The 54828-nt window shown below is 44.0% G+C and carries 67 protein-coding genes and 4 tRNA genes (1 of these 71 only partly in view); 61 read left to right on the plus strand and 10 right to left on the minus strand.

From position 1 onward, the window contains the following. Nucleotides 1–238 precede the first annotated feature (238 nt). Genes bioD through IBX48_RS00015 form a run of 3 tightly spaced genes read right to left on the minus strand, consistent with a single transcriptional unit; the run spans nucleotide 239 to nucleotide 2277 of the window. Nucleotides 239–892, minus strand: a complete 654-nt coding sequence (gene bioD, locus IBX48_RS00005) for a dethiobiotin synthase (RefSeq protein WP_296829148.1) — start codon at nucleotides 890–892, stop codon at nucleotides 239–241. An 18-nt stretch (nucleotides 893–910) separates the two neighbouring features. Beyond that, nucleotides 911–1798, minus strand: coding sequence for a phosphoribosylaminoimidazolesuccinocarboxamide synthase (locus IBX48_RS00010; protein WP_296829151.1), 888 nt, complete (start codon nucleotides 1796–1798; stop codon nucleotides 911–913). Next, nucleotides 1795–2277, minus strand: coding sequence for a phosphate-starvation-inducible PsiE family protein (locus IBX48_RS00015; protein WP_296829154.1), 483 nt, complete (start codon nucleotides 2275–2277; stop codon nucleotides 1795–1797). The genes IBX48_RS00010 and IBX48_RS00015 overlap by 4 nt, the downstream gene beginning before the upstream one ends. Nucleotides 2278–2415: 138 nt before the next feature. On the opposite strand from IBX48_RS00015, the gene rpe reads away from it, so the two are divergent. The 9 genes from rpe (at nucleotide 2416) to speE (ending at nucleotide 9843) form a co-directional block, all read left to right on the plus strand. Next, nucleotides 2416–3120, plus strand: coding sequence for a ribulose-phosphate 3-epimerase (gene rpe / locus IBX48_RS00020; protein WP_296829157.1), 705 nt, complete (start codon nucleotides 2416–2418; stop codon nucleotides 3118–3120). A 157-nt stretch (nucleotides 3121–3277) separates the two neighbouring features. Next, nucleotides 3278–3958 carry a phosphoglycolate phosphatase gene (locus IBX48_RS00025; protein ID WP_296829160.1) on the plus strand — a complete coding sequence of 227 codons (681 nt, stop codon included), beginning with the start codon at nucleotides 3278–3280 and terminating at the stop codon, nucleotides 3956–3958. A 5-nt stretch (nucleotides 3959–3963) separates the two neighbouring features. Further along, the gene (trpE, locus tag IBX48_RS00030) at nucleotides 3964–5478 is read left to right on the plus strand and encodes an anthranilate synthase component I (protein ID WP_296829163.1); all 1515 of its coding nucleotides are present in this window, start codon (nucleotides 3964–3966) and stop codon (nucleotides 5476–5478) included. Nucleotides 5479–5495: 17 nt separating this feature from the next. Beyond that, nucleotides 5496–6089 (plus strand): aminodeoxychorismate/anthranilate synthase component II, encoded by a 594-nt coding sequence (locus tag IBX48_RS00035; RefSeq protein ID WP_296829166.1) that lies wholly within the window; start codon nucleotides 5496–5498, stop codon nucleotides 6087–6089. Continuing rightward, complete coding sequence (gene trpD, locus IBX48_RS00040; RefSeq protein WP_296829169.1) at nucleotides 6086–7105, plus strand: anthranilate phosphoribosyltransferase; 1020 nt, start codon at nucleotides 6086–6088, stop codon at nucleotides 7103–7105. The genes IBX48_RS00035 and trpD overlap by 4 nt, the downstream gene beginning before the upstream one ends. After that, on the plus strand, nucleotides 7105–7899 hold the full coding sequence (gene trpC, locus IBX48_RS00045; protein ID WP_296829172.1) for an indole-3-glycerol phosphate synthase TrpC: 795 nt from the start codon (nucleotides 7105–7107) through the stop codon (nucleotides 7897–7899). Before trpD ends, trpC begins: the two co-directional genes overlap by 1 nt. 112 nt (nucleotides 7900–8011) lie before the next feature. Then, on the plus strand, nucleotides 8012–8428 hold the full coding sequence (locus IBX48_RS00050; RefSeq protein WP_296829435.1) for an OsmC family protein: 417 nt from the start codon (nucleotides 8012–8014) through the stop codon (nucleotides 8426–8428). Nucleotides 8429–8508: 80 nt separating this feature from the next. Next, nucleotides 8509–8988: an adenosylmethionine decarboxylase gene (gene speD, locus IBX48_RS00055; RefSeq protein WP_296829175.1), complete on the plus strand. Its 480-nt coding sequence runs from the start codon at nucleotides 8509–8511 to the stop codon at nucleotides 8986–8988. Then, a complete protein-coding gene (gene speE / locus IBX48_RS00060) occupies nucleotides 8989–9843 on the plus strand; it encodes a polyamine aminopropyltransferase (protein WP_296829180.1) in 855 nt (284 codons plus the stop codon). Nucleotides 9844–9850: 7 nt separating this feature from the next. On the opposite strand, the gene bioA is transcribed toward speE, so the two are convergent. Then, on the minus strand, nucleotides 9851–11167 hold the full coding sequence (gene bioA, locus IBX48_RS00065) for an adenosylmethionine--8-amino-7-oxononanoate transaminase (protein ID WP_296829182.1): 1317 nt from the start codon (nucleotides 11165–11167) through the stop codon (nucleotides 9851–9853). 156 nt (nucleotides 11168–11323) lie between these two features. Between bioA and IBX48_RS00070 the strand changes: the two genes are divergently transcribed. The 46 genes from IBX48_RS00070 to IBX48_RS00295 all read left to right on the plus strand — a co-directional run bounded on the left by IBX48_RS00070 (nucleotide 11324) and on the right by IBX48_RS00295 (nucleotide 44079). Further along, nucleotides 11324–11408: transfer RNA gene (locus IBX48_RS00070), tRNA-Tyr, on the plus strand. A 5-nt stretch (nucleotides 11409–11413) separates the two neighbouring features. After that, nucleotides 11414–11488: transfer RNA gene (locus tag IBX48_RS00075), tRNA-Gly, on the plus strand. A gap of 9 nt (nucleotides 11489–11497) precedes the next feature. After that, nucleotides 11498–11573, plus strand: a tRNA-Thr gene (locus IBX48_RS00080). 53 nt (nucleotides 11574–11626) lie between these two features. Continuing rightward, nucleotides 11627–12817, plus strand: coding sequence for an elongation factor Tu (gene tuf, locus IBX48_RS00085; RefSeq protein WP_296829185.1), 1191 nt, complete (start codon nucleotides 11627–11629; stop codon nucleotides 12815–12817). 54 nt (nucleotides 12818–12871) lie between these two features. Next, nucleotides 12872–12948: transfer RNA gene (locus IBX48_RS00090), tRNA-Trp, on the plus strand. Nucleotides 12949–13043: 95 nt separating this feature from the next. After that, on the plus strand, nucleotides 13044–13391 hold the full coding sequence (secE, locus tag IBX48_RS00095; protein WP_296829188.1) for a preprotein translocase subunit SecE: 348 nt from the start codon (nucleotides 13044–13046) through the stop codon (nucleotides 13389–13391). Between the two features lies 1 nt (nucleotide 13392). Next, a complete protein-coding gene (gene nusG, locus IBX48_RS00100) occupies nucleotides 13393–13926 on the plus strand; it encodes a transcription termination/antitermination protein NusG (protein ID WP_296829191.1) in 534 nt (177 codons plus the stop codon). Nucleotides 13927–13975: 49 nt separating this feature from the next. After that, on the plus strand, nucleotides 13976–14404 hold the full coding sequence (gene rplK / locus IBX48_RS00105) for a 50S ribosomal protein L11 (protein ID WP_296829194.1): 429 nt from the start codon (nucleotides 13976–13978) through the stop codon (nucleotides 14402–14404). A gap of 4 nt (nucleotides 14405–14408) precedes the next feature. Beyond that, the gene (gene rplA, locus IBX48_RS00110; protein WP_296829197.1) at nucleotides 14409–15101 is read left to right on the plus strand and encodes a 50S ribosomal protein L1; all 693 of its coding nucleotides are present in this window, start codon (nucleotides 14409–14411) and stop codon (nucleotides 15099–15101) included. A gap of 158 nt (nucleotides 15102–15259) precedes the next feature. Beyond that, nucleotides 15260–15754, plus strand: a complete 495-nt coding sequence (rplJ, locus tag IBX48_RS00115; RefSeq protein ID WP_296829199.1) for a 50S ribosomal protein L10 — start codon at nucleotides 15260–15262, stop codon at nucleotides 15752–15754. A 48-nt stretch (nucleotides 15755–15802) separates the two neighbouring features. Beyond that, a complete protein-coding gene (gene rplL, locus IBX48_RS00120; RefSeq protein ID WP_296829201.1) occupies nucleotides 15803–16174 on the plus strand; it encodes a 50S ribosomal protein L7/L12 in 372 nt (123 codons plus the stop codon). A 182-nt stretch (nucleotides 16175–16356) separates the two neighbouring features. Next, complete coding sequence (gene rpoB, locus IBX48_RS00125) at nucleotides 16357–20418, plus strand: DNA-directed RNA polymerase subunit beta (protein WP_296829206.1); 4062 nt, start codon at nucleotides 16357–16359, stop codon at nucleotides 20416–20418. Continuing rightward, nucleotides 20418–24653, plus strand: a complete 4236-nt coding sequence (gene rpoC / locus IBX48_RS00130; protein WP_296829209.1) for a DNA-directed RNA polymerase subunit beta' — start codon at nucleotides 20418–20420, stop codon at nucleotides 24651–24653. Before rpoB ends, rpoC begins: the two co-directional genes overlap by 1 nt. Before the next feature lie 137 nt (nucleotides 24654–24790). Further along, nucleotides 24791–25168: a 30S ribosomal protein S12 gene (rpsL, locus tag IBX48_RS00135; RefSeq protein WP_296829212.1), complete on the plus strand. Its 378-nt coding sequence runs from the start codon at nucleotides 24791–24793 to the stop codon at nucleotides 25166–25168. A gap of 53 nt (nucleotides 25169–25221) precedes the next feature. Beyond that, nucleotides 25222–25695: a 30S ribosomal protein S7 gene (gene rpsG, locus IBX48_RS00140; RefSeq protein ID WP_296829215.1), complete on the plus strand. Its 474-nt coding sequence runs from the start codon at nucleotides 25222–25224 to the stop codon at nucleotides 25693–25695. A 62-nt stretch (nucleotides 25696–25757) separates the two neighbouring features. Then, nucleotides 25758–27860, plus strand: coding sequence for an elongation factor G (gene fusA / locus IBX48_RS00145; protein ID WP_296829218.1), 2103 nt, complete (start codon nucleotides 25758–25760; stop codon nucleotides 27858–27860). Nucleotides 27861–27884: 24 nt separating this feature from the next. Beyond that, a complete protein-coding gene (tuf, locus tag IBX48_RS00150) occupies nucleotides 27885–29075 on the plus strand; it encodes an elongation factor Tu (RefSeq protein WP_296829185.1) in 1191 nt (396 codons plus the stop codon). A 109-nt stretch (nucleotides 29076–29184) separates the two neighbouring features. Further along, entirely contained in the window at nucleotides 29185–29496 is a 312-nt protein-coding gene (gene rpsJ / locus IBX48_RS00155) for a 30S ribosomal protein S10 (RefSeq protein WP_029936148.1), read from the plus strand. Nucleotides 29497–29550: 54 nt separating this feature from the next. Next, on the plus strand, nucleotides 29551–30186 hold the full coding sequence (rplC, locus tag IBX48_RS00160; RefSeq protein ID WP_296829223.1) for a 50S ribosomal protein L3: 636 nt from the start codon (nucleotides 29551–29553) through the stop codon (nucleotides 30184–30186). A gap of 10 nt (nucleotides 30187–30196) precedes the next feature. Further along, on the plus strand, nucleotides 30197–30817 hold the full coding sequence (gene rplD / locus IBX48_RS00165) for a 50S ribosomal protein L4 (protein WP_296829226.1): 621 nt from the start codon (nucleotides 30197–30199) through the stop codon (nucleotides 30815–30817). Beyond that, a complete protein-coding gene (gene rplW, locus IBX48_RS00170) occupies nucleotides 30814–31110 on the plus strand; it encodes a 50S ribosomal protein L23 (protein WP_296829228.1) in 297 nt (98 codons plus the stop codon). Before rplD ends, rplW begins: the two co-directional genes overlap by 4 nt. An 11-nt stretch (nucleotides 31111–31121) precedes the next feature. Then, nucleotides 31122–31952, plus strand: coding sequence for a 50S ribosomal protein L2 (gene rplB, locus IBX48_RS00175; protein ID WP_296829231.1), 831 nt, complete (start codon nucleotides 31122–31124; stop codon nucleotides 31950–31952). A 12-nt stretch (nucleotides 31953–31964) separates the two neighbouring features. Then, on the plus strand, nucleotides 31965–32240 hold the full coding sequence (rpsS, locus tag IBX48_RS00180; protein ID WP_029936141.1) for a 30S ribosomal protein S19: 276 nt from the start codon (nucleotides 31965–31967) through the stop codon (nucleotides 32238–32240). A gap of 12 nt (nucleotides 32241–32252) precedes the next feature. Beyond that, nucleotides 32253–32585 (plus strand): 50S ribosomal protein L22, encoded by a 333-nt coding sequence (rplV, locus tag IBX48_RS00185; protein WP_296829234.1) that lies wholly within the window; start codon nucleotides 32253–32255, stop codon nucleotides 32583–32585. Between the two features lie 11 nt (nucleotides 32586–32596). Beyond that, the gene (gene rpsC, locus IBX48_RS00190) at nucleotides 32597–33283 is read left to right on the plus strand and encodes a 30S ribosomal protein S3 (RefSeq protein WP_296829238.1); all 687 of its coding nucleotides are present in this window, start codon (nucleotides 32597–32599) and stop codon (nucleotides 33281–33283) included. A 14-nt stretch (nucleotides 33284–33297) separates the two neighbouring features. Beyond that, the gene (gene rplP / locus IBX48_RS00195) at nucleotides 33298–33711 is read left to right on the plus strand and encodes a 50S ribosomal protein L16 (protein ID WP_029936135.1); all 414 of its coding nucleotides are present in this window, start codon (nucleotides 33298–33300) and stop codon (nucleotides 33709–33711) included. Further along, a complete protein-coding gene (gene rpmC, locus IBX48_RS00200) occupies nucleotides 33712–33903 on the plus strand; it encodes a 50S ribosomal protein L29 (protein WP_296829243.1) in 192 nt (63 codons plus the stop codon). A gap of 1 nt (nucleotide 33904) precedes the next feature. Further along, nucleotides 33905–34168 carry a 30S ribosomal protein S17 gene (gene rpsQ, locus IBX48_RS00205; RefSeq protein ID WP_296829246.1) on the plus strand — a complete coding sequence of 88 codons (264 nt, stop codon included), beginning with the start codon at nucleotides 33905–33907 and terminating at the stop codon, nucleotides 34166–34168. 121 nt (nucleotides 34169–34289) lie between these two features. After that, nucleotides 34290–34658, plus strand: coding sequence for a 50S ribosomal protein L14 (gene rplN / locus IBX48_RS00210; protein ID WP_296829249.1), 369 nt, complete (start codon nucleotides 34290–34292; stop codon nucleotides 34656–34658). 11 nt (nucleotides 34659–34669) lie between these two features. Beyond that, nucleotides 34670–34984 (plus strand): 50S ribosomal protein L24, encoded by a 315-nt coding sequence (gene rplX / locus IBX48_RS00215; protein WP_296829252.1) that lies wholly within the window; start codon nucleotides 34670–34672, stop codon nucleotides 34982–34984. Between the two features lie 14 nt (nucleotides 34985–34998). Further along, nucleotides 34999–35538, plus strand: a complete 540-nt coding sequence (gene rplE / locus IBX48_RS00220; RefSeq protein WP_296829255.1) for a 50S ribosomal protein L5 — start codon at nucleotides 34999–35001, stop codon at nucleotides 35536–35538. A gap of 11 nt (nucleotides 35539–35549) precedes the next feature. Continuing rightward, complete coding sequence (gene rpsN, locus IBX48_RS00225; protein ID WP_029936123.1) at nucleotides 35550–35855, plus strand: 30S ribosomal protein S14; 306 nt, start codon at nucleotides 35550–35552, stop codon at nucleotides 35853–35855. A 9-nt stretch (nucleotides 35856–35864) separates the two neighbouring features. Next, the gene (gene rpsH, locus IBX48_RS00230) at nucleotides 35865–36260 is read left to right on the plus strand and encodes a 30S ribosomal protein S8 (protein WP_296829259.1); all 396 of its coding nucleotides are present in this window, start codon (nucleotides 35865–35867) and stop codon (nucleotides 36258–36260) included. A 10-nt stretch (nucleotides 36261–36270) separates the two neighbouring features. Then, a complete protein-coding gene (gene rplF / locus IBX48_RS00235; protein ID WP_296829264.1) occupies nucleotides 36271–36804 on the plus strand; it encodes a 50S ribosomal protein L6 in 534 nt (177 codons plus the stop codon). Between the two features lie 14 nt (nucleotides 36805–36818). Further along, nucleotides 36819–37172 carry a 50S ribosomal protein L18 gene (rplR, locus tag IBX48_RS00240; RefSeq protein ID WP_029936118.1) on the plus strand — a complete coding sequence of 118 codons (354 nt, stop codon included), beginning with the start codon at nucleotides 36819–36821 and terminating at the stop codon, nucleotides 37170–37172. 14 nt (nucleotides 37173–37186) lie between these two features. Beyond that, the gene (gene rpsE / locus IBX48_RS00245) at nucleotides 37187–37696 is read left to right on the plus strand and encodes a 30S ribosomal protein S5 (protein ID WP_296829268.1); all 510 of its coding nucleotides are present in this window, start codon (nucleotides 37187–37189) and stop codon (nucleotides 37694–37696) included. A 1-nt stretch (nucleotide 37697) separates the two neighbouring features. After that, a complete protein-coding gene (gene rpmD, locus IBX48_RS00250; protein ID WP_296829271.1) occupies nucleotides 37698–37886 on the plus strand; it encodes a 50S ribosomal protein L30 in 189 nt (62 codons plus the stop codon). 1 nt (nucleotide 37887) lies between these two features. Then, a complete protein-coding gene (rplO, locus tag IBX48_RS00255) occupies nucleotides 37888–38322 on the plus strand; it encodes a 50S ribosomal protein L15 (RefSeq protein ID WP_296829274.1) in 435 nt (144 codons plus the stop codon). Between the two features lie 2 nt (nucleotides 38323–38324). Continuing rightward, nucleotides 38325–39653, plus strand: coding sequence for a preprotein translocase subunit SecY (gene secY, locus IBX48_RS00260; RefSeq protein ID WP_296829277.1), 1329 nt, complete (start codon nucleotides 38325–38327; stop codon nucleotides 39651–39653). 84 nt (nucleotides 39654–39737) lie between these two features. Continuing rightward, complete coding sequence (rpsM, locus tag IBX48_RS00265) at nucleotides 39738–40094, plus strand: 30S ribosomal protein S13 (RefSeq protein ID WP_296829281.1); 357 nt, start codon at nucleotides 39738–39740, stop codon at nucleotides 40092–40094. Nucleotides 40095–40118: 24 nt separating this feature from the next. Continuing rightward, nucleotides 40119–40508 (plus strand): 30S ribosomal protein S11, encoded by a 390-nt coding sequence (gene rpsK / locus IBX48_RS00270; RefSeq protein ID WP_029936106.1) that lies wholly within the window; start codon nucleotides 40119–40121, stop codon nucleotides 40506–40508. Nucleotides 40509–40520: 12 nt separating this feature from the next. Further along, nucleotides 40521–41141, plus strand: a complete 621-nt coding sequence (gene rpsD / locus IBX48_RS00275) for a 30S ribosomal protein S4 (RefSeq protein WP_296829287.1) — start codon at nucleotides 40521–40523, stop codon at nucleotides 41139–41141. 23 nt (nucleotides 41142–41164) lie between these two features. Continuing rightward, on the plus strand, nucleotides 41165–42154 hold the full coding sequence (gene rpoA, locus IBX48_RS00280) for a DNA-directed RNA polymerase subunit alpha (RefSeq protein ID WP_296829291.1): 990 nt from the start codon (nucleotides 41165–41167) through the stop codon (nucleotides 42152–42154). A 16-nt stretch (nucleotides 42155–42170) separates the two neighbouring features. Beyond that, nucleotides 42171–42572: a 50S ribosomal protein L17 gene (gene rplQ, locus IBX48_RS00285; RefSeq protein ID WP_296829294.1), complete on the plus strand. Its 402-nt coding sequence runs from the start codon at nucleotides 42171–42173 to the stop codon at nucleotides 42570–42572. An 18-nt stretch (nucleotides 42573–42590) separates the two neighbouring features. Beyond that, entirely contained in the window at nucleotides 42591–43352 is a 762-nt protein-coding gene (locus IBX48_RS00290) for a TatD family hydrolase (RefSeq protein WP_296829297.1), read from the plus strand. After that, a complete protein-coding gene (locus IBX48_RS00295) occupies nucleotides 43339–44079 on the plus strand; it encodes a tRNA threonylcarbamoyladenosine dehydratase (RefSeq protein WP_296829300.1) in 741 nt (246 codons plus the stop codon). The genes IBX48_RS00290 and IBX48_RS00295 overlap by 14 nt, the downstream gene beginning before the upstream one ends. A gap of 12 nt (nucleotides 44080–44091) precedes the next feature. Here the strand turns inward: IBX48_RS00295 and IBX48_RS00300 are convergent, their stop codons facing one another. Continuing rightward, nucleotides 44092–46662, minus strand: coding sequence for a methyl-accepting chemotaxis protein (locus tag IBX48_RS00300; protein ID WP_296829303.1), 2571 nt, complete (start codon nucleotides 46660–46662; stop codon nucleotides 44092–44094). A gap of 186 nt (nucleotides 46663–46848) precedes the next feature. Between IBX48_RS00300 and IBX48_RS00305 the strand changes: the two genes are divergently transcribed. Then, nucleotides 46849–47958: a hypothetical protein gene (locus IBX48_RS00305; RefSeq protein WP_296829306.1), complete on the plus strand. Its 1110-nt coding sequence runs from the start codon at nucleotides 46849–46851 to the stop codon at nucleotides 47956–47958. Here IBX48_RS00305 and lysA read toward each other — a convergent pair. Together lysA and IBX48_RS00315 are read right to left on the minus strand one after the other, a co-directional pair. Beyond that, entirely contained in the window at nucleotides 47955–49205 is a 1251-nt protein-coding gene (lysA, locus tag IBX48_RS00310; protein ID WP_296829309.1) for a diaminopimelate decarboxylase, read from the minus strand. The genes IBX48_RS00305 and lysA overlap by 4 nt on opposite strands. A gap of 32 nt (nucleotides 49206–49237) precedes the next feature. Further along, the gene (locus tag IBX48_RS00315; protein ID WP_296829311.1) at nucleotides 49238–49399 is read right to left on the minus strand and encodes a lipoprotein; all 162 of its coding nucleotides are present in this window, start codon (nucleotides 49397–49399) and stop codon (nucleotides 49238–49240) included. Nucleotides 49400–49476: 77 nt separating this feature from the next. On the opposite strand from IBX48_RS00315, the gene IBX48_RS00320 reads away from it, so the two are divergent. Genes IBX48_RS00320 through coaBC form a run of 3 tightly spaced genes read left to right on the plus strand, consistent with a single transcriptional unit; the run spans nucleotide 49477 to nucleotide 51815 of the window. After that, a complete protein-coding gene (locus tag IBX48_RS00320; RefSeq protein WP_296829315.1) occupies nucleotides 49477–50139 on the plus strand; it encodes an alpha/beta hydrolase fold domain-containing protein in 663 nt (220 codons plus the stop codon). Next, nucleotides 50139–50537, plus strand: a complete 399-nt coding sequence (locus IBX48_RS00325; protein WP_296829319.1) for an acyl-CoA thioesterase — start codon at nucleotides 50139–50141, stop codon at nucleotides 50535–50537. Before IBX48_RS00320 ends, IBX48_RS00325 begins: the two co-directional genes overlap by 1 nt. Nucleotides 50538–50546: 9 nt before the next feature. Then, the gene (gene coaBC / locus IBX48_RS00330; protein WP_296829322.1) at nucleotides 50547–51815 is read left to right on the plus strand and encodes a bifunctional phosphopantothenoylcysteine decarboxylase/phosphopantothenate--cysteine ligase CoaBC; all 1269 of its coding nucleotides are present in this window, start codon (nucleotides 50547–50549) and stop codon (nucleotides 51813–51815) included. Between the two features lie 44 nt (nucleotides 51816–51859). Here coaBC and IBX48_RS00335 read toward each other — a convergent pair whose 3' ends face one another. The 3 genes from IBX48_RS00335 to arfB form a co-directional block, all read right to left on the minus strand. After that, the gene (locus IBX48_RS00335) at nucleotides 51860–52243 is read right to left on the minus strand and encodes a DUF302 domain-containing protein (RefSeq protein ID WP_296829325.1); all 384 of its coding nucleotides are present in this window, start codon (nucleotides 52241–52243) and stop codon (nucleotides 51860–51862) included. A gap of 20 nt (nucleotides 52244–52263) precedes the next feature. Then, a complete protein-coding gene (locus IBX48_RS00340) occupies nucleotides 52264–53007 on the minus strand; it encodes a DUF4395 domain-containing protein (RefSeq protein ID WP_296829328.1) in 744 nt (247 codons plus the stop codon). 138 nt (nucleotides 53008–53145) lie between these two features. Then, entirely contained in the window at nucleotides 53146–53565 is a 420-nt protein-coding gene (gene arfB, locus IBX48_RS00345) for an alternative ribosome rescue aminoacyl-tRNA hydrolase ArfB (RefSeq protein WP_296829331.1), read from the minus strand. Between the two features lie 160 nt (nucleotides 53566–53725). Between arfB and dut the strand changes: the two genes are divergently transcribed. Then, complete coding sequence (dut, locus tag IBX48_RS00350; RefSeq protein ID WP_296829334.1) at nucleotides 53726–54187, plus strand: dUTP diphosphatase; 462 nt, start codon at nucleotides 53726–53728, stop codon at nucleotides 54185–54187. A gap of 37 nt (nucleotides 54188–54224) precedes the next feature. Then, nucleotides 54225–54828, plus strand: the 5' portion of a protein-coding gene (locus IBX48_RS00355) for a phospholipase A (protein ID WP_296829337.1). The gene runs 461 nt beyond the window's last position; the window shows 604 of its 1065 coding nt (coding positions 1–604); the start codon lies at nucleotides 54225–54227; its stop codon lies beyond the right edge, outside the window.

Below are 54828 nucleotides of genomic sequence, written 5' to 3' on the forward strand. Positions count from 1 at the left end.
GCCATGGCTACTGGAGCGGCTACGGCAGATGCGATAGCGATAGCTAGAATATTCTTTTTCATGCTGTCTTCCTAATTAGTTAGTATTGAGTTTTGTTTTAAAACTGTTCGCTTTGGAGCGAACTTGGAAGCTACTCTACTGTATAAAATTTATGGCGTGCAACTATGTGTGACGCAAAAACCACAAAAACAGGGCTTGTTGTTTTTTTACAACAGTTGTTTGGGTTGTTAGGCGTGGCTTAAAGCCGAATGGGGCTGAGTTGGGTTTGGTAGGGGTGGTGGATAAGTTGTTGATTTGGCAATTTATTTTTTAGGTCGATTAGGTTGTTGGGGTCGGCCTGTTGGCTGAGGTCGTTTAAAACAATGGCGGCGAGCGTTAAATGGCGCTGTTGAATCGCTTCTAGGGTTAAAAGCGCATGATTTATGCAACCGAGCCGATTGCCGACCACTAAAATAATGGGTAACGCGAGTTGTTTGGCTAAATCGGCATTTAAAGCGTCATCACTTAAAGGTGATAAAAACCCGCCGGCACCTTCTACCAATAAAAATTCTGAGCTTGGCGCTTGGCAGGCTTGCACCAGGTCATCTAGCCCAATCGTTTGGCCTGATTGCTGAATCGCACGCGCGGGCGAAATCGCGGCTTCGAATTGATAAGGGCAAATGGTTTGCAGTGAATCTTTGGTTTGGCTGGCTTGTTGCAGGCGGTAGGCGTCTTCACTCAGCAGTGAACCATCCGCTTGCTTAATGCAACCAGAAGCAATGGGTTTACGGGGCGCGACGCTATAGCCCTGTTGCACTAACCCCATAGCGAGCGCACAGCTGATGTGGGTTTTGCCAATCTCGGTGTCGGTGCCGGTGATAAAGTAACCACCAGGCCTGGTTGTTGTCGACATTACTTTATAAACTAAGCATTATTGGTTTTCAGTTAAACGGGCTTGGGCTTCTTGGTATTTTTCTAGGGTTTTGTTGACCACTTCGGTCGGCAAATCTGGGCCGGGGGCGGTTTTATCCCAATCTAAGGTTTCTAAATAATCCCGAATATATTGCTTGTCGAAACTCGGTGGGTTTTGGCCCGGCGTGTAGCTGGAGGCGGGCCAGAAACGTGAGCTGTCGGGTGTTAAGGCTTCGTCGATTAAATAAATGGTGCCATTGGCGTCTTCACCAAATTCGAATTTGGTGTCGGCGATAATAATGCCGCGTTCAATTGCAAACTCGGCGGCTTGTTTGTAAAGCTGCAAGCTGTAGTCGCGCACTTGGTTGGCTTTGGCTTCACCGATGAGTTGGATCATGTCATCGAAACTAATATTGACATCGTGATCGCCGACTTCGGCTTTGCTGGAAGGGGTGAAAATCGGTTCGGGCAGTTGTTGGGCTTGCACCAGGCCTGGTGGTAAGGCGATGCCGCATACACTTTGGTGTTGTTGATATTCTTTCCAGCCCGAACCGACTAAATAACCGCGCACAATGGCTTCGACTGGTAGGGGTTTGAATTTACGCACGATCACGCCGCGCCCGTCGAGCTGTTGAAGTTCGTCTGGGGTAAGGTAGTCGGCTAAGACTAAATCGCTGGCGATATGGTTGGGCAGGATGTTTTGGGTGCGTTTAAACCAGAACTGCGCGGTTTCGCTGAGAATACGACCTTTACCCGGAATCGGGGTGGGTAATATCACATCAAACGCCGACACCCGGTCGGTGGTGACAATTAAGAGATGATCGGCATCTAGGTCGTAAATGTCGCGCACTTTGCCGCGATTAAGCAGTTTTAAACTGGTCAGGTTGGATTCGTATAACGCATTCATGACAAGTTCTCCGATTCATCTGTGATTTTTTTGGTTTTATTTTCGACTTTTTTGGGCATGCTTGGCCATCTTGGGCCGGCACGGTCTTCGGCTGGGAATTTAAGCGAACCAAAGCGCAAGGCTAAAATGGATAGCGCAATCAATACAATGGTGAGGCCGACCGCGAGCATTTCGTATTCGGTGAGGTCTTTCATCTCTAAAATCAAATAACGCGCCATCGCAATAATGGCGATATATAACGGTAGGCGGATTGGTAACTTACCGGAGTCGAGGTAAATCGCGACCATCGCTAAGACTTCTAAATACAAAAACAATAACAACAGATCACCCAGCGTGACTTGGCCTTGGTTTATCATGTATTTGACTTCGGTATAACCGGCAAAAATCGTCGCTAGGGCGATAATGGTGAGGCCAATAATCTCAAAAATGCCAATACCGCGACGGATAACGCTGGTGGTACGAGTATGTTGCGTGTCCATTTTGAACCTCTTTCATTTATGGGGGCGTTTGGCCGCATTATATTGTTTTTGACAAAGCTTGAGGTGAAATTTATTCGGATGCTGGTAAAATGCATCGAATTCAATTTTATTAAAGTTTGTTAAAGACGAGGAAATATTATGGCTAAGCAAGCAAACTGGATCGCACCGTCAATTTTATCGGCGGACTTCGCACAGTTAGGTAAAGATGTAAAAGATGTATTGGCCGCGGGTGCGGATGTGGTGCATTTTGATGTAATGGATAACCATTATGTGCCCAACTTAACGATTGGCCCATTGGTGTGTGAGTCGTTAAAAAAGTTTATGGTGCGCGAAGGCTTAACGGCACCGATTGATGTGCATTTGATGGTGAAGCCGGTGGATCGTTTAATTGGTGATTTCGCCAGTGCGGGCGCGGATATTATTACGTTCCACCCAGAGGCGTCTGAGCATATTGATCGTACATTACAGTTAATTAAAGCCGAAGGTTGTAAAGCTGGCCTGGTGTTTAACCCGGGAACGCCTTTAAGTTATTTGGACCATGTAATGGATAAAATCGACATGATTTTGATTATGTCGGTTAACCCTGGTTTTGGTGGTCAGGCGTTTATTCCACGTGCGTTAGATAAATTGCGTGATGCGCGTAAGTTGATTGATGCCAGCGGCCAAGAAATTCGTTTGGAAATTGACGGTGGCGTTAAAGCGGAAAACATCGCTGAAGTGGCAGCGGCGGGTTGTGATACGTTTGTATCAGGTTCGGGCATTTTCAGTAAAGAAAACGCGAGTGACGCTAACCGTTACGACAGCATTATTAAACAAATGCGCGCAGAATTGGCTAAGGCTTAATGCTTTTAAAAGCTATGAACCACGAAGAGCACGAAGTACACGAAGTTTTGTAGGGTTCCCGTTGAGTGTTTCGCCGTGCTGCTTACTATTAGGTGCGGTGAAACTAAATCGGTCTTCGTGACCTTCGTGTTCTTCGTGGTAAAACAAGAGAAATAAAATGACACAAAAAATAAAACCGGGCTTTGTTCTATTAGATTTGGATGGCACTTTAATTGATAGCGTGCCGGACTTGGCCTATTGCGTTGACGAAATGATGAAACAACTCGATATGCCAGTGCGTGGCGAAAACGCGGTGCGTGATTGGGTGGGTAATGGGGTTGAACGTTTGGTACGCCGTGCGTTAATTAACGCGGTGGATGGCGAACCGGATGAAACCTTGTTTGAAAAAGCCTATCCGATTTTCTTGGAGCTTTATAAACACAACACATCACAACGTAGCTGTGTTTATGATGGCGTGAAACAAGGCCTTGAGTGGATGCTGGCGAACGGTTACCGTTTAAGTTGCGTGACTAATAAAGCCGAAGCTTTTACGATCCCGTTGTTAAAAGACAAGGGTTTGTTTGATTACTTTGAGTTTGTGGTTAGCGGCGATACTTGCACAGAGAAAAAACCGCATCCGATGCCTTTATTGCATGCGGCCAAACTAATGGGTGTAGCACCGGAAAATGCCTTGATGTTGGGCGATTCTAAAAGTGATGTGAAGGCGGCACGTGCGGCAGGTTTTCATATTTTCTGTATGACCTATGGTTATAACCACGGCGAAGACATTCGCAATTATGAGCCGGATGTGGTGATGGATTCGATGACCGAGTTGACGAATTACTTAGAGGCAAAATAATTGACATGAGCGCTCAAACCCAACCCTATTTTGATGAGCTGGCCAAACAAGGTTATAGCCATGCGCCGGTAATGCGCACCTTGTTGGCTGACTTTGAAACGCCTTTGTCGGTTTACACTAAATTGGCGAATGCACCCTATTCTTATTTATTTGAATCGGTGCAGGGTGGCGATAAATGGGGGCGTTATTCGATTATTGGTTTACCTTCGGATACACATATTCGGGTGGACGGTCAACAAGTGCGCGTGTTGTGCGGCGGTGAGGTGATTGAACATCAAGTCGCGACCGATCCGCTGGCTTGGTTGGAGGCTTATCAAACCCAGTTTAAGGTGTTGGATAATGCCGAATTGCCTAAGTTTTGCGGTGGTTTAGTCGGTTATTTTGGCTATGACACGGTGCGTTATGTTGAGCCGCGTTTGGCACAAACTCAACCGACACGTGACGATGTGGCAACGCCGGATATTTTATTGATGGTGTCGCGTGAGCTGGTGGTATTTGATAATTTAAGCGGCCAAGTGCATGTGATTATTCAGGCGGATTTATCTAAACCCAATGCGTTTAAACAAGCGCAGTTACGGATTGATGAGTTAGAGCAACAACTGAGTCAGCCGTTTGAAAAACCCGATAGCTTTGCCGCCGACAGCCAAGTGGATGAAGCGGATTTTACGTCTAGTTTTGGCGAGCAAGCGTTTAAAGACGCGGTAGATAAGGTGAAAGAATACATTTTATCGGGTGATGCGATGCAGGTGGTGTTATCGCAGCAAATGTCGATTGAATTTAAGCAATCGTCGATGGATTTGTACCGTGCTTTGCGTTATTTAAATCCGTCACCTTATATGTTTTATTTGAATCTGGATGACTTTCAGATTGTAGGTTCGTCGCCCGAGATTTTAGTGCGTTTGGAAGATAATTTAGTCACGGTACGCCCGATTGCGGGGACTCGTCGGCGTGGCACGGATGTCGAAAAAGATCGCGCACTTGAGCAGGATTTATTAAACGACCCGAAAGAAGTCGCTGAGCATTTAATGCTGATTGATTTAGGACGTAACGATGTCGGGCGCATTGCGCAGGTGGGCAGTGTCAAACTCACCGAAAAAATGATTGTTGAGCGTTATTCGCATGTGATGCATATTGTGTCGAATGTGGATGGCACCTTAAAGCCCGGGTTGTCGCCGTTAGAAGTGTTGCGTGCCACTTTCCCTGCGGGCACGGTTTCGGGTGCGCCTAAAATTCGGGCGATGCAGCTTATTGACGAGCTCGAACCGGTTAAACGTGGCGTTTACGCTGGTGCAGTAGGTTATTTAGGTTGGCATGGCAATATGGATACCGCGATTGCGATTCGTACGGCGGTGATTAAAAATGGCCGTTTGTATGTGCAAGCCGGTGCGGGCATTGTGGCTGATTCGGTGCCGCAAAGCGAGTGGGACGAAACCATGAATAAAGGCCGCGCCGTGTTCCGCGCGGCGGAATTTGTCAGCCAAGGTATGCGTACCGATAACCCTTCCTCTTCACACCGATAACCATAGGTATAAGTTTTATGTTACTGATGATTGATAACTACGATTCGTTTACCTATAACCTGGTGCAATATTTTGGTGAGCTGGGGCAAGAGGTGTTGGTGCATCGAAATGATCAGATTTCAATTGAACAGGTTGAAGACCTAAAGCCAGATTTTTTGGTGATTTCTCCGGGCCCCTGCACGCCGAATGAAGCCGGCATTTCGGTGGCAACGATTAAACATTTTGCCGGTAAAGTACCGATTTTGGGTGTGTGTTTGGGGCATCAAGCAATTGGTCAGGCGTTTGGTGGAAAGATTATTCGTGCAAAGCAGGCGATGCATGGCAAAACTTCGCCGGTTTATCATCACAACACTGGTGTATTCAGCGATTTGCCGAATCCGGTGCAAACCACGCGTTATCATTCGCTGGTGATTGAACAGGCTAGTATGCCGGACTGTTTAGAAGTGACGGCTTGGACACAGGACGAGCAAGGTGGTGTGGATGAAGTTATGGGCGTGCGCCATAAAACACTCGCCATTGAAGGGGTGCAATTTCATCCAGAGTCGATTTTGACCGAACAAGGTCACAAAATGTTACAGAATTTTTTAAATCAAACACGGGGTGGCGTATGACGCTTTCGGACGCGTTAAGTCGATTATTACGACGTGAGAATTTAAGTGGCACCGAAATGCAATCGGTGATGCAAACCTTGATGTCCGGTGACGCCACGGATGCGCAAATTGGCGGTTTATTAATGGCTTTACGCATGAAAGGCGAAACCATTGAAGAAATTGCGGCGGCGGCCCAAGTAATGCGTGATTTATCCAGCCGTGTGGAATTGGACGACCGCAGTCATTTAGTGGATACCTGCGGTACGGGTGGGGATGGTGCGAATATATTTAACGTCTCAACCGCCACCGCGTTTGTCGCATCGGCCGCAGGTGCTCGTGTAGCAAAACACGGCAACCGTTCGGTATCGAGTAAGTCTGGCAGTGCGGATGTGCTGGAAGCGGCGGGTGTGAACTTGAATTTAAGTGTCAACCAGGTTGCGGCTTGTATTGAAGAAGTGGGGGTGGGCTTTATGTTTGCGCCAGCCCATCATGGCGCGATGAAGCATGTGGTGGCGGCACGCAAAGAACTCGGTGTGCGCACCATTTTTAACGTGCTGGGGCCGCTGACTAACCCGGCACAAGCGCCTTATCAAGTGCTGGGTGTGTATGATCGCGATTTGTTAGTGCCATTTGCGCAGGTGCTAAAACAGTTAGGCTCGGAGCATGTGATGGTGGTGCATGCCGAAGACGGTTTGGATGAAATTTCGGTAACCTGCCCAACCCATGTGGCGGAATTAAAGCAGGGTCAAATACGTGAGTGGACGATTGATCCGCAAGAATATGATATGGATCACGTGAGTTTAGAAGGACTGGCGGTAGACTCGGCGCAACAGAGCTTGAATATTATCCGCGCCGCGTTTAACAACTCAGACGGCGCGGCGAAAGATATTATTTGCTTAAATGCGGGCGCGGCCTTATATGTAGCCGGCATTTCGAACAGTTTTGCAGAAGGCGTGTTGTTAGCACGCAGCACGATTGCCCAAGGCTTGGCGCAGCAAAAATTGGATCAATTTATACAATTTACACAGGCTATTTGATGAGCAGACCAACCATTTTAAATAAGATTATCGAACGCAAATTTGCAGAAATCAGTGCGCAATGGCCAAGTGTTAGTTTAGATCAAATGAAACAGCTCGCCGTACAAGCCGATGCACCGCGCGGTTTTGTTAAAGCGATGCAAGCTAAGCTGGATGCCGGTAAACCAGCCGTGATTGCCGAAATTAAAAAGGCATCCCCCAGTAAAGGGGTGTTACGTGATCCGTTTGATCCGGTGGCGATTGCTAAAAGTTACGAGCAACATGGCGCGGCTTGTTTGTCTATTTTGACGGATGTGGATTTTTTTCAAGGTTCGCGTGATTATTTAGAGCAAGCGCGTGCCGCGGTGTCGTTGCCGGTTATTCGCAAAGATTTTATGGTGGAGCCTTATCAGGTATACGAAGCTCGTGCGATGGGGGCGGACTGTATCTTGTTGATTGTAGCGGCCTTAGATAACGAAAAGATGGTCGAACTTGCCGAGTTGGCGCAGGGTTTGGGAATGGATGTGTTGATCGAAGTACACGATGTGCAAGAGCTTGAACGCGCACTGGCGATTGACTTACCCTTAATTGGTATTAATAACCGCAATTTGCATAACTTTGAAGTGAGTTTGCAGACGACCTTGGATTTATTGGATGCGATCCCCGAAGGCCGTATTGTGGTAACTGAAAGCGGTATTTTTACGCCACAAGATGTGCAGTTAATGCGAGACCATAACGTGAACAGCTTTTTGATCGGTGAGGCGTTTATGCGGGCGCATGATCCGGGTGAAGCTTTAAGTCAGTTATTTAAATAGTCCGTATCATAAGCAGGCCTGGTGGTTTGAATTCTCAAGCACCAGGTCTGGTTGTTTTGTCTGGAAGCTTATTAATTTAAAGCTTGAAAAGAGGAGCTCGAAAGTGGATAAAATCGCAACCGTAAAATGGCTGGACAATATGAGTTTTGTCGGCCAAACCGAATCCGGTCACTCAGTGGTGATGGATGGCCCGCCCGCGATTGGCGGCAACAACTTGGGTGCGCGCCCAATGGAAATGGTGTTGTTGGGTTTAGGTGGCTGCACCGCGATTGATGTGATTATGATGCTGCAAAAAGGCAAACAAGATGTGCGAGATTGCCGCATTGAAGTGAGTGCTGAACGTGCCGAAACCCTGCCCAAAGTTTATACCAAAATTCACGTGCAATATATTGTCGAAGGCAAGGACTTAGCGGAAGCAAAAGTGGCACGCGCGGTGAGTTTATCGTCTGAAAAGTATTGTTCGGTATCGAAAATGCTTGAAGCGGCGGTTGAAATGTCGCATGGCTTTGAAATTGTGCAAATCAATTAAATCACAACTTGCAATTTTTAATTATGTGGGCATAATCGCCTCTCTTTTTTAAAATTTTTACGTAGGAAGGTGGGCCATACATGCCTGAAAATATTCTAAAAACCGGTAACGAACACTTTGAGATCATTGAAAAAACCACGGTGATTGAGTCTAACTGGCCGACCCACGATCAAGCGGTGGAAGACTTAACTCAAGATCATTTTATTGTACGAGACGGCAAAGAGTATGCAGGCACCCATCTGATTATCGACCTTTGGGGGGCGAAGCGTTTAGATGAGTTGGATTTAATGGAAAAGGCATTACGTGACGCGGTCGAAGCCGCCGGTGCGACCTTACTGCATATCCATTTGCATCACTTCACCCCTAATGGTGGTATTTCCGGTGTGGCGGTTTTGGCGGAGTCGCACATTAGTGTGCACAGCTGGCCGGAGCGTGATTTTGCCGCGTTTGACGTGTTTATGTGTGGCGATGCGGTGCCGGAAAAAGCGATTGATGTGTTAAAACAGGCCTTTTCGCCCACTCAAGTTAATGTCAATACCATTTTACGTGGTGAAGTTTAAGTGAGTCAGGCCAAACCGCGTTATTTAGAAACTTTGCACCAGGCCTGGGGCCAGTCCTTTGCGATGGATGAGGTGTTGTTTGAAGCCAAAACCGAGCACCAGCATTTAGTGATTTTTCAGAATGCGCAATGGGGGCGGGTGATGGCATTGGACGGCATGATTCAAACCACTGAACGCGATGAATTTATTTATCACGAAATGCTGACACATGTGCCGATGTTTGCTCATCCAGAACCAAAATCAGTATTGATTATTGGCGGCGGCGATGGCGGGATTTTGCGTGAAGTCTTAAAACATCCGAGCGTCGAAGCCGTCAGCCAGGTTGAGATTGATGCTCAGGTAGTGGAGATGTGTAAAACTTACTTTCCTCAACATTCGGCTGGTGCGTATGATGATGCGCGTTTAAATCTGGTGATTGGTGACGGTGTCGCATTTGTTAACGAAACGAACCTGACGTTTGATGTGATTATTTCTGATTCAACCGATCCGGTTGGGCCGGGTGAAGTGTTATTTACTTCGCGATTTTATACAGGTATAAAACGTTGTTTAAATCCCGGTGGCGTATTTGTTGCGCAAAATGGGGTCAGCTTTTTGCAAACCGATGAAGTCTTAACCTCGCAAAAGCGTTTATCACCCTTGTTTGAGCAGGTTGGGTTTTATAGCGCGGCGGTGCCGACTTATGTGGGTGGGATTATGACGTTTGCTTGGGCGTCACAGGTTTTAAAACCTAATGACTTAGCATTAAGTCAGCTGCAAACACGTTATCAGCAGGCGGGTTTTAAAACACGTTATTACAATCCGGCGATGCACCAGGCCTGCTTTGCCTTGCCGCAATATTTGTTGGATGCGCTTTAAGTCACGCCTAAACAAACTGATCGGTTAAGGCGGCCTCAGCAGAAGGTTGGTTGGACAATACTTGCGACACAGCTTGGCTTATGCCCTGACTTAAAGCCTGTAAGTTGTCGGCTGAAATATTATAAGCCGGCATGGTGTAAACCAAGCGTCCGAAAGGTCTTAACCAAACACCGTTTTCAATCGCGGCCTGTTGGATTGCGTAACTCAAATCATCTCGAGTGAGTTCGATCACGCCAATACCACCCAATACGCGCACATCTTTAACTTCTTGATACTGGTTTAAAGGCTCAAAAGCTTGGGTTAAGTGTGCGCTGATTTGATTAATCTGGCTTTGCCAGTCTTGACTTAATAGCAGTTGCAAACTCGCTAAGGCGATGCGACAGGCGAGCGGGTTGCCCATGAAAGTCGGGCCATGCATCAGCAAACCCGGGTTTTGCTGGCTAATGGTGTCGCTAATGTGTTGGCTGCAAAGCATCGCTGCAAGGGTCATATAGCCACCAGTCAGGGCTTTGCCGATGCACATGATATCCGGCGAAATATCAGCCCATTCACAAGCAAACAATTTGCCGGTGCGCCCAAAGCCCGTCGCTATTTCATCCGCAATTAACAGCACATCGTATTGATCGCATAATTCACGTGCGCGTTTGAGGTATTCTGGGCGATAAAACCGCATGCCGCCCGCTCCTTGAACCAAAGGTTCCAAAATAAAAGCCGCTAGTTCATGGTGATGTTGTTCAAATAGGGTTTCAAGTGCTTGAATATCGTGTTGGTTTTCAACCACCAGGCCTGGTTGTGGTGCGGGTGCAAACAGGTTGGGCATTAAGTTGTCACTGAATAAGTGATGCATACCCTCAACTGGATCACAAACTGACATAGCGCCAAAGGTATCGCCATGGTAAGCGTGTTGCAAAGCAAGGAATCGATGCTTTTCAGGACGTTGACGACTTTTCCAGTATTGGAGCGAAACTTTAAGCGCAACTTCGACTGACACTGAACCCGAATCTGCAAAAAAAATTTTATCTAAGCCCGCGGGGCTGAGTTGAATTAATTTAGCGGCGAGTTGAATCGCCGGTTGGTGAGTGAGTCCGCCAAACATAATGTGAGACAAGGTTTGAATTTGATCAATCGCGGCTTGGTTAATGGTTGGATGATTGTAACCATGAATACTCGACCACCAGGATGACATAGCATCTAGCAGATTACGTCCGTCTTTAAGGGTGATGAGACTGCCTTGCGCTGAAGCCACCTCAAGCTGTAAATGGCTCGAAGGGAGTTTGTTGTAAGGGTGCCAAATGTGTTGTTGATCGAAGATCTGTGGCTGCATAAATTGTCTAATCTTGTCTGTAAAATCGTAAAGAATCGCATACCAAACGCCGAAAATCAAACAGTGCTGGGTTTTAAATTAGGTAACAAATTCTAGATTTAATGTATAAATCTGGTTGACAGGGTGTTTTTTATCGGTAAAATACGCCGCACATTTGGAGGGTTTCCCGAGCGGCCAAAGGGGGCAGACTGTAAATCTGCTGGCTCAGCCTTCGGTGGTTCGAATCCACCACCCTCCACCAAATTCGCGGGTGTCGTATAGTGGTTATTACCTCGGCCTTCCAAGCCGATGACGTGAGTTCGATTCTCATCACCCGCTCCAATGTCTAATGCTCTCATAGCTCAGTCGGTAGAGCGCTTCCATGGTAAGGAAGAGGTCTCCAGTTCGATTCTGGATGAGAGCTCCATTTTATGGCTGGTTAGCCCAGTCTAATGTAATTATGCTAAACGGGGTTTCGTCATGGCAAAAGCTAAGTTTGAACGTAACAAGCCACATGTAAACGTAGGCACGATTGGTCACGTTGACCATGGTAAAACTACATTGACTGCGGCGCTAACCATTGTGCAAGGTAAGAAGTTTGGTGGCGAATCAAGAGGTTACGACCAGATTGATAACGCACCAGAAGAAAAAGCACGTGGTATTACCATCTCTACATCCCATGTAGAGTATGAGTCAGAAACTCGTCACTACGCACACGTAGACTGCCCAGGTCACGCCGACTATGTAAAAAACATGATCACCGGTGCGGCGCAGATGGATGGTGCGATTCTAGTATGTTCTGCTGCTGACGGCCCCATGCCACAAACACGTGAGCATATCTTGTTATCACGTCAAGTTGGTGTGCCTTTCATTGTTGTGTTCCTAAACAAAGCGGACATGGTTGATGACGAAGAATTGATGGAATTGGTAGAGATGGAAGTTCGTGAACTTCTATCAGACTACGACTTCCCGGGTGACGACACACCAGTAATCAAAGGTTCAGCACTAAAAGCAATTGAAGGCGATACATCAGACATTGGTGTGCCAGCGATTGAAAGACTAGTAGCCGCCCTAGACGAATACATCCCAACGCCAATGCGTGAAACAGATAAGCCATTCCTAATGCCAGTAGAAGACGTATTCTCTATCCAAGGTCGTGGAACGGTTGTAACCGGACGTATTGAAACCGGTATTGTTAAGGTTGGTGAAGAAATCGAAATCGTAGGTATTCGTGACACACAAAAAACAACCGTTACCGGCGTAGAAATGTTCCGTAAGTTACTAGACCAAGGTGAAGCGGGCGATAACGTGGGTGTACTACTACGTGGTACCAAGCGTGAAGACGTTGAACGTGGTCAAGTACTAAGTCACCCTGGCAAAATTACACCACACACCCAGTTTGAAGGTGAAGTGTACGTATTGTCAAAAGAAGAAGGTGGACGTCACACTCCATTCTTCAATGGCTACCGTCCACAGTTCTACTTCCGTACAACCGATATTACGGGTGCATGTGAATTACCATCAGGTGTCGAAATGGTAATGCCAGGTGATAACATTCAGATGACAATCACCTTAATCAACCCGATCGCGATGGACGAAGGTTTGCGTTTCGCGATCCGTGAAGGTGGTCGTACAGTTGGTGCGGGTGTCGTTTCTAAAATCTTGAAATAATCAAGATCTTGCAAAAAACAAAGGGGGCTGGTATAGTCCCCTTTTTTAACTCACAGGGGTGTAGCTCCAATTGGTAGAGCTGCGGATTCCAAATCCGAAGGTTGGGAGTTCGAATCTCTCCACCCCTGCCATATTCTTAACGGTCTACGTCATAGGATGTGGATCGTTTTTTTAATTATATCGACATAGTATGAATAAGAAATCAGAAGTACAAGAATCTAGAAGTATGATGGACACGGTCAAGATGTTCCTGTCGATTGCCATTTTGTTAGGTTCTGTTGTGGCTTACTATACGTTTGCCGAATGGCATGCAGTTGCGCGTATTTTAGTCGTATTGTTTGGTGTAGTGCTTGCGAGCTATGTACTTTACAAGACAGCGCTTGGTGCAAGTTGGTTTAGATATTTAGTTCATACCAAAAAAGAAGTTCGCCAAGTTGTTTGGCCTACCCGAAAAGAAACGGCCCAGACCACTTTGATAGTTGTAATTGCCGTCATTATTGTCGGGATTTTTCTCTGGTTAATTGATATGTTTTTCTTGTGGGCGGTTAAGTTGCTGACAGGACAGGGAGGCTAATGTGGCGAAAAGATGGTATGTAGTACACGCTTATTCTGGTTATGAGAATAAAGTTAAGACAGCGATGCTTGAGTATATTGAGCGTGCTGGGCTGGAAAATGATTTCGGACGTATTTTGGTGCCTTCTGAGGAAGTAGTTGAGATTCGCGATGGGAAAAAAAGAACCAGTGAACGCAAGTTTTTTCCGGGTTATGTTCTAGTTGAGATGGAAATGAATGAAGCCACGTGGCACTTGGTTAAAAGTGTGCCGCAGGTTATGGGTTTCATTGGCGGGACAAGTGATCGCCCTGCTCCAATCACCCAGAAAGAAGTAGATCGTATTTTGCAACGTGTTGAAGAAAATGTTGATAAGCCGCGTCCGAAAGTTATTTACGAGCCTGGTGAAATGGTGCGAGTAACGGATGGCCCATTTACCGACTTTGAAGCGGTGGTGGAAGGCGTTGATTACGATAAAAATAGATTACAAGTATCAGTGCTGATTTTTGGGCGTTCAACTCCAGTTGAGTTAGAGTTTGCCCAAGTCGTCAAAAGCTGATTTTATTAACGGGGAGCCTTATGGCGCTATCACCCACAAGGAGTAGAAGATGGCTAAGAAAATTGCAGCCTATATAAAATTGCAAATCCCGGCAGGGAGCGCAAACCCAAGTCCACCCGTTGGCCCAGCATTAGGTCAGCGCGGCGTAAACATTATGGAGTTCTGTAAGGCATTTAATGCGCAAACGCAAAGTGTTGAAAAGGGATTGCCATTGCCTGTTGTTATCACTGTTTACAGTGATAAAAGCTTCACATTTATTACCAAGACTCCACCAGCGGCTATTTTGTTAAAAAAAGCGGCTGGAATCCAGAAGGGTAGTCCTATTCCTAACCTAAATAAGGTTGGTAAAGTGACACGTGCTCAGTTGGAAGAAATCGCTACGACCAAAATGGCGGATTTAAATGCCAATGATTTGGAAACAGCAGTCAAGATTATTGCGGGCTCTGCTCGTAGTATGGGTCTAACGGTCGAGGAGTAAGAAGATGGCAAAGCTAACGAAAAAACAAAAAATGGTTGCTGAGCGTCTAAATAAAGACTCTTCATATGACATTATTGCAGCCTTGGATTTGGTAAAAGAATTTGCAGGTTCAACAAAGTTTGATGAGACTGTGGATGTCGCTGTTAAATTAGGTGTTGATCCGCGTAAGTCAGACCAGGTTGTGCGTGGTGCTACGGTTCTTCCTAATGGTTTGGGTAAGACTATCCGTGTAGCTGTGTTTACGGGTGAAGCAAACCAAGCGGCCGCAAAAGAAGCGGGTGCTGATTTTGTTGGTATGGAAGAGCTTGCTGATGAAATTAAAAAAGGCATGATGGATTTTGATGTGGTTATTGCTAGCCCAGACGCGATGCGTGTTGTGGGTATGTTAGGTCAGGTTCTTGGTCCGCGTGGTTTAATGCCAAACCCTAAAACTGGCACAGTTACGCCGGATGTTGTGGGCGCTATTAATAATGCTAAAGCAGGCCAGGTTCGCTACCGTGTTGATAAAGCCGGTATTATCCACGCTCCGATTGGCAAAGCTTCATTTGACGCACAGAAGTTAAGAGAAAATCTTGCCGCCTTGATGGAAGACTTAAATAAAGCTAAGCCTTCTGCTGCAAAAGGTGTGTTTATGAAAAAGGTAACTGTATCTAGTACGATGGGCCCAAGTGTCCTAGTGGATCAGTCAACGATTTAATCTATCTGAAAAGATGGATTTGCGAATTGGGTCTCCAAAATTGTGAGTGCCCATCGCAGACCGTAGGTGGCGACTTAATGAGGAGCCTTAATTTCATCTGAGGCCTACGTAGATGAGTGGTTTGATCAGGGAGCTGATTAAACTGTTAGGAGGTTAGAATGGCACTTAAACTCGAAGATAAAAAGCTAGTCGTTGAGGAGGTCTCTGCCATTGTAGAGAAGTCTGTTTCGATCGTGGTAGCTGAATATCGTGGGTTGACTGTGGAGCAGATGACCGATCTTCGCGCTAAAGCACGTGATGCTGATGTAGTAATCCGTGTTGTTAAAAATACTTTGGCACGCAAAGCTTTGCAAGGTTCGCCTTTTGAAGATATGCAGTCTGACTTAGTAGGACCTGTTGTATTGGTATTCTCTACTAGTGAATTGTCAGCCGCAGCTCGTGTAGCTAAAGATTTTAAAAAGGGCAATGAAGCATTGGTTGTTAAGTCGCTATCTATTGGTTCAGGCGTTATGGACGCTAGCCAACTTGATGCAATTGCTGCACTACCGACTTACGAAGAAGCATTGGGCAAGTTGATGTATGTAATGAAGGCACCTGTCGAGAAGTTGGCGCGTACTCTTGCAGCATACAAAGAAGCCAAAGAAGCGGCGTAATATTTTTAGTTATTACGACAAGCAAATTCAATTTTAGGAGATTTTCAAATGGCCGTATCACAGAATGATATTTTAGAAGCAGTTGCTAACATGACTGTAATGGAAGTTGTTGAATTGATTTCAGCAATGGAAGAGAAGTTTGGCGTTTCTGCTGCTGCAATGGTTTCAGCTGGTCCAGCGGCTTCTGCAGATGCAGGCGCTGAAGCACAAACTGAATTCAACGTAGTGCTAACAAGCGCTGGTAGCAACAAAGTTGGTGCTATCAAAGCAGTTCGTGGTATTACCGGTCTTGGCTTGAAAGAAGCAAAAGAAGCGGTTGAATCTGCACCTACTGTTTTAAAAGAAGGTGTATCGAAAGAAGAAGCTGAAGAGATTAAGAAGCAAATTGAAGAAGCTGGTGCACAAGCTGAAATCAAGTAATCTTCCGCTTTTAACTGCGTAAAAAGCAGTATGAATTGGCTGACACTTAGGTGTCGGCCTTTTCTTGTTTAAGGTAGTGTGTAAAAGTGTGATATTCAGTGAGGACTGATACTACAGTTTTATACATTTAAATAGAAATCTCTATTTATCATTTATGACTTGTTCTTTTGCCGAGGTACTCAATGACGACCTATTCGTTAACCGAAAAGAAACGCATCCGTAAAGACTTCTCAACGCAGCCTTCTATGTTGGATGTCCCGTATTTATTATCACTTCAGAAAGGGTCGTATCATGACTTTATCCAGAAGGATAAGAAGCCTCTAGAGCGCGCCAGTATTGGTCTGCACTCTGCTTTCAGTTCAGTTTTCCCAATCAAAGGTGTTGCGGGTACGGCTGATTTGGATTATGTCAGCTATCACCTTGGTCAACCAGAATTTGACGTTAAAGAGTGTAAGCAGCGTGGCGTAACCTATGCCGCTCCACTTCGCGTAAAAATGCGTTTAGTCATCTATGACAAGGACGCTCCAGTCGGAAATCGCCCAGTTAAAGACATTAAAGAACAAGAAGTTTATTTAGGTGATATGCCTTTGATGACGGATAACGGTACATTCGTTATTAACGGTACCGAACGTGTAATTGTGACTCAGTTACATCGTTCACCGGGTGTTATCTTTGATAATGACAAAGGTAAATCCCACTCTTCAGGCAAAATTTTATTCAATGCCAGAATTATTCCTTATCGGGGTTCTTGGTTAGATTTTGAATTTGATCATAATGATTGTTTGTTTACCCGTATTGACCGCCGCCGTAAATTACCCGTTTCAGTGTTTTTGCGTTCAATGGGCTATGACAATGAGCAGATTCTTGAGATGTTTTTTGATACGTCAAAAATCAAAATGTCTAAAGGCAAATATTCACTTGCATTTGATCCTGAGCAGTTTAAAGGTCAGATGGCCAGTTTTACAATTGCTGCAAAGGGTGAAGTCTTCGCAGAAGAAGGTACGCGTGTTACAGCTCGTACAGTTAAACAAATGCAAGAAGCTGGTGTGTCTTCTATTGATGTGCCGAATGAGTTTTTATTAGGTAAGGTTCTGGCTAAAAATTTAGTTGATACGTCATCTGGTGAGTTAATTGCGGCCGCCAATTCCGTTATTACCCAAGATATTATTGATAAAGTGAATGAGTTGGGCAAGCTTCAGTTCGAAGTGCTTTATATAGATGAGCTGCTGCATGGCTCTTATATGTCTGATACGTTGAATCTCGACTCGAGTTCAACACAGTTAGAAGCTCAGATTGAGATTTATCGCATGATGCGCCCTGGTGAGCCACCGACAAAAGATTCTTCTGAGGCCTTGTTTAATAGCTTGTTTTTCCAAGAAGACCGTTATGACTTGTCCTCTGTTGGTCGAATGAAACTCAACCGTCGTTTGGGTCGTCAAGATAACGAAGGAAAGCTGGTACTTGAGCGTGAAGATATTGTTGATGTTATACGTGAGTTGATCAATATTCGAAACGGTCAAAGTACGGTGGATGATATTGATACCTTGGGTAACCGTCGTATTCGTGCCGTAGGCGAAATGGCTGAAAACGCATTTAGAGTTGGTTTAGTTCGTGTTGAGCGTGCCGTAAAAGAACGTCTTAATCAGGCAGAATCTGATGGTTTGATGCCGCAGGACTTAATTAATGCTAAACCTGTATCTGCGGCAATCAAAGAATTCTTTGGTTCAAGTCAATTGTCACAATTTATGGATCAAGTGAATCCCTTGTCTGAGATCACGCATAAACGACGTGTTTCTGCCCTAGGCCCAGGCGGCTTGACGCGCGAGCGTGCGGGTTTTGAAGTTCGAGATGTTCACCCTACCCACTATGGTCGTGTTTGTCCGATCGAAACACCGGAAGGTCCAAACATTGGTTTGATTAACTCATTAGCGGTTTATGCCAAAACGAATGAGTATGGGTTCCTTGAAACGCCTTACCGTAAGGTTATTGATGGTAAAGCTACTGATGAAGTGGTTTATATTTCTGCGATTGATGAAGCACAATACGTTATCGCTCAGGCTAGTGCAAAACTGGATAAGAATGGTAAGTTTGTTGAAGACTTGATTTCAGCACGTCACCAGAACGAATTTACATTATCTATGTCGAAAGACATTAACTTAATGGATGTTTCTCCGAAACAGATCGTATCGGTAGCGGCGGCCTTGATTCCGTTCCTTGAGCATGATGATGCTAACCGCGCATTGATGGGCTCAAACATGCAGCGTCAAGCGGTTCCTACTTTGCGTGCGGATAAGCCTTTAGTAGGTACAGGGATTGAGAAAACAGTCGCTATCGATTCGGGTGTAACCGTGGTTGCTGATCGTGGTGGTGAAGTGGTTTCATCTGATGCGTCTAGAATTGTAGTGCGTGTTAACGATGAAGAAATCGTTGAAGGTGAAACTGGGGTTGATATTTATAACCTTATTAAGTACCAGCGTTCTAACCAAAACACTTGTATTAACCAAAAACCAATAGTTAGTGCAGGTGATCAAGTTACCCGTGGAGACGTATTGGCGGATGGTCCGTCTACTGATCTTGGCGAACTTGCATTAGGTCAGAACATGCGCGTGGCATTTATGCCTTGGAATGGTTATAACTTCGAAGACTCGATTTTAGTATCAGAACGCGTGGTTAAAGAGGATCGTTATACAACCATTCATATTGAAGAATTCACCTGTTTGGCGCGTGATACTAAATTGGGGCCGGAAGAAATTACTTCTGATATTCCTAATGTTGGTGAATCGGCTTTATCGCGCTTGGATGAGAGCGGTATCGTCTATATTGGCGCTGAAGTTAAGCAGGGTGATGTTCTGGTCGGTAAGGTGACCCCTAAAGGTGAAACACAGTTAACACCTGAAGAGAAATTGCTACGCGCCATTTTTGGTGAGAAAGCATCGGACGTTAAAGATACGTCACTTCGTGTTTCTAAAGGTATCGAAGGTACGGTTATTGATGTTCAAATCTTCACTCGTGAAGGCATGAAGAAAGATGCTCGTGCGCAAGATATTCAAGAAGAAGAGCTTGATAAAGTCCGTAAAGACATTGATGAGCAGTACAGAATTCTTGAGCAAGATACCTTAAACCGTATTAAAAACTTGCTGACTGGTTTGAAGTTAAAAGATGGTACCAAGTTAACAGCAGAATACCTTGAAGGTATGGATGTTAAAAAGTGGTTAGGTCTTAACGTTGATGATGAAGAGGTACTGCGCCAACTTGAAGCAGCTGAAGATCAACTTAAAGCTAAGCGTAAAGAGTTAAATGAAGCGTTTGAAGAAAAACGCAAGAAATTGACTCAAGGTGATGACTTGGCACCAGGCGTATCTAAGATGGTTAAAGTATACGTGGCTATTAAGCGTCGTATTCAGCCAGGTGACAAGATGGCTGGTCGTCATGGTAACAAGGGTGTAATTTCTCGCATTTGTCCTGTTGAAGATATGCCATTTGATGAAACAGGTCGTCCTGTAGATATTTGCTTAAACCCACTGGGTGTACCTTCACGTATGAACGTTGGTCAGATTTTAGAAACGCACCTAGGTTTAGCGGCTTGGGGATTGGGTGAAAAGATCGATTCAATGATGAAACGTGATGCGGATATCAAAGAAGTGCGCGAGTTCTTGCATAAGATCTATAATGAAAGCCAAGGTCAATCGGTTGATTTTAAATCATTTAGTGATGATGAGATCGTGGTGTTAGCGAAGAACTTAAGTAAGGGTGTGCCGATGGCTACGCCAGTATTTGATGGGGCTAACGAAGCGCAAATCAAATCACTGTTACGTTTAGCTGAGCTACCTGAGTCTGGTCAAATGCGACTGTTTGATGGGCGCACAGGCGATGAGTTTGATAGAACCGTTACCGTAGGCTATATGTATATGCTTAAGTTGAACCATTTGGTAGACGACAAGATGCATGCTCGTTCAACTGGTCCATACAGTTTGGTTACTCAACAGCCATTGGGCGGTAAAGCTCAGTTTGGTGGTCAGCGCTTTGGTGAGATGGAAGTGTGGGCATTGGAAGCGTATGGTGCGGCCTTTACGCTTCAGGAAATGTTAACAGTTAAGTCCGATGACTTGAATGGTCGTACTCGCATGTATAAAAACATCGTTGATGGCAATGAGTACATGGAACCAGGCATGCCTGAATCCTTTAGCGTATTACGTAAAGAGATTCGCGCATTAGGTATTGATATTGAGTTGGAGCAAGATTAATGAAAGACTTACTCGGTTTTCTAAAAAAACAAAACGTTTCTAGTGATTTTGATGCGATTAAAGTGTCTCTTGCTTCTCCTGAAAAGATTCGTTCTTGGTCATATGGTGAAGTAAAAAAACCTGAAACCATTAATTACCGTACCTTTAAGCCGGAGCGTGATGGCTTATTCTGCGCGAAAATTTTTGGCCCAATTCGTGACTATGAGTGCCTATGCGGAAAATACAAGCGACTAAAACATCGCGGTGTAATTTGTGAAAAATGTGGTGTTGAAGTAACTCAGTCAAAAGTGCGTCGTGAACGCATGGGTCATATCGACTTAGCTACACCAGTTGCTCACATTTGGTTCTTGAAGTCATTACCATCGCGTATTGGCCTAATGCTAGACATGACACTAAAAGAAATCGAAGCGGTTTTATACTTCGAGGCTTTTATGGTTGTTGATCCAGGCCTAACACCTTTAGAGCCTTGGCAGCTACTGACTGAAGAAGAATATTTAGATGCTTTAGAAGAGCATGGCGATGAATTCGAAGCCCAGATGGGTGCCGAAGCTATCAAGCGCATGCTTAAGTCTATTAATTTAGTGGAAGAGGCGGCTCGTTTAAGAGGTGAGGTTGAAACTACAACCTCTGAGACCAAGCAGAAGAAGGTCAGTAAGCGCTTAAAACTTATTGAATCATTTTTGTCATCTGGCAATCATCCAGAATGGATGGTATTGGAAGTTTTACCGGTGTTGCCACCTGAGCTAAGGCCTTTGGTTCCACTTGATGGTGGTCGCTTCGCAACCTCCGATCTTAATGATTTATACCGCCGTGTAATCAACCGTAATAATCGTTTAAAGCGTTTATTAGATTTGATGGCACCGGATATTATCGTGCGCAATGAAAAACGTATGTTACAAGAAGCGGTTGATTCATTATTGGATAACGGTCGCCGTGGCCGTGCGGTAACAGGTACGAATAAGCGTCAGTTAAAATCTTTGGCTGATATGATCAAAGGTAAGCAAGGCCGTTTCCGTCAAAACTTACTCGGTAAGCGTGTTGATTACTCTGGCCGTTCAGTAATTGTTGTTGGTCCTACTTTGAGATTGCACCAGTGTGGTTTGCCTAAAAAAATGGCTTTAGAGTTATTTAAGCCATTCATTTTTAGTAAATTACAAAAACGTGGCGCGGCTCCAACAATAAAAGCAGCCAAAAAAATGGTTGAACAGGGATTACCGGAAGTTTGGGATGTATTAGATGAAGTGATTCGTGAACATCCGGTCTTGTTGAACCGTGCTCCAACGCTTCACCGTCTAGGCATACAAGCATTTGAGCCGGTTTTGATTGAAGGTAAAGCGATTAACTTACATCCCCTCGTTTGTTCGGCCTTCAACGCTGACTTCGATGGTGACCAAATGGCAGTTCACGTTCCATTGTCATTAGAAGCGCAGCTTGAAGCTCGTACATTAATGATGTCGACCAACAACCTGCTCTCACCAGCAAACGGTGAACCAATTATTGTACCGTCGCAAGACGTTGTACTTGGTCTTTACTATATTACGCGTGAGCGTATTAACTCTATTGGTGAGGGCAAGGCCTTTTCAAATTGGCAGGAAGTGGTTAGAGCGCTTGAAGCAAAAGTTGTTCATCTGCATACCAAAATTAAACTTAAGGTTGAAGAAACCGTTATTGAAGATAAAAAAGAACATGTAAGTACTCGTATTGTTGCGACAACGGTTGGTCGTGCTTTATTGTGCCGGATTTTGCCAAAAGGTTTGTCGTTTGATTTGTTAAACACGAACTTGACTAAGAAAAATATCAGTAAGGTGTTAAACACTTGTTATCGTGTGCTTGGACCAAAAGAAACCGTTATTTTTGCTGACCAATTAATGTATGCGGGTTTTAAGTGGTCGACAATGGCCGGTTTATCTTTCTGTTCAGATGATATGTTAATTCCAGATGAAAAAGCGGGCATTCTTGAGCGTGCTGAAGATCAGGTAAAAGAAATTCAGCTACAGTATTCACAAGGCCTGGTGACTGAAGGTGAACGTTATAACAAGGTTGTTGATATTTGGTCACACACCAACGAACTTGTAACGAAAGCCATGATGGATGAGTTGCAGTTCGATATGGTCACTACGGCTGAAGGTGAAGAGGTTAAGCAAAGTTCGTTTAACTCAATCTATATGATGGCCGACTCAGGTGCTCGTGGCTCGGTTGCGCAGATGCGTCAGCTTGGTGGTATGCGTGGATTAATGGCAAAACCGGATGGCTCGATTATCGAGACGCCTATTACCGCTAACTTCCGTGAAGGTCTAAACGTTCTACAGTACTTTATTTCGACACATGGTGCTCGTAAAGGTTTGGCTGACACCGCTTTGAAGACGGCTAACTCAGGTTACTTGACTCGTCGTTTAGTAGATGTTGCTCAAGACGTTGTTGTAACAGAAAATGATTGTAAAACTGAAAGTGGTGTTGAAATGACCGCACACGTAGAGGGTGGTGATGTTATTGAATCACTACGCGAGCGTATTCTTGGCCGTGTGTTAAGTGAGGATGTACTGGATGTTAAAGGCGGTTGCATTGTTGCAGCGGGTACATTGCTTGATGAAAGCTTGGTGGCTTTAATTGATACTCATGGCATCGATCGTGTAAAGGTTAGATCAACCATTACATGTGAAACGAAGTTTGGTGTTTGTCAAAAATGTTATGGCCGCGATTTAGCGCGTGGCCATCTGGTTAACATGGGTGAGGCAGTTGGGGTCATGGCTGCTCAGTCGATTGGTGAGCCTGGAACACAGCTAACAATGCGTACATTCCACATTGGTGGTACCGCCTCGCAGACAGCTGCACAGAGTCACGTAGAAGTTAAGTACGAAGGTACCGTTAAATTCCATAATCTTAAGACAGTTAAGAACTCTGAAGATAAGATAATGGTTACAACACGTTCAGGCGAAGTCACTATTTTAGATGATGCTGGTCGTGAAAAAGAACGCTACAAAGTACCTTATGGTGCAATTCTTGAAGTCACAGAAGGACAAAAGCTGAGTTCTGGTCAAAGTATTGCGAGTTGGGATCCACATACACACCCAGTAATTACTGAGGTAAGTGGTCAGATTGAGTTTGGTAACTTTGAAGGTACAGTAGAAGAACGTTCCGATGAGTTAACAGGCCTGGTGACGCGTGTTGTAAAAGGCGCAAAAGAGCGTTCCAGTTCAGTTAAAGATGCTCGTCCTTTCATTCGTTTACTGGATGATAAAGGTGAAAGTACCTGTTTCGCAGGTACTCAGACACCTGCCGTCTATTACTTACCAGAAAATTCGATTGTGCTTGTTCAGTCAGGCGTGCAGGTTGTATCGGGTGACGTTTTAGCACGAATTCCACAAGCGTCATCGAAAACCAAAGATATTACGGGTGGTCTGCCACGTGTTGCCGATTTGTTCGAGGCGCGTCAACCTAAAGAGCCCGCTATCATGGCCGAGGTAAGCGGTGTAATTTCTTTTGGTAAAGAAACCAAAGGCAAACAGCGTTTAATTATTACGCAAGACTCAAGCGAGCAATATGAGAGCTTAATTCCTAAGTGGCGTACAGTTAATGTATTCGAGGGTGAACGAGTTGAGCGTGGTGATATTATTGTTGAAGGTAATTCAAATGCGCATGACATTCTTCGTTTATTAGGCGTTGAACGCTTAGCTGAATATATCGTGGATGAAGTTCAAGATGTTTATCGCCTGCAAGGTGTACGTATCAACGATAAACACATTGAAGCCATTATTCGACAAATGTTGCGTAAAGTTGAGGTTCGATCGGCGGGTGATACCGGCTTAATTAAAGGCGAGCAAACTGAGTATGCGAAAGTTCTTCAGTTGAATGAAAAAATGCGTTCGGAAGGTAAAGTAGAAGCCTCCTTTGAGCGTGTACTGCTTGGTATTACTAAAGCGTCTCTTGCGACTGAATCCTTTATTTCGGCGGCTTCATTCCAAGAAACTACTCGCGTATTAACTGAAGCCGCTGTTAGTGGTAAGCGAGATACGTTGGTTGGTTTGAAAGAAAACGTAATTGTGGGTCGTCTGATTCCGGCCGGAACAGGTTTTGCATATCACCTAGCACGTAAGAAAGCGAGTGATATTGCCGATGGCGAATTGCGTGCATTTATTCAAAATGACTATGAAGAAGAAAAAGTGAGTGAAGAAATTCTGGAAGAGATGCCGGTTATTGATGACCGCGTTATGGAACCAGAAGATTCAGAGCTTTAAATAACTAGAATTCAACAAGTTATTGCTTGACATATGCTTGTTGGATCACTAAAATTCTGAAACCTTATTTGCAGGCAATAATGCCCGCAATCTATTTTAGGTGAATGAGTTAAAACTCAAATTTGGAGAAAGTTTTAATGGCTACAATAAACCAGTTGGTTCGTAAGCCGCGTAAAGACAAAGTTAAAAAATCAGCCGTACCTGCTTTGGAGTCTTGTCCACAGCGTCGCGGTGTTTGTACGCGTGTTTATACAACAACCCCTAAAAAGCCTAACTCAGCCTTGCGTAAAGTCGCGCGTGTTCGTTTAACTAACGGTTTTGAAGTTTCAACCTATATTGGTGGTGAAGGTCATAACTTGCAGGAACACTCGGTGATTTTGATTCGTGGTGGGCGTGTTAAGGATTTGCCTGGTGTGCGTTATCATACAGTTCGCGGTGCATTAGATTGCTCTGGCGTAAATGAGCGTAAACAAGGTCGTTCTAAGTACGGTGCTAAGCGTCCAAAAGGTAAATAAGCCCTTTTGACATACGTTAGCAATTTTTATTTCCTAAACCGGAAGATGTAAGAATGGCAAGAAGAAGAGAAATACCAAAAAGATTGGTATTACCAGACCCTAAGTTTGGTGATGTGACGTTAACTAAGTTTGTTAACATGATTATGGTTAGCGGTAAAAAAGCAGTAGCTGAAAAAATTGTTTATGATGCTTTGGATAAGGTTGTTGAGCGTCGTAAGGGTGGAGAGCACGCGGCATTTTTAAGAGAAGCTCTTGAGAATGTAGGCCCTTTGGTTGAGGTAAAGTCACGCCGTGTTGGTGGTGCAACTTACCAGGTGCCGGTAGAAGTGCGCCCTGAAAGAAAAGTAGCATTGTCTATGCGTTGGATTGTTGAAGCGGCACGTAAGCGCAGCGAGAAAGGTATGATGCTTCGCTTAGCTGGTGAGCTAAATGATGCTCTTGATAATCGCGGTTCTGCAGTTAAGAAGAAAGAAGATACACACAGAATGGCAGAAGCCAATAAGGCATTCTCGCATTTCCGTTGGTAATATCTGACAAGGCCCTTTGGGGCCTTTATCGTTTCAACAAATCAAAGTAAAAGGTTAGTAAAGTGGCACGTAAAACTCCTTTAGAGCGTTACCGTAATATCGGTATTATGGCGCACATCGATGCAGGTAAAACAACAACTACAGAGCGTATTTTGTTTTATACAGGTCGTTCACACAAAATTGGCGAAGTGCATGACGGCGGCGCAACTATGGATTGGATGGAGCAGGAGCAGGAGCGTGGTATTACCATCACTTCCGCAGCCACCACTTGTACATGGTTGGGCATGGCTAAGCAGTTCCCAGAGCATCAAATTAACATTATTGATACTCCTGGTCACGTTGACTTCACCATCGAAGTGGAGCGTTCACTTCGAGTTTTGGATGGAGCTGTTACAGCGTTCTGCTCTGTAGGTGGTGTTGAGCCTCAGTCTGAGACAGTTTGGCGTCAAGCTGATAAGTACGGCGTACCTAGAATGGGTTATGTCAATAAAATGGACCGTGCTGGCGCTAACTTTTTACACGTCGTAGAGCAAGTCAAAACGCGTCTTGGTGCAGTACCTGTTCCTATGCAGTTGCCTATTGGTGCAGAGGATAATTTTAGGGGTGTTGTTGATCTGGTTAAGATGAAAGCCATCTACTGGGATGCAGATTCTCAAGGTATGACGTTCACTTATGAAGATATTCCGGCTGAGATGTTGGCTGAATGTCAGAAGTATCATGATGAAATGGTTGAGTCAGCCGCTGAGGCTAGTGAAGAGTTCATGGATATTTACCTTAATGGTGGTGAGCTTACTGAAGATCAAATAAAGCTTGGTATTCGCACGCGTTGTATTAATAACGAAATTATCCCTATGTTCTGCGGTTCGAGCTTCAAAAATATGGGTGTTCAGGCTTTGTTGGATGGCGTAATCGAATATTTCCCTTCGCCAATTGATGTGCCTGCAATTGAGGGTGTTTTAGAAGATGAAACCCCAGCTACTCGTAAATCGTCTGATGACGAGCCTTTTGCGGCCTTGGCATTCAAGATTATGACTGATCCGTTTGTGGGCACGCTTACATTCGTTCGCGTTTACTCAGGTGTGATTAGTTCTGGCGATTCTATATATAATCCTGTTAAGGGTAAAAAAGAGCGCGCTGGCCGTTTGATTAAAATGCATGCTAATTCCCGAGAGGAAGTAAAGGAGTTTCGTGCGGGTGATATCGGCTGTGTTGTTGGTCTTAAAGATGTAACGACAGGTGATACTATTTGTGATTTGGAAAATAGGATCACTTTAGAGCGTATGGAGTTCCCAGAGCCTGTAATCTCTATTGCTGTAGAGCCTAAAACAAAGGCTGACCAAGAAAAAATGGGTATTGCCCTGCAGAAACTTGCAGCGGAAGACCCTTCATTTCGTGTTCGTACAGATGAAGAGACAGGTCAGACCATTATTTCCGGCATGGGTGAGTTGCACTTAGATATCATTGTTGACCGTATGAAGCGTGAATTCAATGTTGAGGCGAATGTAGGTGCGCCACAGGTTTCTTACCGTGAAACGATTAAGCAGTCTGTTGAGGCCGAGGGTAAGTTTGTACGTCAATCTGGTGGTCGCGGTCAATATGGTCACGTTGTATTACGTATTGAGCCTCAAGAGCCAGGTACTGGCTTTACTTTTGTTAATGCGGTGGTTGGTGGTGCTGTACCTCGCGAATACATTGGTGCGGTTGAGAAGGGTGCTAAGGAACAGTTAGAAAATGGCGTAATTGCAGGATATCCAGTTGTAGACGTCAAGGTAACCGTGTTCGATGGTTCCTATCATGACGTTGACTCTAATGAAATGGCATTTAAAGTTGCTTCATCTATGGGTGTTAAGAATGGTGTACAAAGTGCGAAGCCTGTCATTTTAGAACCAATTATGGCTGTCGAGGTTGTTACTCCTGAAGAGTATATGGGCGATGTTATGGGTGACCTTAACCGCCGCCGCGGTATGATTCAGGGAATGGAAGATATTCCAAGTGGTAAACAGCTTAAGGCAGAAGTACCTTTGTCAGAAATGTTTGGTTATGCAACCAATGTTCGCTCATTAACTCAGGGCCGTGCTAGCTATAGCATGACATTCAAAAAGTATGCAGATGCACCATCATCTGTCCAAGAAGAAATTATCGCGAAAGCGAAAAAAGGTTCTTAATTTTAATTTTAGAGGGTTTTTAAAATGGCAAAAGCTAAGTTTGAACGTAACAAGCCACATGTAAACGTAGGCACGATTGGTCACGTTGACCATGGTAAAACTACATTGACTGCGGCGCTAACCATTGTGCAAGGTAAGAAGTTTGGTGGCGAATCAAGAGGTTACGACCAGATTGATAACGCACCAGAAGAAAAAGCACGTGGTATTACCATCTCTACATCCCATGTAGAGTATGAGTCAGAAACTCGTCACTACGCACACGTAGACTGCCCAGGTCACGCCGACTATGTAAAAAACATGATCACCGGTGCGGCGCAGATGGATGGTGCGATTCTAGTATGTTCTGCTGCTGACGGCCCCATGCCACAAACACGTGAGCATATCTTGTTATCACGTCAAGTTGGTGTGCCTTTCATTGTTGTGTTCCTAAACAAAGCGGACATGGTTGATGACGAAGAATTGATGGAATTGGTAGAGATGGAAGTTCGTGAACTTCTATCAGACTACGACTTCCCGGGTGACGACACACCAGTAATCAAAGGTTCAGCACTAAAAGCAATTGAAGGCGATACATCAGACATTGGTGTGCCAGCGATTGAAAGACTAGTAGCCGCCCTAGACGAATACATCCCAACGCCAATGCGTGAAACAGATAAGCCATTCCTAATGCCAGTAGAAGACGTATTCTCTATCCAAGGTCGTGGAACGGTTGTAACCGGACGTATTGAAACCGGTATTGTTAAGGTTGGTGAAGAAATCGAAATCGTAGGTATTCGTGACACACAAAAAACAACCGTTACCGGCGTAGAAATGTTCCGTAAGTTACTAGACCAAGGTGAAGCGGGCGATAACGTGGGTGTACTACTACGTGGTACCAAGCGTGAAGACGTTGAACGTGGTCAAGTACTAAGTCACCCTGGCAAAATTACACCACACACCCAGTTTGAAGGTGAAGTGTACGTATTGTCAAAAGAAGAAGGTGGACGTCACACTCCATTCTTCAATGGCTACCGTCCACAGTTCTACTTCCGTACAACCGATATTACGGGTGCATGTGAATTACCATCAGGTGTCGAAATGGTAATGCCAGGTGATAACATTCAGATGACAATCACCTTAATCAACCCGATCGCGATGGACGAAGGTTTGCGTTTCGCGATCCGTGAAGGTGGTCGTACAGTTGGTGCGGGTGTCGTTTCTAAAATCTTGAAATAATCAAAGCTTGATTATTTCTTAAGATTGAAGTAAAATTCGCAACCTTAATTAGCAGTGGGCTACCAGTAGTCTGCTGCTTTTATTTTTTTTATATAGCGAGAAGTGGTCTATGGCAACACAAAACATACGTATTCGCTTAAAAGCATTTGATCATCGTTTAATTGATCAATCTGCAAAAGAGATTACGGAAACAGCTAAAAGAACTGGGGCGCAAGTACGAGGTCCTATTCCGCTGCCAACACGTAAAGAACGTTTTACAATTTTGGTGTCTCCGCACGTAAACAAAGATGCGCGTGATCAATACGAGCTTCGTACACACAAGCGCATGTTGGATATTGTCGATCCAACCGATAAAACGGTTGATGCGTTGATGAAGCTTGATTTGGCAGCGGGTGTTGATGTTCAGTTGGAATTGCGTTAAGCAAATTGAAGCCATCAATCGTAATGGCTGATTTCAATAATAAGAGGTAGCAAAATGAATATTGGTGTCGTTGGAAAAAAAGTAGGAATGACACGCATCTTTAATGAAGAAGGTGTTTCTATTCCTGTGACTGTGGTAGAGGTCGCACCAAATCGTGTTACGCAGATCAAAACTGTAGAAGGTGAAGGTTATTCTGCAATTCAGGTAACAGCTGGATCAAAACACGCGGGTCGTATAAACAAACCAAAAGCTGGACATTTCGCCAAGGCGGGAGTTGAGGCTGGCACAGGCCTTTGGGAGTTTCGTTTGTCAGCGGAAGAGCTTGCTGATTTTGAACTGGGTTCAGAAATAACGGTAGAAAAATTCTCTGAAGTATCTGTGGTTGATGTGACTGGTACGACAAAAGGTAAGGGGTTTCAAGGTGGTGTTAAGCGCCATAACTTTAGAACTCAAGATGCTACTCACGGTAACTCATTGTCTCACCGTGTGCTAGGTTCAATTGGTCAGAACCAGACTCCAGGTCGTGTATTCAAAGGTAAGAAGATGGCTGGTCACATGGGTGACGCACGTCAAACTACTTTGAATCTTGATTTGGTTCGTGTTGATGTAGAGAACGGATTGTTGCTCATCAAGGGTGCAGTCCCTGGTGCAAAAGGCAGCACTGTTTTCGTACGAAAAGCAATTAAGTAAGGTGGGCACAATGGAATTAAAGATGATCGAATTGGCCACTGGCAAAGAGAATGGTAAGGTTGGTGTATCAGACGCTGTTTTTGGTGTGGATTTTAATGAATCTCTAGTGCATCAAGTTGTTGTTTCTTACATGGCTGGTGCACGCTCTGGAACAAAATCTCAAAAAACTCGTGCTGAAGTACGCGGTGGTGGGATTAAGCCTTGGCGTCAAAAAGGAACTGGTCGTGCCCGTGCAGGTACTATTCGCAGCCCTATTTGGGTTGGCGGTGGTCGTGCTTTTCCGGGGCATAACCGTGACTTTTCACAGAAGGTAAATAAGAAGATGTATCGCGGTGCGATGCGCTCAATACTTTCTGAGTTAAATCGTTCGGGTAGGTTGGTTATTGTTGATGATTTTAAAGTCGACGCACCAAAGACACGCGATTTTAAGGCAAAATTACAATCACTTGGTGTGACTGATGTCTTGGTTGTTACGGAAGCATTTGATGAATATCTATATTTATCTTCACGTAACATTTATCACGCAGATGTATGTGATGCTGCTTCAGTTGATCCATTAAGCTTAGTTGGCTTCAAGAGTGTGGTTATGACTCAAGGTGCTATCAAGCAGTTAGAGGAGAAGTTCGCATGAGTAATGAGCGTTTATTAAAAGTATTATTGGCTCCACATGTATCTGAAAAAAGTGCCATGATGGCCGAGAAAGCTTCTCAGTATGTTTTTAAAGTATCTCCTGATGCAACCAAAGTTGAAGTTAAGCTTGCTGTTGAAAGCCTCTTTAATGTGAAAGTTGAATCTGTGAATGTGCTTAACCAAAAAGGTAAGCGCAAAATGTTTAAGGGGCGTACTGGTACAAGAAACGGTTCGCGTAGAGCAATTGTTAGACTAAGTGCCGGTCAAGAACTTGACTTTGTATCTGGCGAATAAGGAGTTAGAATATGGCGATTATAAAAAAATCTAAACCAACTTCTCCTGGACAGCGTTTTGTAGTTCGTATTGTTGAGCCAACCTTGCATAAAGGTGAGCCATATGCGCCGCTATTAGAAAAAAAGTCTAGAAAAGGTGGTCGTAACAACACTGGGCGTATTACTGTGCGTCACCAGGGTGGTGGGCATAAGCGTCACTACCGTTTAGTGGATTTTAAGCGTACTAAAGATGGCATTCCTGCAACTGTAGAACGCCTTGAGTATGATCCAAACCGCACTGCAAATATTGCGTTAATTCTGTATGCAGACGGTGAGCGTGCTTACATTTTAGCGCCCAAAAATCTTCAAGCTGGCGATACGGTTGAGTCTGGAGCAGGTGTTCCAATTAAGGTTGGTAATACGCTTCCATTAAGAAATATTCCGGTTGGTACAGTTGTTCATGGTGTTGAAATGCGTCCTGGTAAAGGTGCTCAAATTGCTCGTAGTGCTGGTGCATACGTTCAGATTGCTGGTAAAGAAGGTTCTTACGTTCTGCTAAAACTTCGCTCTGGTGAAATGCGTAAAATCCATATTGAATGTCGTGCAACTGTTGGTGAAGTTGGTAATGCGGAACATAGCTTGCGTAAGCTAGGTAAGGCCGGCGCTAAAAGATGGCGTGGTGTTCGCCCGACGGTTCGTGGTGTTGCTATGAACCCAGTTGATCACCCGCATGGTGGTGGTGAAGGTCGTACTTCAGGTGGCCGTCATCCTGTAACGCCATGGGGTGTCCCGACTAAAGGTAAGAAAACTAGAAGCAACAAGCGTACTAATAATATGATTGTGCGCCGTAGAAATAGTAAATAAGGAAGGACATAAATGCCACGTTCAGTTAAAAAAGGACCTTTTGTAGATCATCACTTAGCCAAAAAAGTGATTGAGGCACAAGAATCTGGTAACAAGCGTCCAATTAAAACCTGGTCAAGAAGATCAATGATTCTTCCTGATATGATTGGTTTAACAATTGCGGTGCATAATGGGAAAGAACATATCCCAGTTTTTGTTTCTGAAAATATGGTTGGTCATAAGTTAGGTGAGTTTTCTATGACTCGTACCTACCGTGGTCACGTAGCTGATAAGAAAGCTAAGCGCTAATAGGAGAATAAAATGCAAGTAAGTGCAACACATAAATTCGCTCGCATCTCTCCTCAAAAAGCTCGCTTAGTAGCGGATCTTATTAGAGGAAAAGATGTAGAGTCAGCTGTAAATATTCTAACCTTTAGTGGTAAAAAAGCAGCAGACCTAATGAAAAAAGTGTTAAATTCTGCGATTGCTAATGCAGAAAATAATGAAGGTGCCGATGTTGATGAGCTTAAAGTAACAGCAGTTTATGTTGATGAAGGCCCATTAATGAAGCGCATGCGTGCGCGTGCAAAAGGCCGTGGAAATCGCATTATTAAGCGAATGAGTCACATAACCGTTACTGTAAGCGAAAAATAAGGAGAGCCAGAATGGGTCAAAAAGTACATCCTATCGGTATCCGTCTTGGTATTACTAAAGATTGGAATGCTCGCTGGTATGCGGATAGTAAAAACTACTCTGATTTTTTAGTTAGCGATATTGAAATACGCAAAGAATTAAATGAGCAGTTAAAACATGCATCAGTTAGCAAGATACATATTGAGCGCGTTGCAAATGGAATACGTGTAACTATTCATACGGCAAGACCAGGTGTTGTTATCGGCAAAAAAGGCGAAGACATCGAAAAACTAAAAGCATCTTTAATGAAAAAGACAGGCTTGCCGGTCAATATTAATATAGAAGAAATTAAAAAGCCTGAGTTGGATTCAAAGTTAGTTGCAGAGAGTATTGCTCAGCAACTAGAAAAACGTATTCAGTTTCGCCGCGCTATGAAGCGTGCTGTTGGAAATGCTATGCGTTTAGGAGCTCAGGGTATTAAGGTTGCTCTTGCAGGACGTTTAAACGGTGCTGAAATTGCCCGAACTGAATGGTATCGTGAAGGTCGTGTACCTTTACATACTTTCCGTGCTGATATTGATTATTCAATATTCGAGGCTGATACCACTTATGGAAAAATCGGCGTAAAAGTTTGGATTTTCCATGGTGAGAAACTTGGCAAAATGTCTCTTTCTGGGGATAGCCAAAAGCAACCTAAAGCCAAGAAAAGCCGTAAATAAAAGGATTTGTAACCATGTTAATGCCTAAGCGTACCAAATTCAGAAAAGTTCAAAAGGGACGTAATCGTGGTTTGGCACAAAGTGGAAGTAAAGTAAGCTTTGGTGAATTCGGTCTTAAGGCTACTGAGCGCGGTAGACTGACTTCACGCCAAATCGAATCAGCACGTCGTGCGATGACTCGTCATATTAAGAGAGGCGGTAAAATTTGGATTCGTGTGTTTCCAGATAAGCCAATTACAAGTAAACCATTAGAAGTTCGTATGGGTAAAGGTAAAGGTAGTGTAGAATACTGGGTTGCCCAGATTCAACCTGGCCGTGTTTTATACGAAGTTCAGGGTGTAAATGAAGTATTAGCACGTGAAGCTTTTAGCCTAGCCGCTGCAAAACTGCCTTTTAAAACTCAGTTTGTAACAAGAACGGTGATGTAAATGTCTGCACTAGAATTAAGAGAAAAAACAGCTGAGCAACTTAATGAAGAATTAATGTCGCTCCTTAAAGAACAGTTTAACTTAAGAATGCAGCATGCGACTGGTCAATTGGCCAACTCGTCAAGATTGAAGTCAGTAAGACGCTCAATTGCGAGAGTAAAAACCATCATGCGTGAAAAAGTGAGTAATTAAAATGTCAGTAGAAAATACTAAAGCCCGCACACTATCTGGGGTTGTCTCCAGTAATGGAATGGATTGTTCTATTGTTGTGCTGACTGAAAGATATATAAAGCATCCAAAATATAAAAAGTATGTCAAAAAATCTACAAAAATTATGGCGCATGATGCTGATAATATTTGTAATGTTGGTGACAGAGTTACAATTATGGAATGCCGTCCATTATCAAAACGCAAATCTTGGACTTTAGTCAAGGTTGAAGAGAAAGCTAAAATCTAAAGATTGATCTTAGATTAGTTTTTCTACCGCTGGAATGACCAAGCCATTTGGAACTAGTCATTCAGCGGTTTTTGTGTTAAGATTATTTTTTTCGCGGTTTTATAGCAAATGGAGTACCGCTATGATTCAAATGCAAACAATACTTGAGGTCGCTGATAACAGTGGTGCAAAGCGTGTGCAGTGCATCAAGGTTTTGGGTGGCTCAAAGCGCCGCTACGCAAGTGTTGGTGACATTATTAAAGTGTCTGTGAAAGAAGCAGCGCCTCGTGGTAAGGTCAAGAAAGGTGATGTTTATGATGCCGTAGTTGTAAGAACAGCTAAGGGTGTAAGACGTCAAGATGGTTCTCTGATCAAATTCGATGACAACGCAGCTGTGATTCTTAATAATAAAAAAGAACCAATCGGAACACGTATCTTTGGACCAGTAACTAGGGAACTTCGTACTGAAAAGTTCATGAAAATAGTTTCTTTGGCTCCTGAAGTCTTATAAGGAGATTAGTTGTGAATCGTTTAAAAAAAGGTGATGAAGTTGTCATCACTGCAGGCAAAGATAAGGGTAAAAAAGGTACGGTTTCTAAATTGATCGATGACAGCCGCGTGCTCGTTGACGGTGTTAATTTGGTAAAGAAACATACTAAATCAAACCCTATGACGGGTGCCCAAGGCGGGATTGTTGCTAAAGAGATGCCTATTCATGTTTCAAATGTGGCACTTTTTAACCCAGAAACCCAAAAGGCTGATCGTATCGGTTACCGTATCGAAAATGATATTAAGGTACGTTACTTCAAGTCTACAGATAAAGCAGTTGATGCTTAAATTAGGTTAGAGAGATGGCAAGATTAAAACAAGTTTATAAAGATCAGGTTGTGAATAAGCTGGTTGAACAGTTTGGATACAAATCTGTTATGCAGGCGCCAAAAGTAACAAAAATTACTATTAACATGGGCGTTGGTGCTGCGTTGGCGGATAAAAAAGTTTTAGATAATGCTTTGGCGGACATGCAGTTGATCGCTGGTCAAAAGCCTGTCAAGACTTTAGCTCGTAAATCGGTGGCTGGTTTTAAAGTTCGTCAAGGATGGCCTATCGGTTGTAAAGTTACTTTACGTGGCGAAAAGATGTATGAGTTCTTGGATCGTTTAATTAATATTGCTTTACCACGTGTAAGAGATTTCCGTGGGGTAAATCCAAAAGCATTTGACGGTCGTGGAAACTATACGCTAGGTGTTAAAGAGCAGATTATCTTCCCAGAAATAGAGTTTGAAAAGGTTGATATGATGCGAGGTATGGATATTAATATCGCAACCAATGCAGGCACCGATGCAGAAGCTAAGGCTTTATTGGAAGCCTTTAATTTTCCGTTTAAGAAATAGAGAGGTTTCTCATGGCTAAAACTTCAATGAGAGAACGTGAAACCAAGCGAGAGCAAATGGTTGCAAAGTATGCTGAAAAGCGTGCGTTACTCAAAAAAACATCTGTAGATATGTCGCTTTCATATGATGAACGTATGGAAGCTATGGATAAGCTAGCGAAGCTTCCAAGAAATGCATCGCCAGTAAGACAACAGCGTCGTTGCAAAATTACCGGTAGACCACATGGTGTTTATAGAAAATTTGGTTTGTCGCGTAATATGCTACGTTTATATGCAATGCAGGGCGATGTTCCTGGTTTAAGAAAAGCAAGTTGGTAGGATTAAATTATGAGTATGTCTGATCCAATCGCCGATATGCTAACGCGTATTCGTAACGGCCAACTAGCAGGTCATGCAAAAGTTTCTATGCCTTCTTCAAAGGTGAAAGCTTCTTTGGCAAAACTGCTAGTAGATGAAGGTTATGTTTCTTCATTTGACGTTAAAGATACTGACGGAAAGTCTATTTTATCGGTCGATTTGAAATATTATCAAGGGAAGCCTGTCATTGAAATGCTTAAACGTGTGAGCCGTCCAGGTTTACGTGTTTATAAAAACAAAGATGAACTACCAAAAGTTATTGGTGGCTTAGGTGTGGCTGTAGTTTCAACCTCAAAAGGCATTATGTCTGATCGCGATGCACGTATGCAAGGTGTTGGCGGTGAGATTATTTGCTATGTAGCTTAGGAGAGTATGTATGTCTAGAGTAGCAAAATCTCCGATCACCCTGCCAAAAGGTGTGGAACTGAATGTTAAAGGTTCAGAAGTTACTGTTAAAGGTTCGAATGGTTCACTAAGTTTTTCATTAAACTCATCAGTCAATATTGATCAGGCTGACGGTGTTGTTAGTTTTACACCAAAGTCTGGTGTAGTTGATGGGTGGGCACAAGCTGGTACGGCTCGATCTGTAATTAATAATATGGTTATTGGTGTAAGCCAGGGCTTTGAGAAAAAATTACAGCTAGTTGGTGTAGGTTATAGAGCTCAAGTGCAAGGTAATGTTATTAATTTAACACTTGGCTTTTCTCACCCTGTAGCTCACCAGCTACCAGCTGGTGTAACGGCTGAGACACCTAGCCAAACTGAAATTGTGATTAAAGGGGCTGATAAACAAGCCGTTGGTCAAGTTGCAGCTGAAGTTCGCGGTTATCGTCCGCCTGAGCCTTATAAAGGCAAAGGTATTAAGTATGCAGATGAAAGAATTCTGCGAAAAGAAGCTAAGAAGAAATAAGGTTGGGAGTAGATATGGATAGCAAACAAGCTAGACTCCGTAGAGCCAAAAAGACACGTGCAAAAATTAGTGAATTAAATATGCCTCGTTTGTGTGTTAACCGCACACCTAAGCATATTTATGTACAGCTGATTTCTGCAGACGGATCGACAGTACTTGCTACTAGTTCAACGGTTCAGGCGGATGTAAAAAGTAAAGTAAAGTTCAGTGGTAATAAAGAAGCTGCGGAGCTAGTTGGTAAAGTAATTGCTGAAAAAGCAAAAACAGCTGGTGTAACTAAAGTTGCTTTTGATCGTTCAGGTTTTAAATACCATGGACGCGTTCAGGTGCTGGCTGATGCCGCACGTGCGAACGGACTAGAGTTTTAAGATAAGGGTATTATATGTCTTCACAAGAATTACAAGATGGTCAGGACGGATACATTGAAAAATTGGTTTCTGTTCGCCGAGTTGCAAAAGTTGTAAAGGGTGGACGTGTATTTTCTTTCTCAGCACTTACTGTAGTAGGTGATGGTGATGGTCGCATTGGTTTTGGTAGTGGTAAAGCCAGTGAAGTTCCTATTGCGATTAAAAAAGCAATGGAACAGGCTCGTCGTAACATGAGAGATGTACACTTAAAGTCAGGTACATTAGAGTACCCTATTAGTTTTGAACAAGGTGCAGCAAAGATTGTAATGCTCCCTGCTTCAGAAGGTACTGGTGTAATTGCAGGTGGTTCAATGCGTGCTGTTCTAGAAGCAGCAGGCGTTAAAAATGTATTGGCAAAATGTATTGGTACAACAACACCAGTTAATGTCGTGCGTGCTACCGTTAATGCATTAACATCAATGCATACACCTGATTTTATTGCTGCTAAACGCGGTAAAAACTTAAAAGATATTACGGGTGAATAATATGGCGGATAAGAAACTTGTTAAGGTTACCCTTGTCAAAAGTACAATCGGACGTTTACCTGCACATAAAGCTTGTGTAGCTGGACTAGGTTTACGTAGAATGCACCATACGGTTTCCGTTATTGATAGCCCCGAAAATCGTGGAATGATCAATAAAGTGTCGTATCTGCTTAAAGTAGAGGAAGCGTAAAATGTTTTTAAATACATTAACGCCTGCAGAGGGCTCAAACAAAGAAAGAAGACGCGTAGGTCGTGGACAAGGTTCAGGCTTAGGGAAAATGGGCGGACGTGGTCATAAAGGTCAAAAGTCTCGTTCTGGTGGTTTTCATAAGGTTGGTTTTGAAGGCGGTCAGATGCCAATCCAGCGTAGATTGCCAAAAGTTGGCTTTACTTCTTTGAAAGCAAAATATTCGACAGAGATTCGCTTGGATGCTTTGAATAATATTGAGGCAGCTACTATTGATTTAGCTTCATTAAAAGCTAGTAATTTAGTAAGTGAAAAAATAAAAAATGTTAAGGTTATTAACTCTGGCGAGTTAACTAAATCTGTAAAACTTTCTGGTATAAAAGTAACCGCTGGTGCAAAAGCCGCGATTCTTTCTGCCGGTGGAAGTGTTGAAGAGTAAGTATGAATAATCCTTCTTTAAGTCAATCAGGTAGCGCTAGTAAAGGTTGGGGTGACTTAAAGTCACGTTTATTGTTTGTGCTTGGTGCATTAATTGTTTTCCGTCTTGGAACGCATGTGCCAGTACCATCAATTGACCCTATAGCATTAGCGGCAATGTTTGAGCAACAAAGAGGCACCATTTTGGACATGTTTAATATGTTCTCGGGTGGTGCTTTAGAGCGTCTCTCAATACTTGCGCTGGGTATAATGCCTTATATTTCAGCTGCAATTATTATGCAACTCTTGACGGTTGTTTCTCCTACATTGGAACAGTTAAAAAAAGAAGGTGAGCAAGGTCGTCGCAAAATAACTCAGTACACAAGAATGGGTACCGTTGTTTTGGCTACGTTCCAAGCAATTGGTGTTTCTATTGCTTTGCAGGCTCAGAATATCAATGGAATGCCGGTTGTTGTTAATCCAGGTCATATGTTTATGCTTACGACCGTTGTTACACTTGTTAGTGGGACAATATTTCTAATGTGGCTTGGTGAGCAAATTACTGAGCGTGGCATTGGTAATGGTATATCTTTGATTATCTTTGCAGGTATTGTAGCTGGTCTACCATCTGCATTAGGTGGTACGTTGGAACAAGTTCATACAGGTGCCTTACATGCTTTGACAGTAGTTGTATTGTTGTTACTTGTAGCGGCCGTTACAGCTTTTGTGGTGTTTGTGGAACGTGGACAACGAAGAATACCAGTGCATTATGCACAACGTATGCGTGGACGTAAGTTGTATGGTGGGCAGGAAGGGCATCTACCCTTGAAGCTCAATATGGCTGGTGTAATCCCACCTATTTTTGCATCAAGTATCATCTTATTCCCCGCCAGTTTGGGTGGTTGGTTTGGTGCTTCAGAAAACTTAGGTTGGCTTAAAGATTTAGCAACAACACTTGCACCTGGGCAGCCCTTGTATGTGTTTTTCTATGCATTGGCCATTATCTTCTTTTGCTTTTTCTATACAGCGATTGTATTTAATCCAAAAGAAACAGCTGATAATTTAAGAAAATCTGGTGCATTTTTACCCGGCATTCGTCCAGGTCCACAAACAGCTCGTTATATTGACACTATTATGGGTCGATTGACTTTAGCGGGTGCTGTTTACATTACAGCCGTATGTTTGCTGCCAGAGTTCTTAATACTATATTGGAATGTACCTTTCTACTTTGGCGGTACATCGCTGCTGATTATTGTAATTGTTGTTATGGATTTTATGACGCAAATACAGGCTCAGCTTATGTCTGGTCAGTATGAAAGTATGATGAAAAAAGCAAATTTGAAAGGTAAATAGAAAGTCAACTATTTATCTAGTATTTCAACGAGAAAACGAGTATAATCACTCGTTTTTCTAGACGGATTTTAGGGGAGCGTCAAAATGGCTCGTATTGCCGGCGTAAATTTACCGCTTAACAAGCATATTGTTATCGGCTTAAGATCGATCTATGGTGTAGGACAAACAACTGCTCAGAACCTTTGTGTTTCTGCAGATCTTGATCCTGCAACAAAAGTTCGTGAGTTGACTGAAGCACAGTTGGAAAAGCTACGTGATGAAGTAGCTAAATACAAAATTGAAGGTGACTTAAGACGTGATGTTTCTATGAACATTAAACGTCTAATGGATATGGGTTGCTACCGTGGCATTCGTCACCGTCGTAGCTTGCCATTACGTGGTCAGCGCACTAAAACAAATGCGCGCACCCGTAAAGGTCCAAAGAAACCTATTAAGAGATAAACCGCATAACCTGCGAGAATAATTATGGCAAAAGCAAATACGCGTGTTAAAAAGAAAGTCAAGCAAGTAATAAACGATGCCGTTGCGCACGTTCATGCTTCTTTCAATAATACAATTGTGACGATTACTGATCGTCAAGGTAATGCATTGTGCTGGGCTACAGCTGGTGGCAGTGGTTTCCGTGGGTCTCGTAAAAGTACTCCTTTTGCGGCTCAGGTTGCTGCAGAGCGTGCTGGCCAAATGGCTCATGAGTACGGTGTAAAGAATATGGACGTTATGGTGAAAGGACCTGGTCCAGGTCGTGACTCAGCTGTTCGTGGTTTGCACAGTGCAGGCTTCAAGATTACATCGATTTCTGATGTAACTCCGATTCCTCACAATGGATGCCGTCCATCTAAAAAACGTCGTGTTTAAGGATATAAGTTCATGGCAAGATATATTGGTCCAAAATGTAAGCTCGCGCGTCGTGAAGGCACTGACTTATTTTTAAAGAGTGGTGCTAGAAGCATTGAGTCAAAGTGTAAAATTGATCAAGTTCCTGGTCAACATGGCGCTCGTCGTACACGTGTTACTGAATACGGTACTCAGTTGCGAGAAAAGCAAAAAGTTAGACGTATTTATGGCGTATTAGAAAAGAAATTCCGACTTTATTATAAAGAAGCGGATCGTCGTAAAGGTTCTACAGGTGTTAACTTGTTACAAATCCTAGAAAGTCGTTTAGACAATGTTGTCTATCGTATGGGGTTTGCGAGTACACGTGCTGAAGCTCGTCAACTTGTTTCGCATAAATCGATTCAAGTAAATGGTGGTACGGTTAACATTCCATCATTTGAAGTTTCAGCTGGTGATGTAGTCAGTGTTCGTGAAAAAGCACGTAATCAAACTCGTATCGCATCAGCATTAGAGTTGGCCTCCAAAATGAGTTCGATTTCATGGGTTGAAGTAGATCCTAAAGCTTTCCAAGGAACATTTAAATCTGTTCCAGATCGTAGTGATCTTCCGGCTGAAATTTCGGAAAACTTGATTGTTGAGCTTTACTCTAAGTAGTCTATAAACGGAGATAACACCTGATGCAAGAGATGTTAGAACAGTTGTTGACCCCACGTCTTGTTGACATCAAGAGATTGAGTCCTACCCATAGTCGTGTGACTTTAGAACCGCTTGAACGTGGTTTTGGTCATACACTTGGTAATGCTCTAAGACGTATTCTTTTATCATCTATGCCTGGTGCTGCGATTGTAGAAGCTCAGATAGATGGAGTACTACATGAGTACTCAACTATTGAAGGTGTAAGAGAGGATGTTTTAGAAATCCTACTTAACCTTAAAGAAGTGTCGATCAAGTTGAACGCAAAAAATAGCGCTCAGTTAGTTCTGAAAAAATTTGGACCTGCTGTTGTAAGAGCGAAAGATATTTCTGTTGATCATGATGTGGAAATCTGTAATCCAGACCACATCATAGCTCACATCAGTGAGGGTGCAGAGCTATCGATGACCTTGAATGTAGAGAAGGGTATTGGCTATCGTGCTGCGGTTCAAGCTGATCCTTCAAACTCAACACAGGTTGGTGCTTTACGATTAGATGCGAGTTTTAGTCCGGTTCATACCGTAAGTTATGAAGTTGAAAATGCTCGTGTTGAACAGCGTACTGACCTTGATAAATTGATACTTGATGTTGTTACTAACGGCACATTGGATCCTGAGGATGCAATTAAGCAAGCCGCGACAGTATTGCATTATCAGTTAAATGCGTTTGTTGATTTGAAGCATCAAGAAATTTCAGCACCACAAGAAGAAGAAAATGAGTTTGATCCTATTTTCTTACAACCAGTAGATGATCTTGAGTTAACAGTTCGTTCTGCGAATTGTCTAAAAGCAGAACAGATCTATTATATTGGTGATTTGGTTCAACGTAGTGAAGGTCACTTGTTGAAAACGCCAAATCTGGGTAAGAAATCTTTGCAAGAGATTAAAGATGTCTTAGCGCAAAGAGGATTGAGTTTAGGTACTAAATTAGAAAACTGGCCGCCATCTAGCTTGGTGAGTAAAGAGTCAGCGTAAGTAAAAGGAAGCTATTATGCGTCATCGTAAGAGTGGTCGTAAACTAAATCGCAATAGCTCGCACCGTAAAGCCATGTTTAAAAACATGTCAGCTTCATTGATTGAGCATGAAGTGATCAAAACAACGGTTGCTAAAGCTAAAGAATTGCGTTCTATCGCAGAGCCATTGATCACCTTAGCTAAGGAAGATAGTGTTCATAACCGTCGTTTAGCTTTTTCACGTCTTCGTGATAAAGCGGCGGTTGGCAAGCTATTTACTGACCTAGGTGTTCGTTACCAGTCTCGTCCAGGTGGTTATATCCGCATTCTTAAGTGTGGATACCGCCCTGGTGACAATGCGCCGATGGCGATTGTTGAACTGGTTGATCGTCCAGTGGCAAAAGTTCAAGCTCCTACTGAAGCATCAGAAGAAGCTTAACTCTAAAAGACCGACTTAATGTCGGTCTTTTTATTCATAGTTATGTTAATTGATACTCACGCTCACCTGCCCCAACTCAATTTTTCTGCCGACGAAATTCATCACCCCGTAATTTCTGTTTCTACTGATTTTCAATCTTGCCAATCAAATCACACGTTTACTATAAACGCGCCAAATCTGATTTTTACAGCTTGTGGTTTACATCCCTGGTTTGTCAAGGATACGTCATTGGATGAGCTTAATTTAATATTTGGTTATATCCAGTCAAAAAATGCTCGAATTATGGGAGAGATGGGTTTAGATTTTTCAGACGCATATAAACATACTAGATCACAGCAAATCGAAGTTTTAGAAGCTCAATTAAGTTTTGCTTATGATAATGACTTATCAGTTTCACTTCATTTAGTTAAAGCTTATGATGCACTCTTCGATTTATTAGTAAGTTACCCAGTGCAAGGTGCAATTCATAGTTTTCCGGGAAGTTTGGAGCAAGCCAATCGGTTTTCTAAGTTGGGTCTAAAAATAGGTGTAAATGGTTTAATCCTAAGAGATAATGCGCCGCGTTATCATAATTTGATTAAAAATATGCCTATTGAGTCTTTGGTTTTGGAAACCGACGCGCCAAATATAGCTTATCCGGATGGTAGGCAAGGTGATCTCAAAATGTTGCCATTAATAGCGACTAGGATCAGCCAAATTAAGAATATCGACTTAAACAATGTATCAGAAATTACAACCAATAATGCAATTGAGAGTTTTAAATTAAATGAATTGTTATGATCTTTTAGCCGATCCGCTTTATGAACGCAGCCGCTTGGTATTTAGTGATGATGAAATGTGCCGAATAAATCAGAGTCATGTTCTGGTTGCGGGTGTCGGCGGGGTTGGTGGTTTTGTGGCGGAAGCCTTAGTTAGAGCTGGGGTAGGTAAGATTACCTTGGTTGATCATGACAAGGTTTCAGTGTCAAATAAAAACCGCCAGATAGTTGCGCTGAATTCCACTATTGGGCGTCTTAAAGTTGATGTTATGGCTGAGCGTTTATTGGATATCAATCCGAATTGTCAGGTTAATAAAATAGCCGAGTTTTTATCGCCTGAAGCCATGCCAGGCCTGGTAGGATCCGGTTTTGATTTTGTGGTGGATGCGATTGATAGTTTAAACTGCAAAGTGGCTTTGGTTGAACAGGCTTATATCCAACAGGTAGCTGTTGTATCGAGTATGGGGGCTGGGCGGCGTATTGACCCATCTAAAATCGCGATTACGGATATAAGCCAAACCCACGGTTGCGGCTTGGCGCGAGTCATGCGTCAACGTTTAAGAAAGTTGGGTATAAAAAAGGGCGTTCCGGTGATATTTTCATCGGAGCTACCCAAAGACCCAGGCCCATTTGAAGCCATTGATGGCGCAAGGGGCCGAGTTGTAAATGGTACGGCCAGCTATATGCCGGGTATTTTCGGTTTAATGCTAGCAGGCCTGGTGGTGCAAAAACTGTCTCAGCCAAATTAGTGTTATCTGGTTTTATTTATGGCTCAAGGATTTTGATTGAGCCGGCTCCAAGTTCTTAACCGCTAGTTCAGCCGAGGTTAAATATTTAATCACCTGCTCACTACATTCATCTAGCTTTATAAACTCGTCTTCAATTAAAGCCATGTCCTGGTTTTCATGCGCAGTTAGGATTCGTTTGATCGTTTTATGCAGCTCAGCATGCCATTTCTCTACCTGTTGCATTTCTGGTAAGTTAGCGTATTTTTGGCCTTCAGTGCTGTAGAACCATTTACCTAACCCGCATTTAGTATGATTGGTGGCGGCTTCAAAATTTAATCCAACATCCATGCCCGCAATATAAGCGGTAATCAGGCCTTTCCATTGCTGATGGGCTCTGCGTGCTTGTGCAAAGGCAAACTGCCCTGTTTGCATGGCTGTTTCAAAGTTAATGGCTTTTAAATCTATCTTAAACATTTTCGACAACTCAATGACTTCAGCCGCATAACGTGCCATTTGTTGGGTTTGTTGTGCGGTTTCTTCAACCAGTGCCGCATTTTGTTGAGTTGCCGTATCAATTGAAGCAATCGCATTATTGACCTGTTCAACCCCTTGAGATTGTTCGGTGGTCGCTTGGTTGATTTCGCCAATAATTTGACTAACTTGTTCGATAGATTGATTTATCACATCAATGGCTTGACCAGATTGATTGGCGAGTTCCGTGCCTTGCTTAACTTTGATTAAGGTATCATCAATCAGGGTTTTAATTTGTTTAGCGGCTTCCGCTGATTTTTGTGCCAAGCTGCGCACTTCTGAGGCGACGACAGCAAAGCCACGGCCATGATCACCGGCTCTGGCGGCTTCAACCGCGGCATTCAAGGCCAGCAAGTTAGTTTGGAAGGCAATGCTGTCAATTAGGTTGGTGATTTCCCCGATTTTACTGCTGGAGTCATTGATTTCATGAATCGCATCAATGGTTTGTTTCACGACCTGATTGGCATTAGAGGCCTCACGGCGTGATTGGTCAGACAGGCCTTGGGCTTGTTGCGCATTCTCGGCTGTTTGGCGGATAGTGGATGTGATTTGCTCCATACTGGCCGCAGTTTCTTCCAGTGAGGCGGCTTGTTGCTGAGTACGCTGGGCTAGGTCCTGAATGCCGACCGAAATGCGATTGGTGCCTTCTGATAAACGCAACACGGAAAAGTTAGATTGAGACATTAAACTGGATACGTTTGCAGTGGCATTGTTCACCCCATCTTTTAGGATGCTTAAGGTGCCATGTAGGGGGAGGTGGATACGTTTGGTTAAGTCGCCAGAACCTTGCGCGACCATCACCTGGGTGGTTTCACCAATTGCTTTTTCAAGCTGATCTAGAGTCTGATTAATGGTGTCTTTTAAGTGTTTTAATTCGCCCTGAGCTTCGGCATGAATACGTTTTTCGAAATAGCCTTCGGACACCTGATCCATTAACTCATTGACTTCAAAAAACACGCCTTTCAAAGTCACCATTGCGGTTTGACCATATTCTACTGCTTGCTGATAATCACCTTGTAACTGTGTGTTGGATTCATAGCTAAAGTTACCATTTCGAATCTCATGCAGCACTTTGGTAATTTCTTCAGTCGTCTGGCGCATCGCCTGAGTGGCCAAATTGGTGCTGGCTTTAAGTAAATCAAAATCGCCTTGCATTGGAATGCTCGTGTTGGCGTTGAGTTTACCGTGGGAAATCGCAGATAACATACGCCCTGTTTCGCCAATTGCCACCTGCATATTTTGCATTTGTTGATTGTAAGTGCGTGCTAACTGGCCAATTTCATCTTGGTTTTTAATGACCGCACGCACACTTAAATCACCCGTGCGCTGTGAGCATTGCATAATTTTTTGCAATGCTCGCAACGGCCGAGAAACCAACATATAATTCATGATCGCAAAGTAGGCGGATAAAATCACCAGCAATAAAATGCTGAACCAGCTTAGTTGGGTGAGTAATTGGTCCGCCACCAGGCCTGGTGCATTGGTTTGATTAAGTTGGTCTAACCCGCTAGCATGCATCCAACTAACGACCCAAACCGCCAAACCCAATAACAGCACATTTCCTAAACTCAGCTTGGTTAATAAGGACCATTTTTTAAATGGATTGAGTTTATCCAGCTTGGCTTGTAAAGGACTAAAAACCTGGCCCTTTTTAATAACCAGTTGGCCATGGTGAATTAAGGGGTAAACTGAGGTGGCGAGTGCAATTTCAGCTTCAGTGGCGGGCATACGTACCGAAATATAACCGGTGATTTGGTCTTGTTGTTTGACGGGCGCTACATTGGCTTTTACCCAATAATGATCGCCATTTTTTGCACGGTTTTTAACAATCTGAGTCCAGCCTTCACCTGATTGCAGGGTTTGCCACATATCTTTAAACACCGCAGGTGGCACATCAGGATGGCGCAACAAGTTGTGTGGCTGTCCAATTAATTCGGATTCGGTATAGCCGCTAATTTCTATAAACTCATCATTGGCTTCAACAATAGTGCCATCGATATCGGTGCGTGAGACTAGACGATAGTTTACAGGAATCAGTTTTTGTTGTTGGGTTACGGGTAGATTTTGTCTCATAAGATTCTCCGATAGCCACTCAGTTAGATTTAGTAAGAAATTATTTTATGCTAATAAATTATGATTCATTGGTATGTTGTTGGTTTATAAGCATAAAACTTGATTTGCATCAGGTTGGGAAGGCTGTCGTTTGTATTTGTATAAATTGTTATACTGTTTCGCCATTTACTAGACAGGTTAGAGAAATTGAAACCCAGCCCAATCAGCCGCTTATTATCACGCAAACTTTATTGGGATATGGAAGAGCAAGTGCTTTGGTTGGACTTGCGTCAAATTTGGCCTGACAAGGGGGTATTGCGCCTGCCGAGCTGGGATCAAATGATGTTGTCGGCCGAACCTATTCCACAGTATGCCCCCGCTTTAGATGTGTTGAGTTGGTCAATCCACAGTGAATTACGTTTTTGGTTACAACAGATTCCAAAGTGGGTGGTGGAAAGTTGTCAGTTATTTCCCAGCCACCAACTGAGTTTGCTGCATTATGCCGGGCGTTATCCACAGATGTTGGAGTTATTGGATCATGCGCCTTTATTGGCGTGGGAATTAATACGTGCGCCTTTGACGGAGGCTGAGCGGGTGGCACTTTTTCAAGCCAAACGAATTGATATGGTCGCAAAGCTGGGCTGGCCGGGAAAAACCGAAACCCTCAAGTTTCTGTGTAACTTGCGATTACGTGTGGTTAATAACGAACTGCTTGAGCAGGTTCAGGTGTGTTTATTAGATGAGCGGCGCTTAAATTCATTACAAATTTTACCACGCATCAACTCGATGGCGTTGTCCTTGGCGGCCCGTTTTCCAGAACTAATTGGCCAACGTTTGCACCAGAGTTTAGCCCGTATGCCTTGTCGACCCATGCAATGCAAATCCATGATTGCCTTATTAGAGGATGTTTATCGACTGGCTGAATTTATTGGAGAAGCGGAGGTTACGCGTAAAATTGGAGACTGTCGCTATTTGGTGGAAGTCGAAACCTTATACCAGGCCTGGTTAACTCAAACGTTAGATCAGCAGGCTGCGTCGATTGAACTGGCGTTATCGACCGAACCACAACAGTTAACTCAGCCCAATCAATGGCAAGCTCTAAGCCGACAACAGAACCAGGCCTGGTGGTTGGATTATCCTCAATCAAATCTGCAATTATGGGCTTGGTTGTTTGAAGGGGAGTTGGTGGGATTGTTACTGGATAACTCAGGTGAACAAGCGAAAGTTCAACGTTTGCGCCAAGCACAAAACCAACTCGCCAGCGCCGCATTACAAGCGCAGGTCGAGTTGTGGTTAGTAAATTTAAATAAAGCTTAGTCGAGTAGTTTTTCCGAACCCATTAAGTCTTGATAAGTTTCACGCGGACGCACCAACCAGGCCTGGTGCTTCTGCACCATCACTTCGGCCGCACGTGGGCGCGTATTGTAGTTCGAACTCATGGTAAAACCATAAGCGCCTGCCGATAAGACCGCCAGCAAATCACCGGCTTTTAAATTAAGTGTGCGATCTTTGCCTAAAAAATCGCCGGTTTCACACACCGGGCCAACTAAGTCCCAACTCGCCTCCAGGCCATCAGTACGCGGATTGAGTGGAATAATTTGTTGATAGGCTTGGTATAAGGCTGGACGAATTAAATCGTTCATTGCTGCATCAATAATTGCAAAATGTTTATGGTCTGACGGCTTTAAGTATTCGACCTCGGTTACTAACACCCCAGCATTGCCCGCAATTGCACGACCCGGTTCGATAATTACTTCAATACTTGGATCATTCAATTCGTTTAATAACGCCTTAATATAATCGGCAATCTCAGGTGGGTTTTCGTCGGTATAACGAATCCCCAGGCCACCGCCTAAATCCAAATGATGAATCTCAATCCCCATATCGGCTAAGCGCTGTTTAAGTTGCAACACCTTCTTTAACGCATCCACAAACGGACGCACTTCGGTTAATTGCGAACCAATATGGCAATCTATGCCGATGACTTTGATATGAGAATAGTCTGAGGCGGTTTGATAAAGCTCCGGTGCGGTGAGAATATCGACACCAAACTTGTTTTCTTTCAAACCAGTCGAAATGTAAGGATGGGTTTTGGCATCGACATCTGGGTTCACCCGAATCGAGATGGGTGCGATTTTATTCACGCGTTGCGCAACCGTTTGAATGCGATCCAACTCCGCATGGGATTCAACATTAAAACAGCGAATGCCGACTTCCAGCGCACGTTCAATTTCGGATTCTTTTTTGGCCACGCCCGAAAACACCACCTTGTCGGCTTGGCCGCCGGCACGTAATACGCGTTCAAGTTCGCCTTGCGAAACAATATCAAAGCCCGAACCCAAATGTGCCAACACCTGTAAAACAGCGACGTTCGAGTTGGTTTTGACCGCATAACATACCAAATGTGGCTGAGTACCAAAGGCTTGGTCAAATGCCTGCCAACGGTTTTCTAGCTCGGTGCGAGAATACACATACAGCGGTGTGCCGTATTGTTTAGCTAAATCGTTTAACGAAACCTGTTCGGCCATTAGCTGATTTTGTTGATAGTGAAAAACGTCAGTCATGGGTAATCCTTATACAGCACGCAGAAACGGGTTCAGGAAGGCTGTTGAGTTGAATGATGTTGGCCGATCACATGGGTGTCGACCTGGCTGGTTTGTGGCAAACTTAATGGGCCTTTTTTGCCGCAACCACTCAACACAAAGGTTGCTGAGAGTAAGCCCGCCACTAACCAAATCGGTTTAAATTGTAAAGACATAAGCCGCTTGCGTTTCATATTCAGTGCCATCGCGTTAAAATGATCGCCATTTTACCAGAATCTAGGAACGCATTGATATGTCTGAACTCTTACCGGTTATTGTTGAACCTTCTCAACCCGCTAAAGCCGCCGTGATTTGGCTGCACGGCTTAGGGGCGGATGGACATGATTTTGAAGAGATTGTACCCAGCTTAGACTTACCAGAAAATCATGCCATTCGGTTTGTGTTTCCACACGCACCGATTCAACCCGTTACCATCAACGGTGGCATGCATATGCGTTCGTGGTTTGATATTCGTTCGTTAGATATGCAAAACGATGTGGATTCGGCTGGCATTCGGGTCGCCTGTCACCAAGTTTATAAACTCATCGCACAACAAGAAGCGGCCGGTATTGACCCAAAAAACATTATCCTCGCTGGCTTTTCACAAGGCGGTTTGATCGCTTTACATGCGGGCTTAAGTTACGACCATAGTCTGGGTGGTATTATGGCGTTATCAACTTGGTGCCCGTTGGTGGAGCAATTTCATTTGCACCGCGAACTGCCGATTTTAATGATTCACGGTCGACTAGATCCGGTAGTGCCGTTTGAACTGGGTGCCAAAGCGCTAGACGATTTAAGTGCCAAAGGTTACCAAATTGATTGGCAGGTTTATGATATGCAGCACCAGGTCTGCTTGGAAGAAATTGAATATATTGGCCACTGGTTACGCCAGCGGTTATTGCAAGGAAACGACTAATGTTTATTTTAACCATGCGAGTACGCGATTATGAATGTGATATTCAAGGGGTGGTGAACAACAGTGTGTATCAAAATTATCTTGAACACGCTCGGCATGAATTCCTACTCGCCAATAACATCAATTTTGCCGATTTAAGCGCGCAAGGCATTAATTTAGTGGTTACCCGAACCGAGCTAGACTACAAAGCCTCGTTGCGCCCACAGGATGACTTTTACATAACGGTCGAATGCATTCGCGAGTCGCGTCTTAAATTTGCATTTATTCAACATATCTATCGCTCAAATGATGATAAATTAGTGATGCAAGCTAGGGTAATTGGAACCGGCTTAAATGCACGCGGGCGCCCGGAAATTCCGGCTGAATTAGATGCTTTATTTACTCCGCAAAACGATTAGGTAACAAATATGAAAGTGTTGGTTGGTGTGTCAGGCGGAATCGCAGCCTATAAGGCCTTGGAGTTAGTGCGCTTGTGTGTCAAAGCCGGCTACCAAGTGCAGGTGGTGATGACCGAAGGCGCCAAGCAGTTTATTCAACCTTTATCCTTTCAAGCTTTGTGTGGACATAAAGTGCGCGACAGCTTGTTTGATCTCGAACAAGAAGCCGGTATGGGACATATAGAACTGGCACGTTGGGCGGATCTAATTGTGATCGCGCCCGCCAGCGCGGATGTATTGGCACGTTTGCGTGCAGGTATGGCAAATGATTTATTAACTACGCTATGCTTAGCCACCGATCGACCGATTGTATTTGCCCCCGCGATGAACCGCTTAATGTGGGCGAATGCCGCCACCCAAGATAATGTCGCGGCTCTGCAAACACGCGGCTGGCAGATGATTGAACCCGCCTCGGGCGAGCAGGCTTGTGGTGAAGTCGGGGCAGGGCGTTTGGCTGAACCCGAAACGATTTTTAACATTATTCGTCAGCAAGCGGATAAGTTATCGGTTGCGGACATAAATGCAGATAAAGCACCAGGCCTGGTTGGTCAGCATTCTATTCCTACCGACCACCAGGCCTGGTGGTCGGATAAAACCTTGCTGATTACCGCTGGGCCAACCTATGAAGACCTAGACCCTGTACGTTTTATTGGTAATCGAAGCTCCGGCAAAATGGGGTTTGCGATCGCCGAGGCTGCGGCTGAATTGGGGGCGAAAGTCGTATTGATCAGCGGGCCAGTGAATTTGCCGACCCCACCCGGCGTGACGCGAATTGATGTGCGATCGGCTTTGCAAATGTTTGAAGCGGTAAAGCAATATTATGCGCAAGTTAATGTCATGATTGGCGCGGCCGCGGTCGCCGATTTTAGGTTGGCTGAACTGGCTAGCCAAAAAATCAAAAAACAGGCTGAACAAGACGGCTTAGAACTCAAGTTGGTACAAAACCCGGATATTATTGGCTGGGTCGCCGCGCAGGCAGATAAACCTTATGTGGTCGGGTTTGCGGCGGAAACGCAACAAGTGATGGCCTATGCCAAGGCCAAATTACAACGCAAGGGGCTAGACATGATTTGCGCCAATCAGGTGGGTGAAGGACTTGGGTTTGACACAGATGATAATGCTTTAACTTTGATTACCCAAAATCAGGAATGGCCACTTGCGCCGTCATCCAAAACCCAGCAAGCCAAGTGGCTTTTAGGTTTTATTCAGCAAACGCTAGAAACCACTGCGGCAAATTAAGTCATCAATTCGGGTTAATCGAGGTGCCCTATTAAGGGTTGGAGCTATTTCGCTTGATCAATCATTTTTTGGGTGGCGCTTTCTACCTGCTGTGCAATCTTAACGAGCTCGGCATTGTCCGACAACATCGCCAGCATAGGTTCGGGCCGGATCATGCCGATTTTGGTGACACCTTGCTCAGTAAATACCGAAATTCGACAAGGTAAGGCCATATTCAAGTTCATATCCACCGCTAAAACCTTAGAGGCCTGCCCTGGGTTGCACACTTCAAACACACGGCATTGGCCTTTAAAATCAAAGCCCTTAGTGCGCAACGTTTGACCTAGGTCGTGAATGTGCAACACCCCAAACTGGTGAGCCTTAACAGCGGCCTCTAAATCTTGACTGGCTTGTTCAAACGATTTTGGGGTTTCAACTACATAATACATAACACAATCCTTTGCGAAGGTTAATCGCTTTTTTGTTGTTGGCGTTCTTGATGGCGACGGGCAATTTCATCCCAGTCGATATTGTTACAGGTTTCGCACTCTTCTTTGATAATACCCATCCAGACTAACATAGAGTGAATTTTGCACCCCACACAGAAGCCCAAAATTGCCTCCATCCACATAAATCCAAGACAGACCCAAACCAATACGAGCGGAATCCAAAAAGGCATATAGTTAATATGGGTGGGAATTTCAGTGCCTAAAATCGAGTTAAGTATACGTGCGGTACTGTCTGGGTTAAAGAACACAATACACACCACAATAAAAATACTGCCTAACGTCCAAGCAAAGCGTTTTGGTACTAGGGGTTTCCATACTGCCGGTTTGTCGGCGGCTAATAGGCTGGCAATTAAGATGGTGGGTGATAAACGTGATGTCCACTTTGACATGCCGGATAACATATCAAATAAGGCATAAAATAAAACCCATGTTTGAATGGTCCAATCAAAAGTGCGACGAATCGCCTCGACCTGATAAATGATATGACCATCCCAATCAAGCTCATAAGTGTCGACCGAGGTATTGCCATCTACAATCCAGTTTGAAACATAAATCGCATCATAAAGCGTTAAGCCCATATAAAGTGGGATGACTAATAAGATACCAGCGCGAACTCTTACAGCGGTATCGTTAATGTAGAGGGGGGATTCAGACGGATCACGAAACCAAAGGTTTTTGATTGCATTTAAATATGCTTGCCACATTGAATATGCTCCTGTCAGCCTACCGAATAAAGTAGGTCGTATTTTTATAATATTAATGTTTGATAATGTTACGGCTTGGGGGGGCACAAAAGCCAATAGAAAAACTTAATGAGGCGATATGGTTAGTTGAAAAAATGCTTAGTCATGGTCTTGCACGCGACCACGTAAACTTTTAATTCTACTTTTTTGCACTTTTGATTTTAAGCGACGTTCACGTGAACCTCGAGTGGGTTTGGTGGGACGACGTGGTTTATCCACGTGTAGCGCTTGTTGAATCAATTCAATCAAGCGTTTAATCGCGGCTTCACGGTTTTGTTCTTGAGTGCGAAACTGTTGCGCTTTGATCACAATCAGCCCCTCTTTTGTAATCCGATGGTCACGCAGCTGTAAGAGTGTTTGTTTGGCCTCGTCCGGCAGACTTGACGCGCGGATATCAAAACGCAGATGCACGGCTGAGGAAACTTTATTGACATTTTGACCGCCGGCACCTTGAGCTCGAATCGCTTTAAGGTCTATTTCGGACTCATCAAGTTGTAGCTGCGGGTTAATGTAAATCATAGAATCTAAGCTCGGTTTTTTTAAATCAGATAACCTATTTTAACAACTAAGTCCGTGATCAAGCAGGCGATTGAATCGGCTCGCAACGAATCGTGTAAAATACGACACAATCATTTATTCAGTCAGCATAAAAGTAGTTGGCAATCATTAAGGATAGGACATGACGATTCAGGTGGAATACAAAATTTTAGACCCGCGTTTGGGTAACGAGATTGGCATGCCGCACTATGCAACCCAAGGTTCAGCCGGCTTAGATTTACGGGCGTGTATAAACGAACCACTTACACTTTCACCCGGTGAAACCCAGTTAATTCCAACTGGTTTAGCGATTCATTTGGATGATGCCGGTTTAGCCGCGATGTTATTGCCGCGCTCGGGTTTAGGCCACAAACACGGGATTGTATTAGGCAACCTAGTAGGTTTGATTGACTCGGATTATCAGGGCGAGTTAAAGGTATCCTGCTGGAATCGCAGTGACACACCTTATACTATAGGCATCGGCGAGCGCATTGCGCAAATGGTGATAGTGCCCGTATTACAACCGGTTTTTAGCCAGGTGAGTGAGTTTGGCGAGTCGAGTGAGCGCGGTGTAGGCGGTTTTGGACACACTGGCACACATTAAGTTTGTTCAGTATCTATGACTTAGAAAGGGCCGAAAAATGAAAACACGCAATGGTAGAAGAACTAGACGAATGCGTGGCATAGCAGGCCTGGTGGTTGGCTTGGGCAGTTCCACCTTGTGGGCGCAAGAGGCCATAAAAGACTCGGATGGCTCAAACGCTTTAAACTCGGAATGTATGCAAGAGGGTTTGAAGCATGCGTCAGGCGAGATGACGTTGAAAACCTTACGTGCGCGTTGTTTGGAATCGGCTGACGCGGCGGTCAGGCTTGATCAAATGTTCGATGCAAACCAAGCTGAGCCGACCGCCCTTGAAAATCGTATCCAGGCCGAGCGCCGCAATAAGTTTGAACCTTATATTATGTTGCCTTATCGACCCAATTATCTTTTGATTGGCTCGTATAACTTTGCCACACCGAATGAGCAGCCATACAATGGAGTGGATTATGTTGAGACGATTGATGGCCGTTTTCAACGGGTTGAAACCAAATTTCAAGTGAGTTTAAAAATACCGGTGGCCGATAATTTACTAGGCGGACGCTGGTTTGTGGCTTATACCAACCGTGCGTTTTGGCAAGCGTATAATATGAAACTTTCTAAGCCGTTTCGCGAAACCAATCATGAACCAGAGCTGTGGGTAACGT

It is taken from the genome of Thiomicrospira sp., assembly GCF_014859555.1.
In the GTDB taxonomy this organism is placed as follows: Bacteria; Pseudomonadota; Gammaproteobacteria; order Thiomicrospirales; family Thiomicrospiraceae; genus Thiomicrospira.

Excerpts from the sequence above, each read along its gene's own strand:
- rpsD (WP_296829287.1), top strand. The coding sequence starts at position 40,521 with ATGGCAAGATATATTGGTCCAAAATGTAAGCTCGCGCGTCGTGAAGGC.
- rplA (WP_296829197.1), top strand. The coding sequence starts at position 14,409 with ATGGCAAAGCTAACGAAAAAACAAAAAATGGTTGCTGAGCGTCTAAAT.
- rplL (WP_296829201.1), top strand. The coding sequence starts at position 15,803 with ATGGCCGTATCACAGAATGATATTTTAGAAGCAGTTGCTAACATGACT.
- secY (WP_296829277.1), top strand. The coding sequence starts at position 38,325 with ATGAATAATCCTTCTTTAAGTCAATCAGGTAGCGCTAGTAAAGGTTGG.
- coaBC (WP_296829322.1), top strand. The coding sequence starts at position 50,547 with ATGAAAGTGTTGGTTGGTGTGTCAGGCGGAATCGCAGCCTATAAGGCC.
- rpmC (WP_296829243.1), top strand. The coding sequence starts at position 33,712 with ATGTCTGCACTAGAATTAAGAGAAAAAACAGCTGAGCAACTTAATGAA.
- secE (WP_296829188.1), top strand. The coding sequence starts at position 13,044 with ATGATGGACACGGTCAAGATGTTCCTGTCGATTGCCATTTTGTTAGGT.
- rplV (WP_296829234.1), top strand. The coding sequence starts at position 32,253 with ATGCAAGTAAGTGCAACACATAAATTCGCTCGCATCTCTCCTCAAAAA.
- rpsS (WP_029936141.1), top strand. The coding sequence starts at position 31,965 with ATGCCACGTTCAGTTAAAAAAGGACCTTTTGTAGATCATCACTTAGCC.
- rpsG (WP_296829215.1), top strand. The coding sequence starts at position 25,222 with ATGGCAAGAAGAAGAGAAATACCAAAAAGATTGGTATTACCAGACCCT.
- rplB (WP_296829231.1), top strand. The coding sequence starts at position 31,122 with ATGGCGATTATAAAAAAATCTAAACCAACTTCTCCTGGACAGCGTTTT.
- rplR (WP_029936118.1), top strand. The coding sequence starts at position 36,819 with ATGGATAGCAAACAAGCTAGACTCCGTAGAGCCAAAAAGACACGTGCA.
- rplP (WP_029936135.1), top strand. The coding sequence starts at position 33,298 with ATGTTAATGCCTAAGCGTACCAAATTCAGAAAAGTTCAAAAGGGACGT.
- trpE (WP_296829163.1), top strand. The coding sequence starts at position 3,964 with ATGAGCGCTCAAACCCAACCCTATTTTGATGAGCTGGCCAAACAAGGT.
- rplN (WP_296829249.1), top strand. The coding sequence starts at position 34,290 with ATGATTCAAATGCAAACAATACTTGAGGTCGCTGATAACAGTGGTGCA.
- rpsQ (WP_296829246.1), top strand. The coding sequence starts at position 33,905 with ATGTCAGTAGAAAATACTAAAGCCCGCACACTATCTGGGGTTGTCTCC.
- lysA (WP_296829309.1), bottom strand. The coding sequence starts at position 49,205 with ATGACTGACGTTTTTCACTATCAACAAAATCAGCTAATGGCCGAACAG.
- arfB (WP_296829331.1), bottom strand. The coding sequence starts at position 53,565 with ATGATTTACATTAACCCGCAGCTACAACTTGATGAGTCCGAAATAGAC.
- IBX48_RS00035 (WP_296829166.1), top strand. The coding sequence starts at position 5,496 with ATGTTACTGATGATTGATAACTACGATTCGTTTACCTATAACCTGGTG.
- rpsC (WP_296829238.1), top strand. The coding sequence starts at position 32,597 with ATGGGTCAAAAAGTACATCCTATCGGTATCCGTCTTGGTATTACTAAA.
- rplC (WP_296829223.1), top strand. The coding sequence starts at position 29,551 with ATGAATATTGGTGTCGTTGGAAAAAAAGTAGGAATGACACGCATCTTT.
- IBX48_RS00025 (WP_296829160.1), top strand. The coding sequence starts at position 3,278 with ATGACACAAAAAATAAAACCGGGCTTTGTTCTATTAGATTTGGATGGC.
- rplF (WP_296829264.1), top strand. The coding sequence starts at position 36,271 with ATGTCTAGAGTAGCAAAATCTCCGATCACCCTGCCAAAAGGTGTGGAA.
- rpsL (WP_296829212.1), top strand. The coding sequence starts at position 24,791 with ATGGCTACAATAAACCAGTTGGTTCGTAAGCCGCGTAAAGACAAAGTT.
- rpsH (WP_296829259.1), top strand. The coding sequence starts at position 35,865 with ATGAGTATGTCTGATCCAATCGCCGATATGCTAACGCGTATTCGTAAC.
- rplW (WP_296829228.1), top strand. The coding sequence starts at position 30,814 with ATGAGTAATGAGCGTTTATTAAAAGTATTATTGGCTCCACATGTATCT.
- IBX48_RS00010 (WP_296829151.1), bottom strand. The coding sequence starts at position 1,798 with ATGAATGCGTTATACGAATCCAACCTGACCAGTTTAAAACTGCTTAAT.
- trpD (WP_296829169.1), top strand. The coding sequence starts at position 6,086 with ATGACGCTTTCGGACGCGTTAAGTCGATTATTACGACGTGAGAATTTA.
- bioA (WP_296829182.1), bottom strand. The coding sequence starts at position 11,167 with ATGCAGCCACAGATCTTCGATCAACAACACATTTGGCACCCTTACAAC.
- rplE (WP_296829255.1), top strand. The coding sequence starts at position 34,999 with ATGGCAAGATTAAAACAAGTTTATAAAGATCAGGTTGTGAATAAGCTG.
- rpmD (WP_296829271.1), top strand. The coding sequence starts at position 37,698 with ATGGCGGATAAGAAACTTGTTAAGGTTACCCTTGTCAAAAGTACAATC.
- rpsN (WP_029936123.1), top strand. The coding sequence starts at position 35,550 with ATGGCTAAAACTTCAATGAGAGAACGTGAAACCAAGCGAGAGCAAATG.
- rpsM (WP_296829281.1), top strand. The coding sequence starts at position 39,738 with ATGGCTCGTATTGCCGGCGTAAATTTACCGCTTAACAAGCATATTGTT.
- IBX48_RS00290 (WP_296829297.1), top strand. The coding sequence starts at position 42,591 with ATGTCGGTCTTTTTATTCATAGTTATGTTAATTGATACTCACGCTCAC.
- IBX48_RS00300 (WP_296829303.1), bottom strand. The coding sequence starts at position 46,662 with ATGAGACAAAATCTACCCGTAACCCAACAACAAAAACTGATTCCTGTA.
- rplK (WP_296829194.1), top strand. The coding sequence starts at position 13,976 with ATGGCTAAGAAAATTGCAGCCTATATAAAATTGCAAATCCCGGCAGGG.
- IBX48_RS00325 (WP_296829319.1), top strand. The coding sequence starts at position 50,139 with ATGTTTATTTTAACCATGCGAGTACGCGATTATGAATGTGATATTCAA.
- rpoB (WP_296829206.1), top strand. The coding sequence starts at position 16,357 with ATGACGACCTATTCGTTAACCGAAAAGAAACGCATCCGTAAAGACTTC.
- IBX48_RS00320 (WP_296829315.1), top strand. The coding sequence starts at position 49,477 with ATGTCTGAACTCTTACCGGTTATTGTTGAACCTTCTCAACCCGCTAAA.
- bioD (WP_296829148.1), bottom strand. The coding sequence starts at position 892 with ATGTCGACAACAACCAGGCCTGGTGGTTACTTTATCACCGGCACCGAC.
- rpsE (WP_296829268.1), top strand. The coding sequence starts at position 37,187 with ATGTCTTCACAAGAATTACAAGATGGTCAGGACGGATACATTGAAAAA.
- tuf (WP_296829185.1), top strand. The coding sequence starts at position 11,627 with ATGGCAAAAGCTAAGTTTGAACGTAACAAGCCACATGTAAACGTAGGC.
- rpe (WP_296829157.1), top strand. The coding sequence starts at position 2,416 with ATGGCTAAGCAAGCAAACTGGATCGCACCGTCAATTTTATCGGCGGAC.
- IBX48_RS00295 (WP_296829300.1), top strand. The coding sequence starts at position 43,339 with ATGAATTGTTATGATCTTTTAGCCGATCCGCTTTATGAACGCAGCCGC.
- rplQ (WP_296829294.1), top strand. The coding sequence starts at position 42,171 with ATGCGTCATCGTAAGAGTGGTCGTAAACTAAATCGCAATAGCTCGCAC.
- IBX48_RS00340 (WP_296829328.1), bottom strand. The coding sequence starts at position 53,007 with ATGTGGCAAGCATATTTAAATGCAATCAAAAACCTTTGGTTTCGTGAT.
- rpsJ (WP_029936148.1), top strand. The coding sequence starts at position 29,185 with ATGGCAACACAAAACATACGTATTCGCTTAAAAGCATTTGATCATCGT.
- rplD (WP_296829226.1), top strand. The coding sequence starts at position 30,197 with ATGGAATTAAAGATGATCGAATTGGCCACTGGCAAAGAGAATGGTAAG.
- tuf (WP_296829185.1), top strand. The coding sequence starts at position 27,885 with ATGGCAAAAGCTAAGTTTGAACGTAACAAGCCACATGTAAACGTAGGC.
- IBX48_RS00015 (WP_296829154.1), bottom strand. The coding sequence starts at position 2,277 with ATGGACACGCAACATACTCGTACCACCAGCGTTATCCGTCGCGGTATT.
- rpsK (WP_029936106.1), top strand. The coding sequence starts at position 40,119 with ATGGCAAAAGCAAATACGCGTGTTAAAAAGAAAGTCAAGCAAGTAATA.
- IBX48_RS00315 (WP_296829311.1), bottom strand. The coding sequence starts at position 49,399 with ATGTCTTTACAATTTAAACCGATTTGGTTAGTGGCGGGCTTACTCTCA.
- trpC (WP_296829172.1), top strand. The coding sequence starts at position 7,105 with ATGAGCAGACCAACCATTTTAAATAAGATTATCGAACGCAAATTTGCA.
- rpoC (WP_296829209.1), top strand. The coding sequence starts at position 20,418 with ATGAAAGACTTACTCGGTTTTCTAAAAAAACAAAACGTTTCTAGTGAT.
- rplJ (WP_296829199.1), top strand. The coding sequence starts at position 15,260 with ATGGCACTTAAACTCGAAGATAAAAAGCTAGTCGTTGAGGAGGTCTCT.
- rplO (WP_296829274.1), top strand. The coding sequence starts at position 37,888 with ATGTTTTTAAATACATTAACGCCTGCAGAGGGCTCAAACAAAGAAAGA.
- dut (WP_296829334.1), top strand. The coding sequence starts at position 53,726 with ATGACGATTCAGGTGGAATACAAAATTTTAGACCCGCGTTTGGGTAAC.
- IBX48_RS00335 (WP_296829325.1), bottom strand. The coding sequence starts at position 52,243 with ATGTATTATGTAGTTGAAACCCCAAAATCGTTTGAACAAGCCAGTCAA.
- rpoA (WP_296829291.1), top strand. The coding sequence starts at position 41,165 with ATGCAAGAGATGTTAGAACAGTTGTTGACCCCACGTCTTGTTGACATC.
- speD (WP_296829175.1), top strand. The coding sequence starts at position 8,509 with ATGCCTGAAAATATTCTAAAAACCGGTAACGAACACTTTGAGATCATT.